Origin of the sequence: Mesorhizobium sp. M1273 (assembly GCF_040318195.1) — a bacterium.
In the GTDB taxonomy this organism is placed as follows: domain Bacteria; phylum Pseudomonadota; class Alphaproteobacteria; order Rhizobiales; family Rhizobiaceae; genus Mesorhizobium.
The window spans coordinates 1-48,011 of the sequence record NZ_JAMYLV010000041.1; the positions used below are offsets into that span (position 1 = coordinate 1).

47 protein-coding genes and 5 pseudogenes are annotated in these 48,011 nt (G+C 60.8%); 35 read left to right on the forward strand and 17 right to left on the reverse strand.

Going from position 1 to position 48,011, the window contains the following annotated elements:
• The first annotated feature begins 127 nt into the window (after positions 1–127).
• Positions 128–529 carry a curli-like amyloid fiber formation chaperone CsgH gene (gene csgH, locus NKH30_RS28590; protein ID WP_352997629.1) on the forward strand — a complete coding sequence of 134 codons (402 nt, stop codon included), beginning with the start codon at positions 128–130 and terminating at the stop codon, positions 527–529.
• Between the two features lie 167 nt (positions 530–696).
• Positions 697–1,110: a curlin gene (locus NKH30_RS28595; RefSeq protein WP_352453910.1), complete on the forward strand. Its 414-nt coding sequence runs from the start codon at positions 697–699 to the stop codon at positions 1,108–1,110.
• 413 nt (positions 1,111–1,523) lie between these two features.
• On the opposite strand, the gene NKH30_RS28600 is transcribed toward NKH30_RS28595, so the two are convergent.
• Entirely contained in the window at positions 1,524–2,666 is a 1,143-nt protein-coding gene (locus NKH30_RS28600) for an MFS transporter (protein ID WP_352997652.1), read from the reverse strand.
• 272 nt (positions 2,667–2,938) lie between these two features.
• On the opposite strand from NKH30_RS28600, the pseudogene NKH30_RS28605 reads away from it, so the two are divergent.
• Positions 2,939–3,187, forward strand: a pseudogene (locus NKH30_RS28605) (glutathione S-transferase family protein); the annotation flags it as partial.
• A gap of 55 nt (positions 3,188–3,242) precedes the next feature.
• Here the strand turns inward: NKH30_RS28605 and NKH30_RS28610 are convergent.
• A complete protein-coding gene (locus NKH30_RS28610) occupies positions 3,243–4,913 on the reverse strand; it encodes an FAD-dependent oxidoreductase (protein ID WP_352997630.1) in 1,671 nt (556 codons plus the stop codon).
• Positions 4,914–5,074: 161 nt separating this feature from the next.
• Between NKH30_RS28610 and NKH30_RS28615 the strand changes: the two are divergent.
• The 4 genes and pseudogenes from NKH30_RS28615 to NKH30_RS28630 all read left to right on the forward strand — a co-directional run.
• Positions 5,075–5,302 (forward strand): annotated as a pseudogene (locus tag NKH30_RS28615) (SAM-dependent methyltransferase); the annotation flags it as partial.
• 594 nt (positions 5,303–5,896) lie between these two features.
• On the forward strand, positions 5,897–7,252 hold the full coding sequence (locus NKH30_RS28620) for a selenium-binding family protein (protein ID WP_352503445.1): 1,356 nt from the start codon (positions 5,897–5,899) through the stop codon (positions 7,250–7,252).
• Positions 7,249–7,620 carry a 2Fe-2S iron-sulfur cluster-binding protein gene (locus NKH30_RS28625; RefSeq protein WP_352449195.1) on the forward strand — a complete coding sequence of 124 codons (372 nt, stop codon included), beginning with the start codon at positions 7,249–7,251 and terminating at the stop codon, positions 7,618–7,620. The genes NKH30_RS28620 and NKH30_RS28625 overlap by 4 nt, the downstream gene beginning before the upstream one ends.
• Positions 7,621–7,625: 5 nt before the next feature.
• Positions 7,626–8,075: a CoA-binding protein gene (locus tag NKH30_RS28630; protein WP_352997653.1), complete on the forward strand. Its 450-nt coding sequence runs from the start codon at positions 7,626–7,628 to the stop codon at positions 8,073–8,075.
• 76 nt (positions 8,076–8,151) lie between these two features.
• Here NKH30_RS28630 and NKH30_RS28635 read toward each other — a convergent pair whose 3' ends face one another.
• The 4 genes from NKH30_RS28635 to NKH30_RS28650 form a co-directional block, all read right to left on the reverse strand.
• Positions 8,152–9,396: an NAD(P)-binding domain-containing protein gene (locus NKH30_RS28635; RefSeq protein ID WP_352474324.1), complete on the reverse strand. Its 1,245-nt coding sequence runs from the start codon at positions 9,394–9,396 to the stop codon at positions 8,152–8,154.
• A 41-nt stretch (positions 9,397–9,437) separates the two neighbouring features.
• Entirely contained in the window at positions 9,438–9,995 is a 558-nt protein-coding gene (locus NKH30_RS28640; RefSeq protein ID WP_023679231.1) for an OsmC family protein, read from the reverse strand.
• A 316-nt stretch (positions 9,996–10,311) separates the two neighbouring features.
• Positions 10,312–10,824, reverse strand: coding sequence for an OmpA family protein (locus NKH30_RS28645; protein ID WP_352997631.1), 513 nt, complete (start codon positions 10,822–10,824; stop codon positions 10,312–10,314).
• Between the two features lie 9 nt (positions 10,825–10,833).
• Positions 10,834–11,493 carry a L,D-transpeptidase gene (locus tag NKH30_RS28650; protein ID WP_352997632.1) on the reverse strand — a complete coding sequence of 220 codons (660 nt, stop codon included), beginning with the start codon at positions 11,491–11,493 and terminating at the stop codon, positions 10,834–10,836.
• A 42-nt stretch (positions 11,494–11,535) separates the two neighbouring features.
• Here NKH30_RS28650 and NKH30_RS28655 point away from each other — a divergent pair.
• Positions 11,536–11,853 (forward strand): annotated as a pseudogene (locus tag NKH30_RS28655) (NAD-binding protein); the annotation flags it as partial.
• 16 nt (positions 11,854–11,869) lie between these two features.
• On the opposite strand, the gene NKH30_RS28660 reads toward NKH30_RS28655, so the two are convergent.
• Entirely contained in the window at positions 11,870–12,763 is an 894-nt protein-coding gene (locus tag NKH30_RS28660; protein WP_352997633.1) for a LysR family transcriptional regulator, read from the reverse strand.
• 150 nt (positions 12,764–12,913) lie between these two features.
• Between NKH30_RS28660 and NKH30_RS28665 the strand changes: the two genes are divergently transcribed.
• The 18 genes from NKH30_RS28665 to NKH30_RS28750 all read left to right on the forward strand — a co-directional run bounded on the left by NKH30_RS28665 (position 12,914) and on the right by NKH30_RS28750 (position 28,936).
• Positions 12,914–14,104 (forward strand): MFS transporter, encoded by a 1,191-nt coding sequence (locus NKH30_RS28665; RefSeq protein ID WP_352997634.1) that lies wholly within the window; start codon positions 12,914–12,916, stop codon positions 14,102–14,104.
• Positions 14,101–14,571 carry a cyclophilin-like fold protein gene (locus NKH30_RS28670; protein ID WP_352997635.1) on the forward strand — a complete coding sequence of 157 codons (471 nt, stop codon included), beginning with the start codon at positions 14,101–14,103 and terminating at the stop codon, positions 14,569–14,571. The genes NKH30_RS28665 and NKH30_RS28670 overlap by 4 nt, the downstream gene beginning before the upstream one ends.
• 19 nt (positions 14,572–14,590) lie before the next feature.
• Positions 14,591–14,986 (forward strand): (R)-mandelonitrile lyase, encoded by a 396-nt coding sequence (locus NKH30_RS28675; RefSeq protein WP_352997636.1) that lies wholly within the window; start codon positions 14,591–14,593, stop codon positions 14,984–14,986.
• A 25-nt stretch (positions 14,987–15,011) separates the two neighbouring features.
• Positions 15,012–16,028, forward strand: a complete 1,017-nt coding sequence (locus tag NKH30_RS28680; RefSeq protein ID WP_352975479.1) for a zinc-dependent alcohol dehydrogenase family protein — start codon at positions 15,012–15,014, stop codon at positions 16,026–16,028.
• A 64-nt stretch (positions 16,029–16,092) separates the two neighbouring features.
• Complete coding sequence (locus NKH30_RS28685) at positions 16,093–16,515, forward strand: lipocalin-like domain-containing protein (protein ID WP_352997654.1); 423 nt, start codon at positions 16,093–16,095, stop codon at positions 16,513–16,515.
• Positions 16,516–16,606: 91 nt separating this feature from the next.
• Positions 16,607–17,368 (forward strand): MFS transporter, encoded by a 762-nt coding sequence (locus NKH30_RS28690; protein WP_352997637.1) that lies wholly within the window; start codon positions 16,607–16,609, stop codon positions 17,366–17,368.
• Positions 17,268–17,735 (forward strand): MFS transporter, encoded by a 468-nt coding sequence (locus NKH30_RS28695; RefSeq protein ID WP_352997655.1) that lies wholly within the window; start codon positions 17,268–17,270, stop codon positions 17,733–17,735. The genes NKH30_RS28690 and NKH30_RS28695 overlap by 101 nt, the downstream gene beginning before the upstream one ends.
• Positions 17,736–18,293: 558 nt before the next feature.
• Positions 18,294–18,803, forward strand: coding sequence for a HipA N-terminal domain-containing protein (locus tag NKH30_RS28700; RefSeq protein ID WP_352997638.1), 510 nt, complete (start codon positions 18,294–18,296; stop codon positions 18,801–18,803).
• A 2-nt stretch (positions 18,804–18,805) separates the two neighbouring features.
• Positions 18,806–19,465, forward strand: a complete 660-nt coding sequence (locus NKH30_RS28705; RefSeq protein ID WP_352997656.1) for a HipA domain-containing protein — start codon at positions 18,806–18,808, stop codon at positions 19,463–19,465.
• Positions 19,441–20,472 (forward strand): helix-turn-helix domain-containing protein, encoded by a 1,032-nt coding sequence (locus tag NKH30_RS28710; RefSeq protein WP_352997639.1) that lies wholly within the window; start codon positions 19,441–19,443, stop codon positions 20,470–20,472. The genes NKH30_RS28705 and NKH30_RS28710 overlap by 25 nt, the downstream gene beginning before the upstream one ends.
• Positions 20,473–21,766: 1,294 nt before the next feature.
• Positions 21,767–22,378 carry a cupin domain-containing protein gene (locus NKH30_RS28715; RefSeq protein WP_352997640.1) on the forward strand — a complete coding sequence of 204 codons (612 nt, stop codon included), beginning with the start codon at positions 21,767–21,769 and terminating at the stop codon, positions 22,376–22,378.
• A 116-nt stretch (positions 22,379–22,494) separates the two neighbouring features.
• Entirely contained in the window at positions 22,495–23,433 is a 939-nt protein-coding gene (locus NKH30_RS28720; RefSeq protein WP_352542622.1) for an ABC transporter substrate-binding protein, read from the forward strand.
• Between the two features lie 74 nt (positions 23,434–23,507).
• A complete protein-coding gene (locus NKH30_RS28725; protein WP_023721835.1) occupies positions 23,508–24,305 on the forward strand; it encodes an ATP-binding cassette domain-containing protein in 798 nt (265 codons plus the stop codon).
• Entirely contained in the window at positions 24,302–25,306 is a 1,005-nt protein-coding gene (locus tag NKH30_RS28730) for an ABC transporter permease (protein WP_352997641.1), read from the forward strand. The genes NKH30_RS28725 and NKH30_RS28730 overlap by 4 nt, the downstream gene beginning before the upstream one ends.
• A 4-nt stretch (positions 25,307–25,310) precedes the next feature.
• Positions 25,311–26,399, forward strand: coding sequence for a phosphotriesterase family protein (locus NKH30_RS28735; RefSeq protein ID WP_352997642.1), 1,089 nt, complete (start codon positions 25,311–25,313; stop codon positions 26,397–26,399).
• 27 nt (positions 26,400–26,426) lie between these two features.
• Positions 26,427–27,197, forward strand: coding sequence for a glutamine amidotransferase (locus tag NKH30_RS28740; protein ID WP_352685652.1), 771 nt, complete (start codon positions 26,427–26,429; stop codon positions 27,195–27,197).
• Positions 27,198–27,200: 3 nt separating this feature from the next.
• Positions 27,201–28,109, forward strand: a complete 909-nt coding sequence (locus NKH30_RS28745) for a ribokinase (protein WP_352997643.1) — start codon at positions 27,201–27,203, stop codon at positions 28,107–28,109.
• Entirely contained in the window at positions 28,106–28,936 is an 831-nt protein-coding gene (locus NKH30_RS28750; RefSeq protein WP_352997644.1) for a BtpA/SgcQ family protein, read from the forward strand. Before NKH30_RS28745 ends, NKH30_RS28750 begins: the two co-directional genes overlap by 4 nt.
• Positions 28,937–28,968: 32 nt before the next feature.
• On the opposite strand, the pseudogene NKH30_RS28755 reads toward NKH30_RS28750, so the two are convergent.
• Positions 28,969–29,354, reverse strand: a pseudogene (locus tag NKH30_RS28755) (type II toxin-antitoxin system VapC family toxin).
• Positions 29,351–29,593, reverse strand: coding sequence for a type II toxin-antitoxin system Phd/YefM family antitoxin (locus NKH30_RS28760; protein ID WP_352997645.1), 243 nt, complete (start codon positions 29,591–29,593; stop codon positions 29,351–29,353). The pseudogene NKH30_RS28755 and the gene NKH30_RS28760 overlap by 4 nt, the downstream one beginning before the upstream one ends.
• Before the next feature lie 206 nt (positions 29,594–29,799).
• Between NKH30_RS28760 and NKH30_RS28765 the strand changes: the two genes are divergently transcribed.
• Positions 29,800–29,976, forward strand: a complete 177-nt coding sequence (locus tag NKH30_RS28765; protein WP_352819439.1) for a hypothetical protein — start codon at positions 29,800–29,802, stop codon at positions 29,974–29,976.
• Positions 29,977–29,978: 2 nt separating this feature from the next.
• Here NKH30_RS28765 and NKH30_RS28770 read toward each other — a convergent pair whose 3' ends face one another.
• The 3 genes from NKH30_RS28770 to NKH30_RS28780 all read right to left on the reverse strand — a co-directional run bounded on the left by NKH30_RS28770 (position 29,979) and on the right by NKH30_RS28780 (position 32,331).
• Positions 29,979–30,266 carry a hypothetical protein gene (locus tag NKH30_RS28770; RefSeq protein ID WP_023679221.1) on the reverse strand — a complete coding sequence of 96 codons (288 nt, stop codon included), beginning with the start codon at positions 30,264–30,266 and terminating at the stop codon, positions 29,979–29,981.
• A gap of 1,314 nt (positions 30,267–31,580) precedes the next feature.
• Entirely contained in the window at positions 31,581–31,811 is a 231-nt protein-coding gene (locus NKH30_RS28775) for a hypothetical protein (protein WP_352997646.1), read from the reverse strand.
• A 148-nt stretch (positions 31,812–31,959) separates the two neighbouring features.
• Positions 31,960–32,331 (reverse strand): hypothetical protein, encoded by a 372-nt coding sequence (locus NKH30_RS28780; RefSeq protein WP_352820694.1) that lies wholly within the window; start codon positions 32,329–32,331, stop codon positions 31,960–31,962.
• 88 nt (positions 32,332–32,419) lie between these two features.
• Between NKH30_RS28780 and NKH30_RS28785 the strand changes: the two genes are divergently transcribed.
• The gene (locus NKH30_RS28785) at positions 32,420–34,105 is read left to right on the forward strand and encodes a winged helix-turn-helix domain-containing tetratricopeptide repeat protein (protein WP_352997647.1); all 1,686 of its coding nucleotides are present in this window, start codon (positions 32,420–32,422) and stop codon (positions 34,103–34,105) included.
• Positions 34,106–35,196: 1,091 nt separating this feature from the next.
• Here the strand turns inward: NKH30_RS28785 and NKH30_RS28795 are convergent.
• The gene (locus tag NKH30_RS28795; protein ID WP_352997648.1) at positions 35,197–35,583 is read right to left on the reverse strand and encodes a hypothetical protein; all 387 of its coding nucleotides are present in this window, start codon (positions 35,581–35,583) and stop codon (positions 35,197–35,199) included.
• Between the two features lie 212 nt (positions 35,584–35,795).
• Between NKH30_RS28795 and NKH30_RS28800 the strand changes: the two genes are divergently transcribed.
• Positions 35,796–36,188 carry a hypothetical protein gene (locus tag NKH30_RS28800; protein ID WP_352503416.1) on the forward strand — a complete coding sequence of 131 codons (393 nt, stop codon included), beginning with the start codon at positions 35,796–35,798 and terminating at the stop codon, positions 36,186–36,188.
• A 57-nt stretch (positions 36,189–36,245) separates the two neighbouring features.
• Here the strand turns inward: NKH30_RS28800 and NKH30_RS28805 are convergent, their stop codons facing one another.
• Both NKH30_RS28805 and NKH30_RS28810 read right to left on the reverse strand, forming a co-directional pair.
• On the reverse strand, positions 36,246–37,787 hold the full coding sequence (locus NKH30_RS28805) for a caspase family protein (protein ID WP_352541905.1): 1,542 nt from the start codon (positions 37,785–37,787) through the stop codon (positions 36,246–36,248).
• A gap of 495 nt (positions 37,788–38,282) precedes the next feature.
• Positions 38,283–38,462 (reverse strand): hypothetical protein, encoded by a 180-nt coding sequence (locus NKH30_RS28810; protein WP_352541904.1) that lies wholly within the window; start codon positions 38,460–38,462, stop codon positions 38,283–38,285.
• A 201-nt stretch (positions 38,463–38,663) separates the two neighbouring features.
• Between NKH30_RS28810 and NKH30_RS28815 the strand changes: the two genes are divergently transcribed.
• The 6 genes from NKH30_RS28815 to NKH30_RS28840 all read left to right on the forward strand — a co-directional run bounded on the left by NKH30_RS28815 (position 38,664) and on the right by NKH30_RS28840 (position 45,907).
• Entirely contained in the window at positions 38,664–40,613 is a 1,950-nt protein-coding gene (locus NKH30_RS28815; RefSeq protein WP_352921296.1) for a CHASE2 domain-containing protein, read from the forward strand.
• Between the two features lie 26 nt (positions 40,614–40,639).
• Entirely contained in the window at positions 40,640–41,398 is a 759-nt protein-coding gene (locus NKH30_RS28820; RefSeq protein WP_352997649.1) for a hypothetical protein, read from the forward strand.
• A 457-nt stretch (positions 41,399–41,855) separates the two neighbouring features.
• On the forward strand, positions 41,856–42,317 hold the full coding sequence (locus NKH30_RS28825; protein WP_352503409.1) for a phasin: 462 nt from the start codon (positions 41,856–41,858) through the stop codon (positions 42,315–42,317).
• Positions 42,318–42,981: 664 nt separating this feature from the next.
• Complete coding sequence (locus NKH30_RS28830; RefSeq protein ID WP_352997650.1) at positions 42,982–44,121, forward strand: FIST N-terminal domain-containing protein; 1,140 nt, start codon at positions 42,982–42,984, stop codon at positions 44,119–44,121.
• A 10-nt stretch (positions 44,122–44,131) separates the two neighbouring features.
• Positions 44,132–45,472, forward strand: coding sequence for an ATP-binding response regulator (locus NKH30_RS28835; protein ID WP_352503406.1), 1,341 nt, complete (start codon positions 44,132–44,134; stop codon positions 45,470–45,472).
• Positions 45,473–45,475: 3 nt separating this feature from the next.
• Positions 45,476–45,907, forward strand: coding sequence for a DUF6392 family protein (locus NKH30_RS28840; RefSeq protein WP_352997651.1), 432 nt, complete (start codon positions 45,476–45,478; stop codon positions 45,905–45,907).
• A gap of 563 nt (positions 45,908–46,470) precedes the next feature.
• On the opposite strand, the gene NKH30_RS28845 is transcribed toward NKH30_RS28840, so the two are convergent.
• Entirely contained in the window at positions 46,471–47,154 is a 684-nt protein-coding gene (locus tag NKH30_RS28845; protein ID WP_023679211.1) for a response regulator, read from the reverse strand.
• 730 nt (positions 47,155–47,884) lie between these two features.
• Positions 47,885–48,011, reverse strand: a pseudogene (locus tag NKH30_RS28850) (S-(hydroxymethyl)glutathione synthase); the annotation flags it as partial.

The following is a 48,011-nucleotide window of genomic DNA, read 5'->3' on the forward strand; positions in this document are numbered from 1 at the left end:
AATGGCCCCCACGGGGGCCCGCGCAATGGCCCCAGCTTGCGCCCGGCCCGCCCAAAAAACCCGCCACCGCCCGGGGGCCCGCTAAATGATCCCGGGCCCGCCGCTAGCCAAGCCAAGGAGACGAACCATGCCCCGCATCGTCAAGCATTCCCGCCGCGTCATGGCGGCACTCGCCCTGATCCTGGTCCCGGCCGGCGCGCTGGCGACCATGGCCACCGCCGACCAGTCCGTTGGGCCGGTGCGCTGCGAGATCCGCGCCACGCCGGAAGGGGGCATGGTCTTGCTTGAGGCGCTTGCCTATGCCGACAGAAACGTGAGTGGCACCTATTCCTTCCATGTCGAAAGCACCGGTCGCACCGGCGGCACCAACATCGAGCAGGGCGGCGCCTTCAACGCCGCGCCCGACAAGCCAGCTACGCTCGGCGCTGTCACGCTCGACACAAAGGGCGGCGTTTACGACGCCAAGCTCGAAGTTGCGGTCGATGGCAAGAGCATCGGCTGCGCCGCGCGGGTCGGCGGCGCGACCTGATCGCACCGGCCAGTTCACGAAAAGGGCGTCGGCGTTCGGCGCCTTTTCTATGTGTGCCGAGCCGGGAAAAATGACTGAACGACAGCTGAACGACGGGTTCCGGGATGGTTCAGCCGCAATTCGGGAAGGTTGGCCATAGGCTGAGACAGCCGGAAATGAAGACCAAGATGACCCGCAATATGTTCATAACCCTTACTGCCGCTCTCGTTGCCGGCAGCATCGGCCAGGTGGCGCTGTCCGCACCGGCCTACGCAGGAGGCTGGGTGTCGGTGACATTTGCTCCTGCCAACGCCCGCGACGCCGGCGCCCTGGCGACCGGCCTGCGCGTCTATTCGAAGTATCGCGGCCTGCACGGCGCCAGAATCCGTCAGTCCGGACACGGTAATGCTGCTGGCCTCGGCCGGAACGGCCGCGGCAATCTGGGCATCATCCATCAGGAGGGCAACGGCCATTCCGCCATCCTGAGGCAGAACGGCAACGACAACGCCTACGGTATTTTCCAGTTCGGAAGGAACACCGAGGCGAATGTCGTGCAGAACGGCGATGGTGGTGGCGGCGCCATCTTCAGCTACGGCTGGTAACGGCCAATAATCGGGGCGCGAGCGGGACTCGATCCCCTTGCGCGCGACCCAATCATTCGGGCCGAACATCTCGGCAGAGCCGAAGATGACCCCGCGGCTTCCTCCTTGGGAGGTTTTTCAACGCGGGCCGATGTCGACCCAGCCCGCACCCCTCGCGCTGCGGCCCACATCGAAAAACCTTCACCGATGCGGACCTTCTGCAGCGGCTTTTCCACGCATAGCAGACGTTCGACGGAACGGGTGATCCTGCCCCGGCAAACACCGTTGATGTCAGATAAAGTGCGGCAGACAATATCACGAGGAAGCGAGGCGACATTTCACGCTCCGCGACAGCCGGAAGTGATCGACAACTTTCCAACGTTTTCCTTCGCGATTGAGCCATCCTGGTCAAACACCCCAAACCGGCGGCTGCATCACCGTTCCTCCGGCGGCTTGAGGTGCCGAAACTGCATCAGCAGCAGCAGATCGTAAGCGATCTTCAGTGCACCGCAGATGATCAGGGGCCAAGCCCGGAACGAGGCAGCGAACAGAGCGCCCGCCAGGGCGGGACTGGCTGCGGCAGCCAAACTGCGCGGTACCGATGTGAAGCTCGCGGCGGCTGCCCGCTCCGCCTCCGTGACGACCGCCATGACGTAAGATGAGCGCGTCGGGACGTCCATCTGCGAAAGCGCGGCACGGATCAGCAGCAGGGCGAGGGCCAGAGGGAGCGTCGGCGCAAGCGCCGCCAGCATCAGGGCGATGCTGGACGGAATGTGTGTGAACACCATCGTGTTGATGAGTCCGATGTGCCGCGACAGCCAGGCGGCAACGGGGAATGAGAACGCCGAAAGCACCCCGGACCAGAAGAAGAAAAAGCCCGCTTCCGAAAGCGACAGGTCGAATTTTTCGAAAAGCCACAGGGCAAGCAGCGACTGGACGAGGAAGCCGCCGGCAAAGGCATCAAGGCTAAAAAGGGCCGCAAGCCTGAAAACGATATTCCGCGAGGGGCCAAGCGCGGACGTGCTGCCGGAGTCCGACGATGGACGGCGCCGCGGGATCTGCGCGTAAAGGAGACCGCCGAGCAGGCCCAGCAACGCATAGAGCACGAACATCGCCTTGATGCCGGTGAGTTGGTCGAGGCCGGCTGGAGCCAGAAGATCAGGTGTCGCCGAAGCGAGCGCGCCAACCGCGGCTGCGAGCGCACCCACAAGGCTGTAGCGCGCGAACATCTTGGTCCGCGCGGCGTCGGTGACTTCGCGTGTGAGGACGGCATGCTCTAAGGGCACGAACACGCTGACGCTGCCGGCCGACGGGTTGATGGTGCCTGCGAAGGCGATCACCAAAAGCAGCGCGTAGTCGTGGACCACAGCAAAGGCCACACCCGTGGCGACCATCAGACTGGCGGCGGCAAGCAGGAGTTGGCGGTGATCGTGTCGGGCACCAAGGAGTCCGACGGCGATGGTCAAGAGCGCTGAACCGAGCAGCGATCCGGTTGCAATGATGCCGACCTGCAGAGGCGCGAAGCCTAATGCGAGGAGATAGACCGGCAACAGAACGGCCATGAAGCCATCGCCCATGTCGCGCAGGGCTCGGGCCGCAAAAAGAAAAGTCGCCGGGCGGATCTGCTGCACTGGTCTAGCCTGCCCCCATCACCTGCGTTGGCGTCAACGGCTTTGGCAGCGTCGCTCGACAGGGCCGGAAGATCATGACGGAGTCGCGTTAGACATTCCAGCGAGACGAAGGCCATGAAGTTCGGGACGTGGGTCAGAATTCCCCGTGGTCTTGCTTTGGTAATGTCCAGGAAGGGGCGCATTGCTGCCCGCCAGCCTTGGGGCCGCTGACGACCCGCGACGAGACCTGGCATAAGCAGCGCCTGCCCATGGTCGAGGATCGCATCCGTGGCCGGCTCAGCGAACTTTCCGATCGCCTGGGCAATGCCGACCTGGCTCGATGGTGCGTTCAGCGCCGGTGACCTTCTGATGGTGGCGTGCTGCGCAGGTTGAACGGATCGGGTATACTGGACGAATATCCGAACCTCTCCGCTTATGTAGCCCGCGGCGAAGTGCGGCCAGCCGTCAAGCGTGCTTTCGATGCTTAATTGGCGGTTTTCACGCCGCATCGACCGGCTGATGACATTCTGGTTACTTGACCCTCTAGCTTTGGTTGCGGTCTACTTTCTCTTCATTGGCCAGATACTGGTGGACGAAGGCGATGGCCATGCTGCCCTCGCCGACCGCCGAGGCAACGCGTTTGACCGGGCTCAGGCGTACGTCGCCGCAGGCGAAGATGCCGGGCGCGCTGGTCTCGAGCAGGTAGGGGTCGCGGCCATGCGACCAGAGCCCGGCCTTCTTCACGTCGTCGCCGGTCAGCACATAACCGCGTGCATCGCGCGCTACGTCGGCCGGCAGCCACTCGGTCTCGGCGTTGGCGCCGATGAACACGAACAGCCCGCCGCATTGGTGCCGGCTCACCTCGTTGCCGGTCTTGTCGAGAATGTCGATCGCCGTCAGGTGCGTCTCGCCGTGCACGGCCTGGACTTCGGAGTGAAGCTGGACCTTTACGTTGCATTTCGCCCTGAGCTGCTCGATCAGATAGTGAGACATGCTGTCGGCAAGCGCGGGGCCGCGCACCAGCAGCGTCACGCTGCGCGCATGGCCGGAAAAATGCATCGCCGCCTGGCCGGCCGAATTGCCGGCGCCGATCAGGTAGACATCCTGCCCATGCGTGCTGCTCGCCTCGCTGCGCGCGGCGCCATAATAAACGCCTTTGCCGATCAACCGGTCGAACCCGTCGATGGCAAGACGGCGCCAGGCGACGCCGGTTGCCAGGATGAGGCTGCGGGCGCGCACGACATCGGTGCCGTCGAGCACCGCCTCGTGCGTCGTCGGGTCGATGCCGGCGACCGAACGGGTGACCAGGATTTCGGCGCCGAGCCGCTTTGCCTGCTGCAGCGCGCGGCTGGCAAGCTCGTCGCCGGAAATGCCGCTTGGAAAGCCGAGATAGTTCTCGATGCGCGAGGATGTTCCCGCCTGCCCGCCGGGCGCCTCGCGTTCGACGACGATGGTGCGCAGCCCCTCGGAGGCGCCATAGACCGCAGCCGCAAGACCGGCCGGTCCGCCGCCGATGATCGCGACGTCGTACTCGGCGCCGCGCGGGCGCGTCTGCAGCCCGAGGCGGATGGCAAGATCGCGCACGGCGGGTGCTTCGATAATCTCCCCGTCCGCCAGCCGGGCAACGGGACCATCGAGAGCCGGCCTGCTGAGGGCAGACCAGAAAGCCTCGGCATCCGACGTGTCGGGCAACAGCCAGGTGAACGAAATCTGGTTGCGGGCCAGAAACCGGCGCAGTTCGCCGCACGCCGTGTCCCAGCGATGGCCGACCAATGTGACGCGCGGCCTCTGCGGCTCGGCAGTGACGCTTTGCAGCCCGCCCATCCGCTCGCGGGCAAGCGCGCTGACCTTTTGGGCCACGTCCTTTGACACCGCGGCGATGGAATAATACTGCTGAACCTCGATGCGCATGACGCGGGAAGATTCGGCGGCGCGATAGCCACCGGGAAAACCCGAGCCAAGCGCAATCGGCACCTCGCCGAAGATCGTTCCCGGCAGACGCCAACCCAGCGTTCGCTCGATGCCGTCGAAGGTCTTTACGACTTCGATCTTGCCGGCGAGAACCGCAAACAGCGCGGCCTCTCCACCCTCGTGAATCGCGAACTCTCCGGGGCTGAGGTGAAGATCGGCCGCTGTCCGCGCCACCCGCTCCAGCTCTGCCGCCGGCAAACCCGAAAACAACGGGATTGCTCCCACTACATCACTTGTCAGCATGGCCCCTCGCGGGAGCCAGTTAGCGTTGTTTTTTTGCCGTGATCAATAAAAAAGCGAGGCGGAGCCGCGTTTTGGGAGAGAGCGCAACTACCCCGTTGTTGTACCGTTGTTGTGGGGGAGATCGGCAGCCTCGACGCCATGCCACGCATGCTCGTAGCTCGCTCAATCCGGACGGCAGGTGGATGATCGTCGAGCCGTTCGCGCACGATCATCTGGCTGTCAACCCCGTCGGGCGCGCCTATTATGCCGCCTCCGCCTTTGTGTGCACGCCCGCGTCGCTGGCGCAGGATGTCGGGCTCCGGGGCTGACGCCCAGGTCGGAGAGGCAAGGCTGAGGGAGGTCGTCACCAGCGGTGGCCTCACCGCTTCCGCCGCACCGCGGAGACGCCGTGCAAGCGTCCGACGAAGACACCGTCGGCGAGTGCTCGTTCCTCCACACTCAAAGAACCAGGCATCGTGCACGCAGTGCTGGGTTCGCTCAGCAGCGTCGAGGTAGCGATTGCAAGGAGACTTGCTCTCATTTTGCACGCCCGCGCAGACCCCACACGCATTGCGCCGATGGTAGCTCAACCTGATAGGATGCCATGTGCGATTGCGATTGAGGATCAGGTAATGGCCGGAAGCGGTCCGATCAATTGCGGTAAGAACGCGCGAGAATGCAGACATCCAATCCGGGGTACGAAGTCTCGAACTGACCCCAACCCAGACGTTCCCGACCGCTGGAATACTGTCTTGAAACCGTGGAAAGAAGCCGGGCGCTTTCACTTGGGCTTGGTCCAGGCACTGCTCTCCGATCACTCCGCCAACGTTCCCTCGGGATAAGAAGCTGGCGTTGGGTGGTCCCACGGGAGCTCTGTAGCCAAGTTGTACGTCACGTGCGCACTTCACAAGCCACCCCGGCCATAGCGCCAATGCCAAGCATGCACTAACATTCCAGCTTGCCCCTTTGGGGCTGGCCAGTGATCTGTTCAAAGGGAAGTAGCCATGACCAATCATTGCTGTGGACCGGGCTATGCTTCTCCAGCCGAGGCGATGACGGCACCTCGCGAAAAGCTGCTCTATACGATTGCCATCTACACCGGCACGGGCATTCAGAAGCCGGACTATCTGTGCACCATTGATGTCGACCCGGAGAGTTCGACCTACAGCCAGGTGATTTCGCGTTTGCAAATGCCGGGTATTGGCGATGAGCTTCATCACTCGGGCTGGAATGCCTGTTCGTCGTGCCACGGCGATGCGAGCATGGAGCGGAAATATCTGATCGTGCCGGGTGTGCGCTCGTCAAATCTGCATATTGTCGATTGCGGTACCGATCCGCGCAGCCCGACACTGTTCAAGGTGATAGACGGCGCTGAAATCAAAGCCAGGACTAACCTGTCGGCGCCACACACGGTGCATTGCCTCGGCTCGGACATCATCGTTTCCATGCTTGGTGACGCCCAGGGCAATGCCCCCGGCGGCTATTTGCAACTCAGCAAGGAGTTCGAGATTGTCGGCCGCTGGGAAAATTCCATGGGCAGGATCAAGTTTGGTTATGATTTCTGGTACCAGCCGCGACACAACGTAATGGTCAGCTCGGAATGGGCCGCGCCCAATACCTTCATGCCTGGCTTTGACCTGGAAGAGGTTGGTCATCTGAAATATGGCCGAGAGATCCATTTCTGGGATTTTGAAAAGAAGGAGCCAAAGCAAACATTCTACCTCGGTGAAGATGGCTTGATCCCACTGGAAGTGCGATTCCATCATAACCCCGACAGCAGTCACGGCTTTGTTGGCGCGGCCCTTTCTGCAAATATCATCCATTGGTGGAAGAACGCGGCGGGTGACTGGCAATGGGAAAAAATTGTCGATGTCGGCAATGAGCCGCATCCCGAATGGCCGATACCAATACCGGGCGTGATCTCGGTCATTCTGCTCAGCATGGACGATAGATACCTCTATCTGTGCAACTGGTTGCACGGCGACATTCGTCAGTACGACATCTCGGACCCTCACAACGCCAAGCTTACCGGACAAGTGTGGATGGGCGGACTTCTCGGCCGTGCGCCTGAGGTCAATGGCGTGAAAGTGACTGGCGGGCCTCAGATGATACAGCTCAGCCTCGACGGCAAGCGCCTTTACGTGACGACCTCACTCTTCTCGACGTGGGATAATCAGTTCTATCCGGAAATCCGCACCAATGGCGGATGCATGCTGATGGTCAATTGCGATACAGAAAACGGCGGCATGGAAATCGATCCGCTATTCGTTGTTGATTTTGGTAAGGAACCAAATGGACCAAGCCGCTGCCACGAAACCCGTTATCCCGGGGGTGATTGCACGAGTGACATCTGGGTATGACCTGCTTCACCATCATTCTCGCCAATCAAGGCGGTGCGGCCTTTGACGTCGATCACCGCAAGCCCCTCTTGCAAAGCTTGCGCGAGCAGGGCGTGGATCTGCCGTATGGGTGCAAGTATGGCGGCTGCATAACCTGTGCGGCCAAAATAATCAGCGGCAAAGTCGATCAAAAAGCGCAGCGGGCGCTGAACAATCGCCAGATCAACAATGGCTATATAATCCTCTGCGTCGCCCGCCCTATGAGCGACTGCACGCTGGAGGTCGGCGTTGAGAGCCACGACAAGCTCTATCGCAACCCCTTCCTTGACCCGCTGGCCGCTCATGAATTGAAAGCCGATATTGCGACCCCGTTGGAAGCAAAGAAATGACCCATATGAATCATGATGAGCCCTATTCGGAGGCTTATCTGCAAGACATTCTGAAATCGGTCAAAACCATCGCGATGGTTGGGGCCAGCCCCGATAAAACTAAATTTTCCTATGGGGTACTCAGGGTGCTGCACGAAATCGGCTACGACATGATCCCGGTCAACCCCAGTCCCGGTCTGGATGAGATTCGAGGGCTTAAGGTGTACGCGTCACTAGCGGCCATCGACCGGCCTGTGGATATGGTTGAGGTTTTTCGCCGCTCCGAAGATCTGTTGGAAGTTGCACAGGAGGCCATCGCAATTAATGCCAAGGTTCTGTGGGGTCAGATTGGGGTGCGCGATGACGCTGCCGCCCGGTTGGCGGAGGAAGCGGGCTTGAAAGTGGTGATGAACCGCTGTCCCAAGATTGAGTTGTTCCGCCCCTTCTGGAAGCCAAAGCTGCATTTGGGAATATGACTGCAGGGGCGCAGAATTCGGGGGTGTCGCGGCAACCAACCTGTTCCCTCTGGAGTCTCAGACGTTGATTCTGCTATCAGATTGAATTTTGCCCGAGGTACGATGCCAGATGATCGCTGAGATCCCGCGCGTCGTCGCCAGCGCCGTCGATCAGAGCAGACTTGCGGCGGCGCAGAAACTGCGTCCCCATTAGGTACAGGCCCGGATGTTCCGCTACACCGCCGTCGTGACGGACGTGGCCCTTGCGGTCGAGGACCGGCAGTTCCAGCCAGGAGTAGTCCGGCCGGTAGCCGGTGGCCCAGATGATCGTCCTGATAGCGCCCCCGGCAAGATCGAGGCCGAGCGGCGGGTTGTCCTCGACACGGGTCGGCGGCGGGCGATCCGGCGGCCCGACCGTAGCGTCCAGGCCGTTGGCGCGCGCCCATTCGTCGATGAGGTCGAGCAGCCGGGCCATCTTGAGATCGGAAAGCGCGCACATGTTGCGCAACGACCCCGCAAACTGGGCCTTGCCGTCTTCGGTGATGCCGGCAAGACGACCGATGAGCCGGACGCCGAGGTCGTCGAGCGCATTGAGGTCGAGGGTGATGCGGTCGGGCGTGCCGGCAAGCTGTAGCGAAGGAACCCGTCGCGCCCGCCTGATGTCGTCCACCTCGTCGTAACGCTCGTCGAGCACGCCGGCGGCGTCCATCCACCATTCCAGGTCCTTGCCGCGATAGACGCGGGGCGCCCGGATGTGCTCGCCCACCGACAGGGTCACTTGACGCCCCGAACGCTGCAGCTCCTGTGCGATCTGGGTGCCGCTCGACGACGCGCCCACCACCATCACGCCACCGTCGGCGACCTGACCCGGATTGCGGTAGGACTGTGCCGTCAGCATGGCGACCGACGGCGGCACGCGGCTGGCGACGTCGGGCAGGCGCGCGATGTTGCACGCGCCCGACGCCAGCACGACGGTCCGACACCGCCACTCGCCGCGGTCCGTGCGCACAAGATATCCCGCCCCGTCGCTGCGAACCGAGGTGACGGTCGTGTGGGTTCTGACCGGAGCCGAGATCGCCTTGGCATAGTTCCCGAGGAAGTCGATCACCTCAGGCATCGTCCGGTAGCCGTCGGGATCGTCGCCGTCATAGCGAAAGCCCGGCAGCCGGCTCTGCCAGTTCGGGGTGAGCAGCCGCAGTGAATCCCATCGCTCGGTGCGCCAGGTATGGGCGATCTCGCCGCGCTCCAGCAGCACATGGTCGATAGAGCGCTCCGCGAGGCAGCGGCTCATCGCGAGCCCCGCGTGCCCCGCGCCGACGATCGCTGTGGTGACGGAACTAATCGCACCCTCTCATCAGGAGAGTCTACGGTTCGAAGCGCCTTTCAATTCACCACGACCGTGACGTTCGTCGGATTGGTGACAATGTCATAGACCGCCGACCGCTTCTGCGACTGAGCGACGATAGCCTCGATGTCCTCGCGCTTGGCGTCGGCGTCGATGTTGTATTTCACCGTGATGCCGCTGAAGCCGTTGCGCACGTCGCTGTCGATGCCGAGAATTCCGGCGAGATCCATGTCGCCTTCGATGGTCGCCTTCACCGACTTCAACTGGATGTTCCGGTTCTGGGCAACCGCGGCGATGCCGGCGGTCAGGCAACTCGCCAGTCCGACCAGCACGTATTCGACGGGCGTGGCGCCCTTGTCCTGGGAAGCGAAGACCTCCGGATGGTCTGCGTCGAATGTGAAGGTGGTCTTGCGATGCTGATCCTCGCCGAGACCGTAGAAGCTCTCGACCGACGAGTGGCTGTGGGTGCCATCCTTCCATTCGCAGGCCGCGCGCCACTTGAACTGCGCTGCCTCCGGGGCGTTGGTAAGCGCTTCGCGTGCGCCGAGCAGCGCCTCTACGTTAACACCGTTGTTTGCCTGTACTTCGGAAGCCATAATTATTATCCTCCCTACCTTGCACTGGCTCAAAAACCCGACCGATCTCACTGACCTCCCGATCAGATTTCACCATGGCGCGGCATGCTATGGGTCGCGAAGCGTTTCTTCAAGTTGTTTCCGCAGCGGAATGTTCGCCCTCGTGTGCCGAGTTGTGCCTTTGCAGGCTCTGGCGCGATCACGACCTTCAGCGCGGTCAGTGTCTGCTTCCGGGCGGAGGCAAAGTTCGCCTCTATGGCCGACATTGCGGCGCAAAGCAGCCATACCGCCGTTGTTTGTGAGGCTCTGCTTCGGTGACAAGCAGAACAGCAGCCCCCTACGGCTCGTCCCTCTCATCGCGCAAATTAGACACAACGCGGCGGTTCTGCGACCTGCAAGCGGTGTCGGGGCACTCGCGGACGAGCCTGTCCTTGCCGTAGCCCTTGGCCCACATGCGGTTTCGGTCTATGCCGCCGGCGGCGAGGTAGTCCATCACCGCATCGGCGCGCTGCTGCGACAGCGCCATTTCACTTGCGCCGGGGTCGTCGGCGAAACCCTGCAGCTTGAGCAGCCAGCGCGGATGCTTTGCTAACCAGGCGATCTGGGTGTCGAGGGTGGCCTTGGCGACAGAATCGAGCGCGGCCGAACCTTGCGTGAAATAGGTGCGGCGGCCGACATTGAGGATAAAATCCTCCTCGCTGCCCGGCTGCACGTTCTGGAAGCCGGCAACCTCGGTGTTGGTGACGTTGGGCGTGGAAGGGGCCAGCGTGTTGCTGGTCGAGCAGGATGCGGCCAGCACCAGCAGGCCGGCGGCGAGCAGCCGGCGCGTGTTTTCAATCATGCGGTTCATGAGCGCCAATCATTCGACAGTGGTGGAAGCGGGCGCCTGGTCGGCGATGTGCGGCAGGACCTGCACCGCGGTGCCGATCGGGCACCGCTGGTAGAGGTCGATGATGTCTTCCGGGAACATGCGGATGCAGCCGCTGGAAGCGTCGGTGCCGATGCTCCACGGCTCCAGCGTGCCATGCAGGCGGTAGCCGATGTCGGCGCCGTCGCGGTACAGATAGAGCGCGCGCGGCCCGAGCGGATTGTTGGACGCGCCGCCTGCGACCATGGGCGGTAGGTCCGGCCTGCGCTTACGCATTTCGGGGGGCGGGACCCATTGCGGCCACAGCGCGCGGCGGTCGATCGTCGCGCGGCCGTACCATTTGAAGCCGTCCTTGCCGACGCCGACGCCGTAGCGGATGGCGGTCTTGTTTTCCATGATGACGTAGAGGAAATGGTGGCGGGTATCGACCACGACGGTGCCGACCGGCTCGCTGCTGAAATACTTGACGATCTGGCGGTGCCATCTCTTGTCGATCTTGGCGAAGTTGGTCTTGCGATACACAAAATTGTTGTCGCTGGCGGTACCGGCGAAAAAGGATTTTGCCGCCGCGGCTTGAGCAATATTGCCGGTTGCACCCACCGCGACCAGCGCCAGGCCGCCGAGCACGACACCCCTGCGTGATAAAACCATCGGCAATATTCCCCCTCATGCCAAAAGCCTGGCGGACCATAATTGAGAATTACTTCGCCTCAAAGTGGAAAATGCTGCGTTGCTTCAGTCCGCCGTGTCCGGACATTCGTCATTGCCGGGTTCGGGCGGGTAGACCGGGTGATCGGCAGATTGCTCGACGAGCGTGGATACAGGTGGGTTGCAGTCGACCTCGACGCCAAAAATGTAGAGCGGTCCCGGAAAGAACGTCTACCGGTCTTTTTCGGCAACGCTTCGCAGGAGGAGATGGTGGCCGCCGCGAAAATTGACTGTGCAAAGGCCCTGGTGATCACTCTGGACGACCCCGAGGCAGCCAAATCGGTTCTTGCGGCGCTGAGACGCAAACTGCCCGACCCCGTCAGATGCGATGGCGGAGCGCCTCAACGATCACCGCCATCGCAGGCGAGAGCTGTCGCCTGCTCGGGTAGTAGAGGTGATAGCCCGCAAACGGCGGACTCCAGTCGTCAAGCACGAGCCTAAGGCATCCCTTGGCGATGTGGTGGCTGACGAGGTTTTCCGGGACATAGGCGATCCCGAAACCGCTTATCGCAGCCTCGATCATGGGAATGGACGAATTGAAGGTGAGTTGGCCCTCCACCCGCACACGAAGGTCGCGGCCATCCCTGGCGAATTCCCAGGCATATAATCCGCCGAACGTCGCCTGCCGCATATTAATGCAGTCATGATCGACCAGATCCTGCGGTGCGGTCGGAACCGGATGGCGGGAAAAGTACTCGGGCGAAGCCACGGCGACGAGCCGCCAATCCGGCCCGATGCGCACTGCGATCATATCCCTGTCGATGCTCTCACCAAGCCGCACGCCTGCGTCGAAGCGCTCCTCCACAATGTTCTTCATGCCGTTGTCGCTGTAGAGCTCGACGCACACGTCAGGATAGTCGCCGAGCAAGGGCTGCAGCTTCGGCCAGACGGTCGTCTGGAGCGCATGGTCGGACAGCGTGATACGGACCGTTCCGGAGGGTTTGTCGCGAAAGGCCACCAGGCTTGCGAGGTCGGCTTCGATTTCCTCGAAGCGGGGAACAAGAGATTGGAAAAGTCGCTCGCCGGCCTCGGTCGGTGCGACGCTCCGCGTCGTACGTGTCAGCAGGCGGACGCCTAGACGAGCTTCAAGCTCCTTGATTGTCGAACTCAGGGTCGACTGCGAGGTTCCGAGCTTGGCCGCCGCCTTGGTGAAGCTGCGCTCCCGCGCGACCGCCACGAACCAGAGCAGATCCTTCATGCCATCGCGCTGCATAGGGCACCTCCGATCGGACATTTATATCATGAGCAGATAAGTCCATGCGAATTACTTAGTCTAATAGAATGGGTTCCTCTGCAATATCTTCCGGCATGGCGACGGGACGGGCGGCTGATCCGCCCCAGTCGCCTTGCAAGGATGCCAATCATGGAAACGACCTACGACACAAGGCTTGTCGAAGACCGCGCCGCATGGGGCGCGGTGTTGTCGATGGCGCTGTGTGTTTCCGTGCTCATCGCGTCGGAATTCATGCCGGTCAGCCTGCTGTCGCCGCTAGCGGCCGATCTCGGCATCACCGAGGGCCGCACGGGACAGGCGATCTCGATTTCGGGCGCTTTCGCCGTCGTGACCAGCCTGCTGGTCGCCGGCCTCACGCGCCGGATCGACCGCCGACTGGTCGTGACCGGCTTTACCCTTCTCCTGATCGTGTCCGGGCTCGTTGTCACCTTCGCGCCGAACTACGCGTTCCTCATGGTCGGCCGGGCGCTGCTCGGCATCGCGATCGGCGGGTTCTGGTCGATGTCGACCGCGATCGTCATGCGCCTCGTGCCGCAAGACATGGTTCCGAAGGGTCTCGCCATGCTGAACGCTGGCAATGCCATCGCGGCCACCATCGCCGCGCCGCTGGGCAGTTTTCTTGGCGCCTATGTCGGCTGGCGCGGCGCTTTCTTCCTCGTCGTGCCGCTTGGGGTCCTGGCGCTGGTCTGGCAGTGGACAAGCCTGCCGGCGCTGCCCCCGCGCCGGAGGAAGCGTCCTGGCAGTCCGCTGGCGCTCCTCGGCCGTCTTCCTGTCGCCACCGGCATGGCGTCAATCATGATGCTGTTCATGGGTCAGTTCGCCCTCTTCACCTATCTGCGGCCCTTCCTCGAGAGCGTCACTCAGTTCGATATCGCCGAGCTTTCGGCGATCCTGCTGGCGATGGGGCTGGCCGGGGTGCTCGGCACCCTCTGCATAGGCCGGCTTTTGCGCACGCGCCTGTTCAGCATCCTCATCGTCATCCCGCTTGTCATGGCCGCGCTGGCCGTAGCGCTCATCGCCTTCGGTACGATGCCAATTCCTACAGCGCCGCTGCTCGTTGCCTGGGGCTTTTTCGGCACGGCCGCGCCCGTTGGCTGGGGCACCTGGCTCAGCCGCACGTTGCCGGACGACGCGGAGGCCGGCGGCGGGCTGCAGGTAGCCGTCATCCAGCTCGCCATCACCGGCGGTGCCGCCATCGGCGGCACGCTCTTCGATACGGTCGGCTGGTGGGGAGCGTTCACTCTAGGCGCGGTGCTGCTCTGCGGATCAGCGCTCGCCGCCTTTGCCGCATCGCATATGGCCCGGAGATCTTTGCCATGACCATCGAGCGTGCGCCGCTCAGCCGCAGGACATTGCTCGGCGCCGCGCTCGCGGTGGCGGCCCTGCCTCGCGCAGCCGCCGGCCAAGAAGGCGAAGCCTCAGTCAGCCAGGAGCCCACTGACATGAAGATCAGGATGATTTTCAACGGCCGCACCATGACCGCCACGCTCTACGACAATCCGTCGGCGCGCGACTTCTTCTCCATGCTGCCGCTCCACCTCAAGATCGAGGACTACGCGCATAACGAGAAGATCGCCTATCTGCCGCGCAAGCTGACTGAAGAGGGAAGCGGTCCGTTCGCCAACGAGCAGCCCTATGACCTTTGTTATTTCATGCCCTGGGGCAACCTGGCCATGTTCTACGCGGACTATCGCCATCCCGGGCTGATCAGGCTCGGCCGCTTCGACGAGGGCGAGCAGGCCCTGCACATTCGCGGCGAGTTCCCGCTTCGCATCGAACGCATTTGAGGACTCAGAGGAGATCACCATGGACATTCTTCGCGCTGGCACGAGGCCTTCCGGCAAGGGGCCACCTGACTGGTTCACCGGAACGGTGCGGATCGATCCGCTCTTCAATCCCTTCGATGCCGGGCGGGTCCAAGGCGCACAGGTGACCTTCGAGCCCGGCGCCCGCACCGCCTGGCACACGCATCCGCTCGGCCAGACGCTGATCGTCGTCTCGGGGCTTGGCCGCGTGCAGCGCGAGGGTGGCCCGGTCGAAGAAGTCCGTCCGGGGGACGTCGTCTGGTTCGCGCCCGGCGAAAAGCACTGGCACGGCGCGTCGCCTCAGACCGCCATGACCCACATTGCCCTCCAGGAGGTCAAAGACGGCAAGGTCGTGGACTGGCTGGAACATGTCAGCGACGCCGACTACGGCGCCTGATCTTCTCCACTCGAAAGGAACCAAAATGCTCGCAACTGTTCTTCACAAACCGGGCGACATCCGCTGCGAGGAAATCGCCGATCCGAAAATCATGCGGCCAACGGACGCCATCATCAAGCTCTCGGCAAGCTGCATCTGCGGCTCGGACCTGTGGCCCTATCGCGGGCTGCAGCCGGTCGACGGCCCGATGCATATGGGCCACGAATATTGTGGCATCGTCGTCGAGGTCGGCGCAGAGGTGCGCACGGTCCGTCCCGGCCAGTTCGTCGTCGGCTCGTTCTGTCTCTCCGACAATACCTGCCCGCACTGCCGCTTCGGCTTCCAGTCGTCCTGCGTGCAACGCGAATTCATGTCGGGCGCGCAGGCACCTTATGCCCGCGTGCCGTTGGCGGATGGCACACTGGTCGCCACCGCCGAGGTGCCGCCGGCCGAACTCATCCCCGACCTGCTGGCCGTGTCCGATGTGCTCGGCACTGGCTGGTATGCGGCCGACGCAGCCGAGGTCCGAGAAGGATCGACGGTGGTGGTGGTCGGCGACGGTGCGGTCGGCCTGATGGGCGTGCTTGCGGCCAAGGAGATGGGCGCCGAGCGCATCATCGCCATGAGCCGGCACGTCAGCCGCCAAAAACTCGCCCGCGAGTTTGGCGCCACCGACATTGTGGCCGAGCGTGGCGAGGAAGGCGTCGCGCGCATCAAGGAGCTCACCAAGGACGTCGGCGCGGACTCCGTCCTGGAATGCGTCGGCACGGCGGAATCCTTCGACCAGGCGCTGGCCTGCTCTCGCCCCGGCGGCACCATCGGCTATGTCGGCGTGCCGCACGGCGTGAGCTTCGACGGCCAGAATCTCTTCTTCGGCCAGAAGCGCATGTTGGGCGGCCCGGCGCCGGTGCGCCGCTTCCTGCCCGACCTTATGGACCGTGTGCTCAAGGGCAGGATCAGGCCCGGCAAGGTCTTCGACCTCAAGCTGCCGTTGGCCGAGGTCGCTGAAGGCTACCGCGCCATGGACGAGCGGCGCGCCATCAAGGTCATGCTTTCGGTGTGAGCGAAGATTGGGCGGACGGCCTGTCCGCACCCACAAATCAGAAAAGGAACAACGACATATGACGATGAGATTGAAGATCGCTGCGCTTGCGCTTTCGGTCGCCACGCCGGCTTTCGCCCAAGAGTCCCCGATCATTGGCGCATGGCGCATGAGGTCGCTCGAAGCCGGTGCCGATGGAAACCTCAAGCCCGTGCCATATTCCGGCCAGCTCATCTTCACCGAGGCCGGCACCCTCTCGGTGCAGGCCCAGAACCCCGACGCCAAGGCGCCGGACACGCCTTATACAGCGAATGGCTACGAAGCTTATTACGGGCCGGTCGCCATCAACGACCAGGACAAGACCTTCGTCATCACGATCGAGTCCTCCCTGGTCCGCAACCTTGTCGGGAAGAGCATGAAACGCAAATTCGAAGTCTCGGACAACAAACTGGTCCTCACCCCGGACAATCCGGCCGAAGGCTGGCGCGTGACCTACGAACGTTACTGATCGGAACAGCCCGACTGTCAACATGTCACCGGTGGCCACAATGGCGCGGACTTCTGACCGAAATGGCACGATGGCGGAACTGGTGCCAATCATGGCGGCTGTCTTCGCCGGCTTCCTCCTGATCGGCTTGGCGCTACCCGTCCTGCCGCTGCATCTTCACCAGCAGCTCGGCTTCGGCCCCTTCGCAGTCGGGCTGGTGACGGGCAGCCAGTTCGTCGCCTCGATGCTGTCGCGCATTGGAGCCGGAAATTATGCCGATGGGCGCGGCGGCAAGCGGGCCGTCATCGTCGGCCTCATTGCCGCTGCCCTGGCGGGATTCATTTACCTCGGCTCGCTGGCATTGCTCGACCGGCCGGTAGCGTCCGCATCGGCGCTCTTCGCCGGCCGGGCGGTACTGGGCGCGTCTGAGAGCTTCATCATCACCGGCGGCGTCGCCTGGGGCCTCTCCCTTGCGGGCGGACAGAACTCCGGAAAGGTCATAGCCTGGGTCGGCATGGCAATGTTTGCGGCGCTCGCGCTAGGCGCGCCGATCGGATCTGCGCTTTACGCGGCGAGCGGCTTCGCCGCGATCGCACTCGCGACGGTCGGCCTGCCGCTTGCGACGCTGCTTGCCATCCTGCCTATGCGTGGCACCAGCCTCGCCGCGAGCGCCGCGACAGTCATGGGCGAGCGTGGCGCAAGCGGTCTGGCTTCCCGGCGTCGGAGCTGCTTTCAGCAGCCTTGGCTATGGCGCGATCCTGTCCTTTGGCGCGCTGCTCTTTGCCGAACGCGGCTGGCAGCCGGTCTGGCTTCCCTTCACCGCTTATGCCGCGTCGCTGATCGCGGCAAGGCTGTGCTTCGGCCACCTGCCTGACAGGTTGGGGGGCGCGCGCGTCGTTGTGATCTTCGTGGCGGTCGAGGCGGCAGGGCTGACGCTGATCTGGCTTGCGCCCGGGCCTGTTCTCGCCGCCATCGGAGCGGGCCTGACTGGCCTTGGCTACTCGCTGGTGTATCCCGGTTTCGGTGCCGAGGCCGTAGGCCGTCTTCCGCAACGCAGCCGCGGCCTGGCCATGGGACTCTACACCGTCTTCCTCGACGTGGCGCTCGGCTTCGGCAGCCCGGCGCTCGGCTTGGTCGCCGCGTCGGCCGGCCTGCAATTCGTCTTCCTCGTCGTCGCGACGGCGACGCTTCCGGCGTTGGGCATCGCTCTGCTGCTGGGTCGCCGTAACGCTCCACTATAGCTAGTCTGTGCTCGAGATGTCGCGCAACCACGATCGCCCGCTTCGGGCGACGTCTGCTTCCGGGCAATGGCAAGACCGACGTCTACGGCCGACATTGGCGCATTCCGCATCGACAACTTGGGGCCGAAAAGGAGACGTTCAGGTCCTGGACAATGCACCCTCCTAAGGACACAGTCCTCGATAGTCCATGCGTCACAGGATCGTCACCCGCACTGGGCGAAACCGTTTGCGCGTTTGGTGCTTGCCATAGCTGGTCGGGATTTTTCCCCGAGACGCCTGAACGATTTATGAAATTCCTTTTTGCAGCGCTCGCCGCGTTTCCGAAAATTCTAAACGGCCTTCCGCGAATGGATTTTACACTAGATTCGAGTCATAGTTTCGCAGGCGTGCCGTGACTGGCGCAGATCGGACGAATATAAAGCTACAGATTGTTTGCTTTCGCGCGAAGTTCACAAATCGAGTTATAACTTGATTTTCTTAGATACACCATAATGGATATATGGCTTCCCTAGCTCCCCCGTCGGGCAATTACAAGGAAGAGAGCGAAAGCATAACTTAATGGCACTTAGAAGCGCAGATATTTTGTTTAAGGATGAATCCGCCGGCACGTTGGTCGAAACGGCCAACGGCGGAACGCGCTTCGACTATCATGCAGACTGGAATAAAGGCGATATCGCCTGCTGCTTCCCCTCCACGCAACGCGAACATGAATGGAAGGTCGGCCTGCATCCGTTCTTCCAGCACCTCGGGGCGGAAGGATGGCTACGCGAACAACAGGCGCGTTCGGCACATGTCGTTGAAGAAGACGACCTTGGGCTGCTCCTTCGTTACGGCGCAGACTGCATCGGGGCCGTCACCATCCGGCCGCCGGACGGTGCCGCACAGCTCCCGGAAATCACCGAAGCCACGCCCAGCCCCGGACGCACGGTTTCAGGTGTGCAGAAGAAACTGCTTGTCACCAAGGACGATGAGAACAGGTTTGTTCCCGCGAGTGCGACGGGATCAGCGCCCTATATCGCTAAATTCAATTCCGACGGACAGACAACCTCGTTCGGAATGAACTCCTGAGCCTGCAATGGACCACCGCCGTCCTTGGCGAAAGGGAAGTGACCGCGTTCACGACCTCACTCGTCGCGGCTGTTGACGAAACGGCGCTCATTGTTACCCGCTTCGACCGGAAACCGAACGGTGAGAAACTGCGCCTCGAAGACTCTGCGCAGATCCTCCGCAAGCCCAAGGGGCAGGACTACGCAGGTAAGTATGATGCGGCCTACCAGGATATTGCCGCGATCATTCGCCAGCACTCATCGCGCGCGCCAATCGACCTCTTGCGGTTTTTCAACCGCCTGATCGTCTTCACCCTGATTGGGAATTGCGATGCCCACCTGAAAAACTTCTCCCTTCTGGAAACGCCGACGGGCTTACGGCTATCCCCCGCCTATGATGTGGTGAACACCGCATTTTATGACGGGTTCGACCAGACATTGGCGCTGTCAATCGGCGGTGGGAAAATCCATCTGGAAGCGGCCAACCAGGCGATTTTCCGTGCCTTCGGCAAGGAAATCGGCCTGCCGGATAGGGCCATCGACCAGACATTCAGACAGCTAAAGCGGCAGGTGGAGAAAGCTGCATCCATTATCCGTCCGCCCGTCGCGGAGCCGCCGGACGGCTTCGCGCATAGATTCAAAGAGATCGTGGACAATTCATGCCTGAGAATACTGGAAACATAGCCTCGCTCGCGTGGCAACGGTACGTGGAAGAAACCTTGCGCCGTCGCAAGGCGGAAGGTCTTACACAAAAAGATCATTCGGCTTTGGCGGGTGTCAGCCATCCGACAATGGCTGCGTTCGAGCGTGGTGAAACGACCCTGACACTGGCGAAAGCGCTAGATATCCTGCGCGTCGTGGGTTTGGTGGACGAGCCTACCGAGGGGGACACGCAAGCCCAGTTCGTGCGCGATGCATTTGAGCGTTGGCGTAATCTGGTTGCTCCGCTCCCCCAGGATTCGCCTGCGCGGTTTCCAAATGGCTGGTATCGGTTCGACTACTGGCTTGAGGGCGATCTCAAGATGCCGGAGCTGACCGCCTTTGAACGCATTCTTGAAAAGGCCGTGGTTCGGAAAACGGGCTGGCCGCCGTTCTGGCTTCCGACACGAGAGGCTATTCAGCCGCGTGAAGTTGATGGACTGATTGAATGTTGGCTTGCACCGCAAGGCGAGGAAGTCGAGCGCGGGTTTAATGATCCTGCGCATTGCGATTTCTGGCGTGCGGTACCTTCGGGGCGCATGTTCCTGATCCGCGGTTATCAGGAAGACGGTGCCGAGACATTCCCCGCTGGAACGATCCTCGACACGACGCTTCCGCTATGGCGGATGGGTGAGGTTCTGTTGCACGCGGAAAAGCTTGCATCGCTCCTTCGCAAAGATGCCGATACGGCCGTGACGATTCATTTCCGCGCCATGTTCACGGGCCTGCGCGGTCGTGTGTTGCGCTCCTGGGCTAACCCGCTGAGTGATCTGCTTGTCGAAGGTCATGCGGCGCGAAGCGATGAAGCCGTGCTGGAGGCAAAGTTTTCTGCAAACGACATCGAGAGCCGATTGGCCGAATGCATGCTCCCGTTGTTGACGTCGCTCTTCGAGAGGTTTGGCCTGGCAGGGCTTTCGCTCAACCGCGTCGAGGCGGAAGTGCAACGCTTGTTGAATAGCCGCCTCAGCAAAGAACGTCGTCCGCGCCGCTAGGGTGACCGCAAACCGCTTGAGATGGCGCAAAGACCACAATCTACGGACTCGGCCACGACAGCATGAAGGGACCCATCAAGCGGAGAGCTACTTAAGCTGGTACCCGACGCCGACAGGCCCGCCTGATTCGAACGCCTACACTGAAATTCTCATTTGGCGTTCGGATGTCAGCTTTTAGAAGGCGCTTGGCGCAGCGTAGGCGACCGACCTCAGGCGCAGAGCAGACGGTCGGGTTTCCAACCCGGAGCGACAAGAGCTGACCTTGGTCGGCGCAAGTGTCGTCCTGACGTGACCCAATGCGGTCTTCCGTTGCGAGCGTCGCTTGCTGGAGCGGGTTAAGTCGGTCGGGGGCCAATGGTCTTTTCAATGGAAAGCTAATATACATGGGAAACCCAACGAGCAGCGCCTGCCAGATACTTGAGGAATGCCATGCGAAGGCTCATCTTCACGGCGATGTGTATCGCCGCCGCATCAGCCGCTAACGCCCATGATTGGTACGAAGATAAGATTGACCCACAGACCAAATTCAAGTGCTGCGGCGGTTCAGATTGCCGCGCCATACCTCGGTCTTCGGTGCGGTCCAGGGTGGACGGGGGGTACACTTATTTGCCGCATAATTTCACCATCCCACGGGACCGGGTACAGGAATCCCCGGACGGGCAATACCATATCTGCGAAAATAAATATGTTGTAACCAACCAGCTGTATTGGCGTTGCTTCTTCGCACCTCGTGTCGATGTATCTATACTTCTAAAGCATTAACCGCGCGTCGCTTCCGCAACTTACATATGCAATGTGCTAGTCCAATTAATTCTGTTGGACTTTCTTCAAAATTGCCGAAGCTCAAGCGGTGCGCGACTGCCCCAGGGATTTCATTGGATACGTCGCGGCTATCGAGAGCCTGCGCCCCTGGGCGTAACTCCATGGGCGCCGCCGCGGGTGACTTCTGGGCGCGCTCCGCAATTCGGTGACGGTCCAGATTTGATCGTGTCGGCGCGGCCGTGATTGTATAGATTGGCTGCGTGGCCCGCCTTGCCCGCATTGTCGTTCCAAGTCCACTCGCCACGTGACGCAAACGCGGTAACGGCTGGCGATTTCGACCACGATGGACAGCCAAGCGATAGGGGATAACTGGCGCGGGATCATCAGCACGGTTCATGCGGGAGCGGCATTCGCCGGATGGGGCAGCTGCGGCTGCAGTCTCGAATTTGACGCATCAGCACTTGCAAATCGTCAGCCGAGGTCTTTTGCTCGCGCGATAGTTGCCCTTGACCGTTGAATGGTTGGCGAACAGATGAACAAAATCGATCGACGGCGGCCAGAATCAGAAACGGACGCCACAGTAAATGCCGCAAGACTTGGAACTCGGCTGCGCCTCGCCCGCCAGACACGTGGCATGACGCTGAAGAGGCTGGCCGCGGCTGCGAATTGCTCGGAAAGCCTGCTGTCCAAGATCGAGAACGGCAAGGCTTCGCCATCCCTGCCCATGCTTCACCGTCTGGTCGAGGTTCTCGACACCAACATCGGCTGGATGTTCGAGCAAGTCGACGACGACGAGGCGATCGTATTCCGGGCGGGCGCAAGGCCTTTGATCGCGCTCGACGCGCTACGGCGTGGGGAAGGAATTTCGCTCGAACGCATCATCCCGTATTCGCCTGGCCACCTCTTGCAATGCAACATCCATCACATCGAGGCAGAGGGCTCGAGCGAAGGTCCGATCCAGCATGCCGGCGAGGAAGTCGGCTACGTGCTCGCCGGGCGGGTCGAACTGATCGTCGACGGCAAGCGCCATGCTCTCGCCACGGGTGATGCCTTCGTGTTCAGGTCGGAGCTGCCGCATCATTACCGCAACATCGGCGAGGAACGCGCTAGCATTTTCTGGGTCAACACGCCGGCGACTTTCTGAGCAACGCTCTGCGTTCATTTGGATTGACAAATATTCAAGTCTCTTGAATGCTTGCCTCGTGCCTGTAGCACCAACGGGACCAGCCGAGGTCTGGTCCGCAAGTAAGGGGAACCGAAATGCGTCTGTTCAAACTTCTCGCCGGCTGTGCCGCCGCCATTGCCATGGGCTCGGCAGCCATGGGATCGGCGCTTGCCGATACGTTCGCTCTCGTCAACATCAACCAGCAGGCCCTGTTCTTCAACCAGATCAACGAGGGCGCGCAAAAGGCTGCCGACGCCGCTGGCGCCAAGCTGGTAATTTTCAACGCCAACAATGTGCCGAGCGCGCAGAACGACGCGATCGAGAACTACATCACGCAGAAAGTCGACGGCATCATTCTGGTCGCCATCGACGTCAACGGCGTCAAGCCTGCGATTACTGCAGCCAAGGCGGCCGGCATTCCCGTCATAGCCATCGACGCGCAGATCCCCGACGGCGACAATATTTCGTTCATCGGCGTCGACAACACCAAGGCCGGCGAGGACATCGGCAAATTCTACGCCGACTATGTGAAGACCGATATGGCCGGCAAGGCCAAGATCGGCATCGTCGGCGCACTCAATTCATTCATCCAGAACCAGCGGCTCGACGGCTTCAAGAAGGCGGTGACCGAAAGCGGCCAGGGCGTCACCTTCCTCGACACAGTCGACGGCCAGAATGTTCAGGAGACCGCCTTGAGCGCTTCGGAAAACCTGATGACGGCCAATCCGGACATGAACTCGCTTTATGCGACCGGAGAGCCGGCCTTGCTCGGCGCCGTTTCGGCGGTGACCAGCCAGGGCCGCACCGGCGACGTCAAGGTGTTCGGCTGGGATCTGACCAAGCAGGCCGTTCAGGGCATCGACGACGGCTGGGTGGTGGCGGTCGTGCAGCAGGATCCGGCCGGCGAAGGCAAGGCCGCGGTCGAAGCGCTGGGCAAGATCAAGAAGGGCGAGAAAATCGACCCGATCATCAATATCCCGGTGACGATCGTGACCAAGAAGAATGTCGACCAATATCGCGCGATGTTCAAGTAAACTGCGTCGGCGACCGAGCCGCGGCGCCGCCCGAGGCTGCGCCGCGGATCCCTTGCAATCGCGTGGAATTCCATATGAGCAGTGGCCAGACCTATCGGGTGCGGATGAGCGGCATCTCAAAGCGCTACAACGCCATCCAGACGCTCGATGACGTGTCGCTGACGCTGAAGCCGGGCGAGGTGCTGGGGCTGGTCGGCGACAATGGCGCCGGCAAGTCGACATTGAGCAAGGTGCTGTCGGGGGCAGTGGTTCCCGACGCCGGCACCATCGAGATCGACGGCAAGCCGGTGATCTTCAGCTCGCCGGCGGACGCACGTGCGGCGCGCGTCGAGATGGTCTACCAGGACTTGTCGCTGTGCGACACGGTCGATGTCGCCGGCAATCTGTTTCTCGGCCGCGAGCCGCGCCGCCGCATCGCAGGCATTTCCTTTCTCGACAAGAAGCGCATGCATGACGAGACGCGCCAGATGCTCGATCGGCTCGGTATCGTCATTGCAGACACGCGGCTCAAGGTCGAAAACCTCTCCGGCGGGCAGCGCCAGTCGATCGCGATCGGCCGCGCCGCCTCGTTCGAGCCGGCCGTGCTGATCATGGACGAGCCGACGGCAGCGCTTGCCGTGGCCGAAGTCGAGGCGGTGCTCGAACTGATCCGCGCGGTCAGTGCGCGCGGTGTTAGCGTCATCCTGATCACCCACCGGCTGCAGGATCTGTTCCTCGTCTGCGATCGCATCCAGGTCATGTATGAAGGGCGCAATGTCGCCGAGCGGCTGATCGGCGAGACCAATATCGAAGACGTGGTCAATCTGATCGTCGGCCGCAAGTTCAGTGCGCGTTCCGCCACCAATGGCTATCGCGGTGGAGCGCCGGCATGAGCGACGCGATCCACACCGCCCAGCCCTCACGAGTACGCAGGGGCACCTGGCGCGATGCGCTGCTCGCCAATGGCAGCGTCGTCTCGATCGCGCTGTTCTTTCTGGTCGTCTGCATCATCTTCTCGGTTGCGACCGACGCGTTTCTGACATCGCCCAATCTGTTGAACATCCTGCGGCAGTCGGCGCCGCTGCTGATCGTCGCCGCGGCAATGACTTTCGTCATCACCACTGGCGGCATCGATCTTTCGGTCGGCTCCGTGCTGGCGCTGGTGGCGACGCTGTCGGCGACGGTTTTGCAGTTTGGCCTGCCGTGGCCAGTCGTTATCCTCGCCATGTTGGCGCTCGGCGCCCTGCTTGGGGCGGTACAGGGCTATTTCATTGCCTATGAGGGCATCCCGTCCTTCATCGTCACGCTTGCCGGGCTTTCGGTGATCCGTGGCGTGGCGCTGCTGATCACCGGCGGCTATTCCATCCCCATCGAGCCCGGAAGCGCTTTCACCGTGCTGGGCCGCGCCTGGTTTCTTGGCGTGCCGGTGCCGGCGCTGATCGCGCTGGCGGTCCTGGCCATCGCCTATCTCGCCTTCAACGAGACGCCATTCGGCCGCTATGTCACCGGTATCGGCGCCAATGCCGAGGCGGTGCGGCGCGCCGGCGTCAACACGCGGCAGACGACGCTCTTCGTCTATGTGATTTCCGCCACCGCGGCAGCCCTTGCCGGGATCATCATTGCTGCCCGGCTTGGATCGGGATCTTCGAATGCCGGCCAGGGTTTCGAGCTGGAAGTCATTGCCGCCGTCGTGCTCGGCGGCACCAGTCTGTTCGGCGGCCGCGGAACGATCATCGGCACGGTGCTCGGCGCGCTGACCGTGGCCGTCATCGGCAACGGCCTGATCCTGGCGCATCTGTCGCCTTTCCTGACGCCGATAGTCACCGGAACGATCATCCTGATCGCCATCTGGCTGAACTTCCGCCTGTTTCGCGGCGCCGTGCGGAGCCGTTGAGCCGATGAGCGATCTGTTCGATGACGCGGTGCCCAGGCGACGGCTGCCAATCGGCGTCGAAACCGGCCATGTGATGACCGTGCTCGGCCCGGTTCCGGTCGAGGAGATGGGCGTTACGCTGATGCACGAGCACATCTTGCTCGATGGTGCGCGCAGCTGGAAATGCCCCTGCCATCCCGATGACATGGCGATCGCCGAGCAGCCGGTGAACATCGAGATCATCGGCGAGTTGCGCATGAACCCATACGTCAACCGCGACAACGTCTCGCTCGACGACGCCGACCTGGCGCTGTCTGAGCTGCAGCGCTATCGCGCGCTGGGCGGCCACACCGTCGTCGATGCCACCAATATCGGCATCGGCCGCGACCCCGAAAAGCTCACCCGCATCAGCCGCATGTCCGGCCTGAAGATCGTCATGGGCACCGGCTTCTATCTCGAGCACACCCATCCCGAATGGCTGAAGGCGATGGATGTGGACGCCGTGACCGAGTTCATCTTCAACGATGTCGGCGGCGGCGAGACACAGCCGCCGATCATGGCCGGGCTGATCGGCGAAGTCGGCGTCAGCAAGGATTTCACCGCGGAGGAACGCAAGTCGCTGCGGGCTTCGGCGCGCGCCTCGCGCATAACCGGCGTGCCGCTGTCGATCCATCTGCCTGGCTGGGAGCGGCTGGCGCACGAGGTGCTCGATATCGTTGAGGCCGAGGGCGCCGATCTTCGCCACACCGTGCTCTGCCACATGAACCCGAGCCACGACGATCCCGACTACCAGAAAAGCCTCGCCCGGCGCGGCGCGTTCCTCGAATACGACATGATCGGCATGGACTATTATTATGCCGACCAGGACGCGCAATCGCCCTCCGACGAAGAGAACGCACGCGCCATCGCCGCCCTTGTCGAGGCGGGCTTCGGCGACCGCCTGCTATTGTCGCAGGATGTGTTCCTCAAGATCATGCTGACGCGCTTCGGCGGCTTCGGCTATGGCTATATCCTGAAGCATTTCATACCGCGCCTGAAACGCCATGGCGTCGAGCAGCCGGCCATCGACCGCATGCTGATCGCCAATCCGAAAAGCGTATTCGCGCGGCTCTAAGCGGCCTGGAATTACACTGGAGTTCAAATGTCCAAGAAGAAGATCCTGCTTGCCGGCGAATCCTGGGTGTCGACCGCGACCCATATCAAGGGTTTCGACCAGTTTCCGACCGTTACCTACCACACCGGCGCAGACGAGTTGCTGGGCGCGCTGAAGGCGACCGACTTCGACGTCACGTTCATGCCGGCGCATGAGGCGCAGCGCGGCTTTCCACAGACCATGGAGGCGCTGTCGGCCTATGACGCGGTCGTGCTCTCCGACATCGGCGCCAACACGCTGCTGCTGCATCCCGACACCTGGGTCCACTCCAAGCCGACGCCGAACCGCCTGCGCCTGCTCCGTGATTACGTCAGCGGCGGCGGCGGTCTATTGATGTTCGGCGGTTACTACAGCTTCCAGGGCATCAACGGCGGCGCGCGCTACCGCAAGACCCCGGTCGAGGACGTGCTGCCGGTGAATTGCCTGGCCTACGACGACCGCGTCGAGGTTCCCGAAGGTTTTGCGCCCGTGCCGAAACCAGGGTCGAGCCATCCCATCCTCAGGGGCCTCGGCTCGGACTGGCCGATCCTGCTCGGTTTTAACGAGGTGACGCTGAAGGACGGGGCCGAGGTCCTGGCCAGTGTGTCGTCGGATTATGGCTCGCTGCCGCTGCTTGTCACCGGCCGTTACGGCAAGGGCCGCACCGTGGCCTGGACATCCGATGTCGGGCCGCATTGGCTGCCGCCGCAATTCATCGCCTGGCCAGGCTACAAGACCCTGTTCGAACAGATGCTGGGCTGGGCGACCGGTGAGAGCTGAGCCATGCATGTCCACGTCGTCGGCAATGCCTGCGTCGACACCATGTTTCGTGTCGGCCGCTTCCCTGCCCCGGGCGAGACCTTGAATGCCGTGAGCTACGCCGACGGTCTCGGCGGCAAGGGCGCCAACCAGGCGGTCGCAGCAGCACGGACTGGTGCAGAGATGACGTTCTGGACGGCGCTCGGCAAGGACCCCGCAGGCGCATGGATCAGGAGCCGCCTCGACAGCGAGCTGTCAGACCTTGAGGTGAGCGAATTCGAGCTGCCGAGCGACCGCTCGACCATCGTCGTCGATAAAGGCGGAGAGAATTTCATTGTCAGCGGCGTCGCCTGCAGCGAAGCTTTCGATCCGGTGGCGCAAACAGCACTTGTCCGCTGGATCGCCCCCGGCGACATCCTCGTGTGCCAGGGAAATTTGCGGACTGCCGTGACCAATGCCTGCCTCAGAGCAGCAAAGGAAAACGGTGCGCGCACCGTTCTCAACGCCAGCCCGATCGACACGGCCTCGCTGCCCGATCTCGGCCTGGCGGAGGTTCTGGTGGTCAACCAATCTGAGGCGAAAACCCTGACCGGCCGGGATGACATCGCGGCGGCGGCCGATGCGCTGGTGGCCAAAAGCGCAGGCACCGTCGTCATCACTCTCGGCGCCGCAGGCTGTCTCCTGCTTGGCCCGGGCCATGAAGAGCCGCTTCGTTTGCCGGCGCCGCGAGTCGAAGCGCTCGACACCAGCGGCGCGGGCGATGTGTTCTGCGGCTGTCTGGCCGGTGGGCTTGCCCGGGGCATGCCGGTCATCTCGGCGCTGAAGCTGGCGCTCGCCGCCGCCGCAATCGCCGTGACACGGCCGGGCACGCTGGCATCCTGTCCTTCCGCCTCCGAGATGGCGGCGCTCATCGATCAAATGGAGCTCTCATGACCCAGCTCGGCCAATCCGGCGGCGACGCGCTCGTGGACCTTTTCGGCCGCACAAAAGTGGTGATCGGCGTCGTTCATCTGGCGCCGCTGCCCGGCGCGCCGCGCTATGACGGCGAGGCTATCGAGGCGATCTACCAGCGCGGGCTCGACGACGCCAAGGCCTATCTCGACGGCGGCTGCGACGGCGTCATCGTCGAGAACCATGGCGACATCCCCTTCGCCAAGCCTGATGATATCGGCCCGGAGACGGCGGCCTATATGGCCGTGGTTTCCGACCGCATCCGCCGCGAACTCGGCAGGCCGATCGGCATCAATGTGCTGGCCAATGCCGCGATCCCGGCCCTGGCGATCGCCAGCGCAGCCGGCGCCGGCTTCGTGCGAGTCAATCAATGGGCGAATGCCTACGTCGCCAATGAGGGCTTTGTCGAAGGCGAATCGGGCCGCGCGGCACGCTACCGCGCCAGGCTGCGTGCCAACGGCATCCGCATTTTCGCCGATGCCCATGTCAAGCATGGCGCACACGCCATCGTTGCCGACCGCCCGGTGGAGGAACTGGTCAAGGACCTGGTCTTCTTCGACGCCGACGCCATCATCGCCACTGGCCAGCGCACCGGCCACGCCGCGGATTTGGGCTACATAAGTATGATCAAGCAGGCCGCCGGCCTGCCGACGCTCGTCGGCAGCGGTGTCACGCCGGACAATGCCAAGGATATTCTCGCCATTGTCGACGGGGTCATCATCGCAAGCGCGCTGAAGCACGACGGCGTCTGGTGGAACCAAGTCGACTCTGCTCGAGTAAAGGCTTTCATGGGTGATCTGAAGCGATAACTGGACTACCCTACCGCTTGGGGTCCGCTTGATCAGAGACGACGGACGGGCGCAGGATACTGCGCGACCAGATCGTCGACGGTCAGCAAAGTAATGCCTTCCACAATCGATTGAGCAATCAGGATCCGATCGAAGGGGTCTTGTGGATGGGTGGAAGCCCCTCCACCGCAACGGCATGCTCGCCGGTGATTGGCAGCTCATGATAGCCATTGTCCATCAGGCCCCGACGTAAAAGACGCGCATCAACCCTGACGTCAGGGCGCCCCAGACCGCGTTTAAAGGCAATCTCCCAGAGACTTGCGGCGCTGAACGTCAAGTTGTTGTCGGCATTCTCGATCTCAGCGAGGCCGGCACGCGGAAGCTTTTCGGGTTCGCCCGCCGCCCAGAGCAGAAGATGGGTCTCGAGAAGAAGTTTCATGCATGGCCGCCAAACAGCTTCTCGATTTCGTCATCGGCCATGCGATCAAAATCGTCCGGAACTGAAAACCGCCCGGCCATAAACCCCACCCGACGCATTTCGCCGGCCGCAGGTGCGTCTATGGCAACGACCTTAACCATCGGCTTGCCGGATTTGGCGATAATGAAGGATTCGCCTTTGGCCCCCTGTCGACAAGACGAGACAGATGTCTTGGCCTCGTGGATATTGACGGTGCGCATTGCGGGCCTCTGACTTAGTCCATGGAACTTAGTCTACTCGGGCCCGATTTTTTTAAGCGTGTTTCAGTCAGTGAAGGTGAAGGATGCCGGATGCGGCCGATCCTTTCGGATCGGCCGCATGGCACGACTTCAACAAAGACGCGTAATCGATTGTCTGAACTGCATGTTTGTTGGGACTGCGTCACACCTGATGTTGGCCGAACCTGTTGGTCCGGCATGCGACGTCGGAGTTCACAGGAGCGATTTTTGCCGAGCAGATGCTCTGCGTTGCGCTAGGGGCCGAAAGCGAAACGTCCGCTTTTAGGGCGCTGCGCCACGGCGGCGACGAGCCCGACACTGTACCGAAGGCGATCGACGCGACGGGCGCCAAGGGCCTTACCTGACTCTATGTTCCCTTCACGATTCTCGGTTTAGTCGGTCGGCGGGATTGAGCCGCGCTCTCGAGGGCCAGGGCCAACCGCTTCTCGTCTTCGATGGCGCGATCGACTGCCTCAATTTCCTCTTGGAGCACCTTCAGCTCGGCTCCGTAGCTGGAGCCGTCGCTGTCCCCGATCTGAAAGCCACTTGCCCGCATTGCGTCGCGAGTATGGTGCACGTTACGGACTCCTTCGCGCCGCGTCGCGACCAAGATTTCCCTAAACTCTCCAAGACGTTCAACGTGATTGCGAGCCATTGCGTTCTCCTATTTCGTCGTCATCGTCGCCGACGGCGATTCAGAACGGCTAAAACTTACGGAGATACTCTCGACAAAGCATGAGTGCAGAAGCTCAAATTTGAATGTCTTGCAATAGCGTGAAGCGCAGCAGGCGTAAATTGGCTTCGACCCGATCGATCTCAGACCACATGCCAGACACTTTCGGCCGAGGGCGTCTGCGGCTCCCCCAACGGGGCCATCCGCTCATGTAATCAGTAAAAAGTCGAGTGCGAGAATGACCCGGGCCATGGACGTCCCGCCATTCCTGGTCGAGTTTGACCTGCGGCCGAGGCAGGGCAGGCTTCGGCGCGTTGGTTGTGTAAAGCATCTCAAGCAACTGCTCTCCGTCGATCAGCTCCAGGTGCAGCTTTGACTTCGTCTCTCGGGCCTTCCTCGGTACTTTCGAGAACGAGAGGCGGTGGTGACAAATATCCCCTGCCCGGCACTCGCGAAGACCTTGCTCCTACGAAGTTTCGCACGTCTTTGACGGATTCCGCATCGGTCGTGATGTGGCGCTTTACTTGCACTGCCCGCTGGATGACGCAGTTGTCACGCAAAGGCAGGAAGCGGCGTAACGAAGCGAACGCGAAATTTCAAACTGAGACACACTACCGGGATAGAACCGGGTAGACAGCATGCCGAAACGGAACGCAAGAACGGGTGCATAAGATGACGCGTCAGCATCTTTTTATTAGCTAGTGCTAATTAGCAGGCATATAGTCACTTCAACATGTGGCCGAAGCGGCAACCGGAAAAGGGAACAGCGCGGCGCCGAGCCACTGCCGCGGTCGTCCTTGCGGCCCTTTCGTCGCTAGGGTTTTTGGTTCCCTCGAGGGCGCATGATGCCCCGTCAGGGTGGAGCTATCCGCTGGCCTGCTGTCACGGCGACGCCGAACGTGGCGAGTGTCAGCGAATCCCAAACGGCGCGGTTCATGTTCGTCCCGGTGGCTGGGTTGTGATCCTGAGGCCCGGGGATCATCGGAAGATCACGCGGCAACAGCGATATTTCATCCCATATGGTGATGAGATTCCGTCGCAGGACGGCGACTATCATATTTGCCTCCATCCGACCCAAGAGCATGAGAACTGTTTTCTTGTCCCGCCGGACTCGATATAATCCGGGAGCCACGCGCGAGCTGCGGCTGAGATGCGGATAGCGCCGCGCCCAGTGCCGCCCGACGGCTTCGATGATGCGTGTAAGCGAAAATCCAAATTTCCCGAATCTTGCGGATCTTCGCTGGGGTGCCGCCTCAGTTCGTACCAAACATGCGCGCCACCCCGCGAAACGTCGCCTCAGTCGAGGCTGGCCGGCGACGAGAACGGCCGATTGGCGTCCACCATGAAGATGGCCAGCTCATCAAGAGCGGTTGTGCCGGCGCTGAACACCTCCATCGGCATGTCGACCCCCTGTCCGACCAGGGTCGTGCCGGCTTCGGCATAGCTCACTCCGGGGGGCGTTCTTTGGCCGAGCTTGCCGCTCAGCACATAGAAGGCCTCCGGTCCCGGATGTGTATGGATCGGCATCTTGGCACCGGGCGCTCCACCGGCACGGTTGACGCGCAGCAAATATTCGCTCGCACAGATCGGCGGAACAGGCCCGATCTCGACACCTTGGTCCCGGCAGGAGTGGTGCCATCCTTCGGCCGAGCGTGAACAGCCAGGCCTTGCAAAATCATGGTTCTGATGCGTTGTCGCAGTAATGGAAGGTGGCGAGATAGCCGGGGAGTACGCGCATGAACTCCTGTTGATGGGTCCAAGCTCTGCACTCCGCCATGGAGGTCATGGGTTTCACGTCGGGGAGCCTGATTAGCTCCCCCTGGTTGGTCAGAAGGATTGTGACAGCGATGGCGGTGAACATGGCCCGGTTATCCATCGATTTAAGGCTGGCGACACAATAACCGCCGGGGTTGGGACGGACGTCGTCTGAGGCAACCTCGTTGACATGGTCAGGACCACAGAATCTCGCGATGCGGGGATCCGGTTTTGCAGCCGTTTGCGTTGCCAAAAGAAGAGCGAGAGCGATGATGAGCTTGGTGCGATTCATGTCGTCCTCCGTTTCATCCGGTGCTGCTGGGATCGCTTGGAGGCGAAGGCCGAATGGGCTAAACTAGGAAGCGCGCCAGGAAGGTGAAATGTCCCGAACGGCCCGTGAAATTGACCTGAAATCTGCTGAAACGATCACGTTTCGCGGTTTTGCCTTCCTGACGGAAAGCAAAGAACTCCGAACCGTCGAAGGCAAAGCGGTCAATCTTCGCAGCCAGTCCGCCGAGGTGCTCTCGGTGCTCGCGGCGCGACCGGGCGAAATCGTGTCCAAGGATGCGCTGATGCAGGCGGTTTGGCCCGAGACCTTCGTGACCGACGACAGCCTCACTCAATGCATTGCCGATATTCGCCGCGCATTGAGGGACGACGCGCACGTGATCGTGGAAACCCTCCCAAAGAGAGGCTACCGGCTGAATGCCAATCCGTCGGACGCGGCGGACGCAAACGCCGCAGCCGACACGGAACGTGCCAAGACACGATTCTCGCAGCGCGGCTTCATTCTTGCTGCAATCGTTCTCGCTCCGGCAGCGATCGGCGCATACTACGGCGCGGAAATATGGCGAGCCGCTCCAGTTCCTTCGAGCGACATGCCGAGGATTGCGATCCTTCCCTTCGACGACTTCAGTACCGGCGCGGATAAGGGATATCTCAGCGATGCCGTCGCCGAGGGGATCATCACCGAGCTTTCGCGGAGCAAAACTTATGCCGTCATCGCCCGAAACTCGAGCTTCAGGTACCGCGACCAGCCGGTCGACACCAGGAAGATCGGAGATGAACTCGGCGTCGACTACCTGCTCGAAGGCAGCCAGCAGAAGGTCGGAGACCGGCTGAAAGTGACCGCCCAGTTGCTGAATGCGCATGACGGATCGCATGTCTGGGCCAACACCTACAACCGGGAGATTGGCAATTTTTTCGTCGTCCAGGAGGAAATCATCCGCACGCTTGCGGATCGGGTCGGGCAGAGAATCCAGCGCCCGCTGCCAAGGAGTGACGCCGCGCAGGTCAGCGCGCTCCGCTACTACCTGATGGGAAGGGCCGAGTTGATGGGAAGGGCCGAGATCAATTTCTCTGCCGCGGGGAACGATCTGCTAAGGCAGTTCAGCCTCAAGGCGATCGAAGCGGATCCGAACGCCCAGTTCGGCTATATCGGGATGGCCTGGTCCTATCGCAATGACGCGGTATTCTGGCACAAGCAGGAAAATAACCCCGACGAGGCGTTGAAGCGGGCTGCCGAATACGCCGACAAGGCTATTCTACTCGCTCCCGACGATTCCGAGGCGCATAACATCCGCGCCAGCATCCACACCGAAGCCGGCGAGATGGAGCAGGCCCTTGCCCGGTACGATCAGGCGATCGCCCTGAACCCCAGCGACTCGAATATCCTCGTCATGAGTGCAGGCGTGCTGCTGAACGTTGGCCGCACGGACGAAGCGATTGATCGGATCGAGCAGGCCAAGGGCATCGATCCCTTCCACCCTGACTGGTTCCACTGGCAGATGGGCTGGGCGCTCTACGAAAAGAACGATTGCGGGGCTGCGCTGACGGCGATGCGGAAAATGTCTAGAATCCCGAGCGGCGCACAGCGCATGCTTGCCGGGATCCACGCTTGTCTGGGAAACAAGCGGGAAGCAAAGGAAGCACTTGCGGTTTTCCTCAAAGACTCGCCCGGCGACTCCATCAGCAAACAACGCAGGCAATGGGAGAAAAACTACCTCGCCCCCGGGGCCCTCGATCGCTGGATCGGACACATGCGGTTCGCGGGGTTGCCGGAGTGAACGGCTGTCCGGTTGTGGCCCGGCAGAAGTCCGATTGGCCGCATAAAAACCGTTGAAGCCTTTGCGTTGTGGACGGTGGTTACCCTCAAAGCAAGATCATCCTTCATAGGAATATTGGGTGCGGGAAAGTCGGCAATGGGGCCGACTTGCGCCATAGTGCGCTCGCACCCCAACTTCTGCGACGGGCCCGATGGCTGCCGTTCATCGGCGATGCCTCGAACTTCCGCAGATGGCGCATTTGGTCCTTATCGGCTGCCGCAGAGCCAATCGCTCTCGAGTGCAGGCACTCCAGTGGAGTCCAGACGTTGGATTGGACCCTCGACCTCTACAAAAGCACACTGAGCTTCCAGTCGGGCTACGAAGCGATCGCTTCGGCGAGAAGTCGTCGTTCTCAATCGGGCGACGGGGGGATACATCGGCGAAGACGGCATAAGGGAGGATGCGCCAGACCGAGCCGACGGAATGGTCGTAGCCAAGGCCTTGGAGCGCATAGCGCCTGGCCGGGAGGCCGCCGCCAGTCAGACTTACGCAGCGCGTCGTTGAGCGAGGTGGAGACCCGAACGGGCTCGACGAGGGTCCACGGCGGTCACAATGTTGTGGTGGTGATCGCAGTAGACGCGATCCGGCGAAGTTGGCCCAGCACAAAAACGATAACCACCGGGTACTGACGGGTCTTCGCTCACCGGGAAGCGGCATTGATAGAGGCCTAGCTGAATGAGGGGGACATCTCTCGAAGTTAGTCTGATATTTTCAGGCATGATGGTTTCCTAGTTCACAGCAATTGCCGGGTGACGGCCGCAGTGCGACCCGTCAGGGGCGAGCTTCTCTCGTTTGGGAGGCTATGGATCACCATATGGTGTTGGCAGCACCGTCAATGAAGCCCGACGCCCTGCTTCTGAAGCCAATAGTTTGCGACTTAAGGCCACACCCGCAAACGCATTGGCAATCTACCATCTTGTCCCCGAGGCACCCGCCCGCCGCGGTTTGCCGGCTAATTCGTGCCGTGTTCGCTGGAGGTATCACTCCTCTCTCAATCCTGCAGTGAGGCGTGGCGAAATCCGAACTCGCCCCGTGATGCTTGACGTGGGCTTTCAGCCCGGCCTGACCCATGGTCGCCGGCCGTTTTTGCCCTTCGGCGGTGGCCCGGCGTGCTCTTGGACACGCTTCCACAGCCGTGCGCGCATCTCCTGGTTCAAGGTGATGAAAGCCGAACCGGCATATTTTCCGGTACCGGGCTTCGCCAGGAAGGCGAATGCCGCCTTGCCCGGCTCGCGCTCGACGCCCAATAGTTCGTATTCCTGGACTGTGAAGCTCTTCGTCTTCAGCCAATTCGTCGTCGGGCCGCTTCGATACGGGCTGTCGGCGCGCTTCGAGACGATGCCCTCAAGGCCCGCTTGGTCGGCAACATACGCGGCGGTAAGTGCAAAGAGGCTCGCAATCCAAACACCACGCATCACACGCTCGGGCGGTCTGCGCATTGTAAACACCGAGAACGCGTTGGCTTAAGCGCAAATCCTAGGGAACATGCTAGAATGTGCGGCTTCGCTCAACTTGAGCAAATGTCCCCAACGACATCTAGGACGCGCTGATTTCCGCTTCTTGAAAGCTTGTTATCATGATAATTTTCAGTCTCCTCGCTTAAGAATATATAGACATTTCAGTCAAACCGGCGGGGGATGGGGAGGATAGGATGAAACTGTTATCGCTTGTTGTCGTAGCTACGTTTTCACTTGCTATGTCCGCTTGGGCCGAGGATCTACCAAGTAGCGCGAAGAAAGCATCGATGGAAGAATTTAAGACTTTTGCTAATGGGAAAAAGGTAAATGTAATTATATACGACGCTGGAGCTGCCATAACTGCCACTCTTGTCTGGAACTGGAAGAAAAAACAGATCATTGGCGAAGCTTTGGTGAACAACAAAACTAAGATAAAGGTCAAAGTTCCATTGACTTTCGACGGCGACAAGGCCTGTTCACAAGACCAAGGTAAACCAGTTTGTCATCTTATCTACATTGACAACGACAAATTTTACGAGGTGCGCGACGACGGCAAAGTCCACGCGACTTCAACGTTGGTTCAATGAGACGGACCACGTCCGAATGGTTTGGTCGGCGTTTGCACGGACCCGCAAATGCCGGCCCTATTCAGTACGCTTGTCAAGTCTTACGACACCTGCACACTCGCCTCCGACTCGAGAAAACTCACCGCTGCCTTTCGCACCTTGAAGCCTGCCGATGATATGGTTTTGCCTTGGCGCACCATCGTCATCGACGAAACTTAAATAGATGTCGAATGCCCCGTCGGCGGTGATTGTTCCGGCCAAAGGCACCATCGCGGAAATTTCCGTTCCATCGATAAAGATTGTCGTTGACTGTTCAGTGTAATCGCAGGCGGAATTACCTGCGCGCCGCGTCAGTGCCCACGCGCCATCAAAAGCCTTTACCTTGACCGGAGCGCAGACACGTTCTGGGATATTCTTGATTGCGCGCAACACCTCTTTCGTCGGCTCTAGGCTGGCAAGCTTCAATCCCCGCTGCTCGGCAAAGGCTTGAAGAGCTTTCCGACTTCCCGGTCCCCATTTGCCGTCTGCCTGTCCGACAAGGCAGCCGACTCGCGTTAGCTCTGTTTGCGTTGCCTTTGTCAACGCGCGCGGATCAGCCAAAGCTTGCGTCACATCTAAATCAGGATGAGCTTCTGCAACCGCCACGCCCGCGATGGAAATCGAGGGGGCTTTGCCACGATCTGTTGCTGCCTGTTCGATCTCGTCGATCTTCAAGCTGGCTAACGCCGCAAAGGCGCCGCTTGGATACTGTCTGAGATAGGCCTCAAAGAAGCGCTTGTCCGTTTTTTCCTTGATGGTCTCCCAATAGGCGACTTCTACGTCCCCTCCTTTCGCACCCGCCGTGACAGCGGTGTTTCCGGACAACGGTTGCAAAATGACGTCGCCCGTCAGCGAGGAGTTGTCCCATGGCACTTGCTTGCCGTCGGTTGCTTCAAGCACATCCCTACGGACGTTGATGAGGTCGCGGGAGATGTCCTGGCCAGGCGTACCAAGATTCTTCAGCAGCGCAGATGTGAACGGCGAGTTCCTTCCCTCGCCGTCCAGCGCAACGTTCCCGGGCTGCGTTGCAAAGGCTATGAGCGATCCAACGCCCGTGCCTAGCTTTGCCAAGCCCCGACCGACCGACCCTGATCGCGTACCCATCGAGCGCCCAAGGTTCTGTGAGAAAGGACTGTCCCGGCAAGCATCCAAAAATACCAGGTTGACCTTCGTGGTTCGCTCCATGGCCGACAAGACGAGGTCCATGGGCACGGCTTCGAAGTCGAGGTCGTTATATGTGGATAGCCGCGCATCAACGGGAGCCATGTAGTTGGTGCCGTTCACCTGGACGCCATGGCCGGCATAGAAGAGAAGCGCCATGTCGGCACCATCCAGCTTGCCGATGAAATCTCGAACCGTGCCGCGCATCCCGCTCAGATCGAGGTCCTCGCCTGCAACCACCTCAAAGCCCAACGCCTGCAGTTTTGCGGTCATATCCACCGCATCATTTTTTGGATTGGAAAGTGGAACCGCGTATCTATAGGCAGAATTACCGATGACCAGCGCGACGCGCCGTTCTGCCCACGCTTGGGCGCTCAGCGAAACTAGAAGAAGCGCAATGGCGAAGCGAAGCGCCATCATGGCTGTATATCCTTAGTCTCGGCTCATTCAGCGGGTTCACCAGTCGATAGACTGGACAAAACCGGAGCAATCTTGCGAGACTGAGCCCGGTGCTTCGCAGTGTCAAGTCCAACGGATAGTCGGTAGTGGATCAGTTTGAAATCTGACGCTGCGCTTTTTACCGGGCGCCGTTCTTCCTCAGCTCTGGGCATATTTGTCAGTTCTTCGGCATTTGGGGTGGCACAAGTTGAACATATGGCGTCGTCGGTTCCTTATCAGGGCGAATGCGGCTGGGGGCCGGCTTCCCGTGTTTGCCGAGCGACCTAATGTATTGATAGAGCGATTGCATATCGCTCTCCTCCATCGCTCGAAGATTGTACCAAGGCATCGGTGGAGACGTTCTAATGCGCTTCAGCATCCCTACGAATCCACGCTCGCTCATTACCGAAGCATCTATCCGAAGATTGGTCGCATAGGTCGTGCCCCAAGGACCGCGCCAACCGACCGAGTTGCCCATTAAAGCCTTTCAGGATCAATCTTGCCTTCTGTTTCGCTGTAGCCTTCGGTATGGCAATCGTGACACCCGCCGATGATTGATACCTGCAACCCTCGTTCGACCGATACTTCGCCTTGAGCGAAGGCTGCAATTGGCATCGTGAGACCGGTTAATAGGAAAAACAGGCTTGTGACACGCATCCTTCCCTCCCATGCGTTCCGCTAAGCATATATGAGCCAACGTCCGAAGGCGACGGCCGCGTCGAGGCCCTCAAATTTCAAACTGACCCACTACCGGACAGTCCAACGGACTTAGCGAAGGGCCTACCGCTAGCCCTCACTTCGCCGGCGGTCTATGCTGTGTAAACTCACGCCGATAGACCGAAACGGATTGCACGCAGCTTGGCCGTCTTCACGCCGATCGGAAAGGTTCAAAAAGGGCGCCTTCTCGCATCGCTCGGATTCTTTTTCATTCTGGGAGCCTGCATTGCCACATTCTCTCCCTCGGGCGAGAAACTGCTGCGCGACGTCTTGATGACGACCATCTCGCCCTTCGTTGCGCCCCCGACAGACATCGTGATCGTGACGATCACAGAGCAGACCTTGGAAAGATTTCCCTATAGATCGCCGCTGGATCGGGGTGCCTTGGCCGACCTCGTGCAGAGAATCGATAAAGCTCATCCGAGAACAATAGGCATTGACTTGCTTTTCGATCAGCCAACCGAGGCGGAGAAGGATCGGCGCCTGGCTGAGGTTATCGAGGCGGCCGAAAGTCCCGTAATTGTCGCATCTGCATCACACGAGGACGACCTTACCGACAAGCAACTGTCGTACCTTAGTCGCTTCGCGCCAAGCGCCATCCGCGGACTGGCGGCCCTGTCTCATGATAGGGTCGACGGGGTTGTGCGGGAAGAATTTCCAGGGCGCCTGGTGAATGGCAACTGGCAACCTAGCTTTGCATCAGCGCTCGCGCAGACCGCCGGCATATCGGCATCGCAGGCTGCGGAGAAGATGGTCTACTATCGGGCTACAGGCATTCATCCGGCACGATTTACAATATATCCGGCGCACGCCGCCGCTTTCGCGCCCCCGGCCTGGTTCGCCGGGAAGTTCGTTTTGATCGGCGTTGACCTCCCGCTGCAGGATCGTCATGCAACCCCCTTTGCCGTGCTGAACGGCTCTGTTGCCGGAGCGCTGCCGGGTGTCGTTATTCATGCCAATGCGCTGGCGAGATTGATCAAGGGCGACAAAATCATTACGCCAGAGGCGGTGGCGGCGTTTGCGCCCTTCGTTCTCGCGACGGCGCTCTGCATCTGGGTCGCTTGGCTCCGCATATCAGTGTTGGTGAAACCTGTGGTCATCATCGGCGCAGTCGTTTCGGTTTTGATCTTAGAAGCAACCGCGTTTGCCAAGGCCGGAATTCTGTTACCTATGGTCGCGCCGTCGATGCTGCTGCTAGGGCTCTCCGGATTCGTCGCAATTCTGGCATGGCACCGGGACTCGAAAGAAAGGCGTTTCGTCCAGAACGCGTTCTCTCAGTATCTCAGCCCGGCAGTCGTGGCAGAGCTAGTCAGCAAGCCGGCGTCACTGCGCCTCGGCGGATCCGAACGCTTGATAACGTGCGTGTTCACCGACCTTGAGGGATTCACCAGTTTGGGCGAACGGACGGAACCAGAGGTATTTGCTACGGTTCTGAATGAATACCTCGAGGCGGTTTGTGGTCTCTTCATTGAACATGGCGCCACGATAGACAAACTAATAGGCGATGCAGTCATTGGTTTTTTTGGCGCACCGGGTGTGCAGGAGGACCAAGCCGAAAGGGCCCTAAAACTAACGCTTGCTACCGTCGCGATGTCTCGAAGATTTCGGACAGATCTAAAGTCTAGAGGCCATGACGTTGGCGTCACTCGTATCGGCGTCCATCGAGGACCTGCAGTTGTCGGAAATTTTGGGGGCAATCGATTCTTCAACTACACGGCCATGGGCGATACGGTGAACACCGCTGCCAGGCTCGAAGGCGCGAACAAGTTTCTAGGTACCGTGAACTGCATCAGCGAGGAGGTGGCGAACTCTTCCGATGACTACCTGCTTCGGCCGTCCGGTGTGTTGTGTCTGAAAGGCAAGACTGAGTGGATCTCAGCCTTCGAGTTGCTGGAAGACGGGCGTATGAATCGCGAGATGGTGGAGGCTTACTCGCAAGCTTACTTGCTGATGTCCGCGCGCGACAAGACTGCCGCTGCTGCCTTTGCATCGCTGGCCATTCAATATCCCAACGATGGCCTCGTTGCTTATCACCTTGGGAGACTGAAGCAGGGTGAGGCTGGCGATAGGATCTATCTTGAAGGCAAGTAAAACAAGCGTATGGTTGAACGTGCGTCATGTATCGGCAACCCAAAATCATTTTCCTACTGGCTGCGGCCATCGCAGCAGTTGGTTCCTGCTCGAGCGCTCTTGCGGCCAGCGAGTATGTCGTTGTCGCTGTCGATCCTCCCGCGGACAGCCCTCAGCTCGGCAAACTGTTCAGACTGGGCGACCTCGTGCATATCGAGGGTGGATCGACTGTCACTTTGATGGGTGACGATGGCTCGGTCACTGCGTTGCCGGGACCCGCGGATATTGTGGTGACCGACGACGCATCGGATTCTGGATCAACGTCTAACGAGGCGGCAGGCGCTTCTTCGAGTTTGACTGCGATTTCGGATCTATTGGGGAATGCCACTGGTCAGCTCCAAACCATAGGTGGATCTCGTGGCGTTTCCGACACGACGGCCGCCACCTTGGAACCTTGGATGGTGCCGGTCGAAAATGGTCTGACAGGCTGCGTTTATGACCTCAAACTGGAGCTTTGGCGCCCACCGGGGCACAGGGCGGATGTTTCGGTTGCCTATAATGAAGAGTCGCTGGCGACAAGCTTGGTCTGGGACAAGGATACCCCAATTTTGGCAATTCCCGGAAACGTGCCACCGGATCTTCGATCCGTTGGGTTGGTGATCGACGATAAGTCATTTCGAATGCCTATCGTGCATTTGCCCACCGGCTTCAGCCCGTCGGATCATGTGGGACTGTATGCCTGGATGATAGGAAGCGGTTGTCTTCTTCAGGCATCCGCCCTGATCCGGAACTTGGCTAACCGATAGACCACCAGGGGTGGTCACTTCACGGCACACTGGAAGCGGTAGAGGCGCGCCTTCGCGTCAACCACCGCCATATCGAGCCAACTTCTCGATGGCGCGCTAAGGAAAGCGATCGCCTTGTGCCCAGCGGGTACGCCGACTGAAAGTTTGCGGCGCACGAATTTAACGCTTTCGTTGACGTAGGCTTGGACGGTTGCCGAATAGCGGCTGAAGTAGATATGCAGGTGGCAAAACGTCGTGCTCTGTTGCGAGGCTATGCTGGATCAGGGGGTCCGTCCAGAAGAGTTCTTCCTGCAGAACCGGCGATCTCGAGATGCCACCGACCCTCCGCATGCCCCCTCGGAACGCTGGAAGAGGGATGGTGCGTCGCACAAAAATATTGCAATGCACTATAAATGCCGTAACGTCAGTTTCGTAAATGAACGAGACGGCTTTTGTGAAAGGCCGTCCACCGGAAAGGATGGAAACTATGGCCAAGACTGCTGACACCGTTGAAAATACCGCATTCCCCACCTTCGACGCGTCGAAGGCTGCCGACCAGGTCCGCGCTGTCGCCGAAAAGGGCGTCGAGCAGTCGAAAGAAGCCTATGCGAAATTTGCGTCAGGCACCGAGACGACCCAGAAGGCTCTGCAGTCGAGCTTCGAAACCGCCAAGACCGTCGGCAACGAGTTGTCGCTGAAGACAATTGCTGCTCTGCGCGCCAATGCCGAAGCCGGCTTCTCGCACCTCGAAGCCCTGGTTGCCGTGAAGTCGCCGTCCGAGTTCATCGAACTGCAGACTGCCTTCTTGCGCACGCAGCTCGAAAAGACCGTCGAGCAGGCCAAGGAATTTCAGGCCGTGACGACCAGGGCTGCCGAAGATGTATCAAGGCCGATCAAGGATGTCGTTGAAAAGGCGATGAAAGATCTCAAAGTCGCCTAATTGAGTCTAAGCGATCGGAAATAACCGCGAAACAACACCTTCTCCAGCCGGTCTTTTTCCTTTTGGCTGGATGCTCTTTGGTGCCTGCGTTGCCATGGCGGTGCGGGCATGGCTCTCTCGGCTGCGATCATCCGCACAATCTGACGGCGGCGAGCGACGAGCCCGGCCAGGGCCTCGGCTTCGGTGCCGCGCAACGGGCACTTGCCGCTTGCTCGACCCAACGAAGGCAGCGTTACGGCAGCATCGGTGGTGTCGGTCCTGGCCCGCTTGCCGAGCGCATTGGCGTAGGCTGTCACCTGCCCCGGATTGACCACGACAACCGCCAGGCTAGACTAGCACCCTGTCCAAAGCGGCAACGGCTAAGCGCGATATCCTGCCCCATTCTTGGCACGTCGAGCCTTGACATTCGCCTGCGGCAAATTCAGCTGGGCCTTCGTTGCACGGATGGCGGTGCGACGCGGCCTTTCATCTGTGAGCGGCAGCGCGGACGCCGTCAAACGGCAGAAACTTCAAATCCATCATGTTGGCTCATTGCCAAAGCACCGCTTCAAGACAACAATGACCTCGACGCCGGCGCGCCAGACGCGCACAAAAAGAGCGTTGGAGGAAATGGAGGAGGAAGCCGCTGGCCAAGTCACGGACGCGCTATGCATGCGGCGTTTCGGTGCTCACGACCGACGAATCTGACGCGGATGCGTTCGCCCGGGCGGTGGCAGCGGAAGCAGCGGCCATTGACGCCGGGTTTGCCCTCCTGTTTTTCTCGCAGAGCCTCATAGAGGCCGTCACCCTGTCGGAAGCGCTGAAGACCCACGCGCCGGCGCTCCACTATGCCGGCTGCTCGACAGCCGGTGAGATAACGCCCAAGGGGCTGGAGGAAGGCCAGATCCTGGCTATGCTGCTTCCCTCCGTATCGTTTTCGGCAGCCAGCACCATGATCGAAAATCTGTCCTCATCGGGCATGGACGGGATTACCGGCGAAGTCGAGGCGCTGAGGCGTTCATTACACGAGCGCCTCGGGCACGAGCGGGCCGACACCACTTTCGCGCTCTGCTTGATCGACGGCCTGTCTTATGCCGAAGAAGCGGTGACCTCCGCCATCCATTGGGGGCTCGACGACATCCCACTGATCGGTGGGTCGGCTGGCGATGATTTGAAATTTGAGACAACACGGCTGATCTCGAACGGCAAAGTGACCTCCGACAGCGCCATCATCGTGCTGGTCACCACGGAAATTCCTTTCCACGTGTTCAAGACCGACAATTTCGTTCCCACCGACGAGAAGCTGGTGGTGACGGCATCCGATCCCGACCACCGCATCGTGCGCGAATTCAACGCCACCATTGCCGCCGAGGAATATGCCGCCTCGGTCGGCGTCGTCGCGCAGATGCTGACGCCACTGAGTTTTGCCTCGCACCCGGTGGTGGTGAAAGTCGGCGGCGAATTTTACTGCCGTTCAATCCAGAAGATGCACGCGGACGGCTCGCTGTCGTTCTTCTGCGCCATCGACGATGGTGTCGTGCTTGCCGTCGCCCAGCCTAAGGACATGGTCGAGGCGACCCGCGCCGCGCTCAGCGACGTCAGCGAAAGGCTTGGCGGCATTGACCTGATCCTCGGTTTCGACTGCGTGCTGCGCCGGCTCGACGCGCGCAATCGGCAGGTCTATCGCGAGATTTCGGAACTCTACAAGGTCAACAACGTCCTCGGCTTCGGCACCTATGGCGAACAGTACCGTTCGATGCATCTGAACCAGACCTTCACCGGCATCGCCTTCGGTGAACGCAATGCGGCCGAAGCGGCGGAGTAGGAAATCCGGGATGCCGCTCAGGAACATCGACGACCTGGAAAGGCTGAAGAAGATCAACGCCGCGCTGATCAGCCGCGTCGAGCGTTCCATGGACCAGCAAGGCAATGCCTTTTCGCTGTTCCAGACCGCCATTTCGCTTGAGAGCCGGGTGCGCAGCCGCACCGAAGAGCTGCATTCGACCTTGCGCCGGCTGGAGCAGTCGAACATCGACTTGAACGCAGCCAAGGAAAACGCCGAGCTGGCGAACCTGTCCAAGACCAGGTTCCTGGCGGCCGCCAGCCATGACGTGCTGCAGCCGCTGAACGCCGCGCATCTGTCGGTCTCGGCGCTTGCTGAAGTACAGACCAGCGAGGAAGGCAGAAAGCTGGTCCGCCAGGTCGAGCGATCGCTGGAGACGATGGAGGACCTGCTCCGCACCTTGCTCGACATTTCCAAGCTCGATGCCGGCGTCGTGCAGCCCGACATCACCGATGTCAGCCTGGAGACGCTCTTTTCGTCTCTGCGCTCGGATTTTCAGCCGGTCGCGGAGATGAAGGGGCTGACGCTGAAGTTCCGGCCGGTCGATGCGCTCGTTCGTTCGGACCGAACCTTGCTGCGCCGCATCCTGCAGAACATCCTGTCCAATGCACTGCGCTATACCCGCTCGGGCGGCGTGTTGGTCGGCACCAGGCATCGCGGCGACACGATCCGCATCGACGTCGCCGATACCGGCTGCGGCATCCCCGACGACCAGCGCGAGGCGGTATTCGAGGAATTCCATCGCGGCGTGATCCCGACGGATGCCGGGCTTGCCGCCGGCGGGCTGGGGTTGGGGCTGGCCATCGTGCGCCGCATCGCCGCGGCACTCGGCCATCCCGTCACGTTTTCGTCGAAGGTCGGACATGGCACGATTTTCCATATCGACGTTCCGGTCGGGATCGGCGACACGGCCGATCCAATCGCCAGCACCGTCGACATGGAGCGGCCGCGCGGCTACGGTCTGTTCGGCACAAGGGTGCTGCTGGTCGAGAACGACATCGACGTGCTGCAGGCGATGACCTCCCTGCTCGAGCGCTGGCAATGCCTGGTGCGCCCCGCCACCTCGACCGGTGACGCGCTCGACATGCTTGGCGACACCGACTGGTTGCCAGATATTGTCATAGCCGACCAGCATCTCGACGGCGGCGACCTCGGCACCACCACAATCGCCAAAGTCCGTGATTGTCTCGGCCGCGCCGTGCCGGCGCTGATCGTCACCGCCGACGGCTCGGAAAGTGTCGCCAAGGCCGCCCGCGCCGCCGGCATCGAGCTGATGCGCAAGCCGCTGAAGCCAGCGCAACTAAGGGCGTTGCTGGCGCATCTGCTGGCTTAGAGAATGGCTAACGCGATCCTCGATTACTTGGGAAAACCGGCGTCATCTCTTTTGACGTCACCGCCTTTTGAATCCTGGAAATTCAAACGAACTGTAGATCATGATCTTCCGGAAATCCGCATAGATTACGTTTCTGCGCGTCACAAATTTTCCTTCATCTGCGATCGCGATGAAAAAATAGACACCATATTCATAGAAGCTGACAATTTGGATCGAGACCTCCTTGATATCCCCTTTTCATCCAGTCGCAACGACGTGCTGAATATCTTTGGCGTGCCCGCAAAAAGCGGCGCGGCACGGAGAGATCCTTTTTTGGGTGAATACGGCCCTTGGGACCGCTTCGACGAGGCGCATCATTCAATACATATCTCATATCACGCTCATGCAAACCGGATAACAAGGGTGACGCTTATGCGCGCCGACGCGGTGCGGTGACTATGCCGGGCATGCCCATGCGCGACTGAGGGGGCCCCGGGAAACCCACAATGACAGTGCAGTTCTACGGCACCTTTGACTTGCCCGTCGGATGGGAAGACATAACTGACAACCTCCCCGAGGGATCGCCGCCTACCTTAGTTTAAAGAATCAGATGCCGGCGGCACCCTTCAATTCTCTATTGCGAAATATCGAAGCGGGAAAAGCCAAATGCAGATTTCGATGTTCTTAGAACGTTTATGGTCGAGTTTTGTCGAAACAATTTCATAGATGTCGAGCGGATTTTGAGAGAAAATTTGGCGACGTAATGTGTGTTGGCGTTTCGTCGCGGACTACAGATCAACCCTTATTGGCCTGGTATTTGTCGAATGGAAACGATTTTGCGTTCGTGACCTACCTCGCGCAAGGCGAGGAATACGATCTCATCGATGAGGTAGGCGAAACGAGAGAAATCATTTCGTCTATATCATTCGGATAGGGAGCAGCAGATCAAACGCCTTTGAGACATTCACCTGATCGCAGCGCCTTGCTGCTTCGTTTGCAGGGGCATCGGCACCGACCCCTCAAAACCCCGCCGGATCGCGAAACAGCTCGGCATTGTCGAGCTTTGAGACCTCGATCACCGCCTGTGTGCGGCTGTAGACGTTGAGCTTGCGCAGGATTTCCGAGACATGCGCCTTGACGGTGGTCTCGCCGACCTGCAGCTCGTAGGCAATCTGCTTGTTGAGCAGGCCCTGGCGCAGCATCTGCAGCACCTTGAGCTGCTGCGGCGTCAGCGTGGCCAGGCGCTGCACCATCTCGGCGCGGTCGGTGCTGTCGGCATCGCGCGGCCGGCCTTCATAAGTCTCGGGAACATAGATCGCGCCTTCCATCACCGAGCGGATGGCGGCCGCAAGGTCGCTCTTGCGCGCCGATTTCGGGATGAAGCCGGCCGCACCGTAGGACAGCGCCTCGGAAATGATCTTCGGTTCCTCATAGCCGGAGACGATGACCACCGGCAGGCGCGGATAACGCGTCCTGAGCTGCAGCAGCCCGTCAAACCCATGCACGTCGGGCATACTGAGATCGAGCAGCGCCAGGTCGAACGGCTTGGCATCCGTCAGAAGCTCGAGCGCCTCGGCAATCGAGCGCGCCTCCACCGTGTCGACTTCCGGATAGGCCATCTGCACGGCACTATGCAGCGCCTCGCGAAACAGCGGATGGTCGTCAATGATCAGGAACCTGGCGCGATCGGTCATCAGCTTCATTTCGGTTTGGTCTGGCCTAGAATAGTCCTGCAACCATGGCCAGCTTATTGGCAAATAGTACATTGCCATCTTGGCCGGCTAAAGCAGAATGTGGCCATGATTTCCGCGGCGCCACGCGGCAGATGTGGCCGTTCTGAAATGCAATGCCTTGCCCGGTGGCCCAGATCGGCCGAATGTGCTGGCGACGGATCGATTGAAACAGAGACAGGTCGTGATCGACTTCCGGCTTCGCGCCACAGCCAGTGACCGCCGGCTTTCGCACTGTTGCCGGCCGCCACACGACGCTTCTCCGACGCCCGCCCTGTTCGCGGCCGCACCGATGGTATCGGCTGGTCTGGGGTCGCGCTGGTATACGGGCTGGTTTCCTGTACAAAACGCAGCAAGCTGATGGTGTTGCCGTTCAAGCCCCGCTAGGCGCTCGATATCGTACTGGTAAGGAGCACCACCTTGCCGCCATCGCGCTTTGGGCGCGACTTTGCCCGCGATATCCAAGCTAGTCCACGATCTGGGCCGCGCCAAGCCAGAACCAACTGATCGCAGTCGCTGGTCTTGAAGCTGTACGATCCGGTTGGACCAATTTCAGCGTATTCCCGTTGAGCCCAGCGCCCCTGAGGCTGACAGCACGTCAGCAATGACTTACGAAGCGTGTCCGTCTACGCGCTCGCCTGCGTTCGTTCCAACGCCTGGGACCGGGCGATTTCGTCCGGCCCCCAAAGTGTCTGATCAGTCGTTAGGCCGGCAACGCGCCGGACCGCTTGGCCGTCCAGGTGGCGATATAGTCCATCAGTCCTGGATTGAGGCAATCATAAGGTTCGAGCCCGATCGACTTCAGCTGTGACCTTATGCCGTCCATGCGG

What these genes read in the sequence shown, in the direction of transcription:
- csgH (WP_352997629.1), top strand. Translation starts at nt 128, where the DNA reads ATGCCCCGCATCGTCAAGCATTCCCGCCGCGTCATGGCGGCACTCGCC.
- NKH30_RS28630 (WP_352997653.1), top strand. Translation starts at nt 7,626, where the DNA reads ATGAATCATGATGAGCCCTATTCGGAGGCTTATCTGCAAGACATTCTG.
- NKH30_RS28740 (WP_352685652.1), top strand. Translation starts at nt 26,427, where the DNA reads ATGTCCAAGAAGAAGATCCTGCTTGCCGGCGAATCCTGGGTGTCGACC.
- NKH30_RS28785 (WP_352997647.1), top strand. Translation starts at nt 32,420, where the DNA reads ATGTCCCGAACGGCCCGTGAAATTGACCTGAAATCTGCTGAAACGATC.
- NKH30_RS28730 (WP_352997641.1), top strand. Translation starts at nt 24,302, where the DNA reads ATGAGCGACGCGATCCACACCGCCCAGCCCTCACGAGTACGCAGGGGC.
- NKH30_RS28680 (WP_352975479.1), top strand. Translation starts at nt 15,012, where the DNA reads ATGCTCGCAACTGTTCTTCACAAACCGGGCGACATCCGCTGCGAGGAA.
- NKH30_RS28795 (WP_352997648.1), bottom strand. Translation starts at nt 35,583, where the DNA reads ATGCGCAGACCGCCCGAGCGTGTGATGCGTGGTGTTTGGATTGCGAGC.
- NKH30_RS28825 (WP_352503409.1), top strand. Translation starts at nt 41,856, where the DNA reads ATGGAAACTATGGCCAAGACTGCTGACACCGTTGAAAATACCGCATTC.
- NKH30_RS28750 (WP_352997644.1), top strand. Translation starts at nt 28,106, where the DNA reads ATGACCCAGCTCGGCCAATCCGGCGGCGACGCGCTCGTGGACCTTTTC.
- NKH30_RS28720 (WP_352542622.1), top strand. Translation starts at nt 22,495, where the DNA reads ATGCGTCTGTTCAAACTTCTCGCCGGCTGTGCCGCCGCCATTGCCATG.
- NKH30_RS28650 (WP_352997632.1), bottom strand. Translation starts at nt 11,493, where the DNA reads ATGGTTTTATCACGCAGGGGTGTCGTGCTCGGCGGCCTGGCGCTGGTC.
- NKH30_RS28595 (WP_352453910.1), top strand. Translation starts at nt 697, where the DNA reads ATGACCCGCAATATGTTCATAACCCTTACTGCCGCTCTCGTTGCCGGC.
- NKH30_RS28735 (WP_352997642.1), top strand. Translation starts at nt 25,311, where the DNA reads ATGAGCGATCTGTTCGATGACGCGGTGCCCAGGCGACGGCTGCCAATC.
- NKH30_RS28775 (WP_352997646.1), bottom strand. Translation starts at nt 31,811, where the DNA reads ATGCCGATCCATACACATCCGGGACCGGAGGCCTTCTATGTGCTGAGC.
- NKH30_RS28670 (WP_352997635.1), top strand. Translation starts at nt 14,101, where the DNA reads ATGACCATCGAGCGTGCGCCGCTCAGCCGCAGGACATTGCTCGGCGCC.
- NKH30_RS28620 (WP_352503445.1), top strand. Translation starts at nt 5,897, where the DNA reads ATGACCAATCATTGCTGTGGACCGGGCTATGCTTCTCCAGCCGAGGCG.
- NKH30_RS28835 (WP_352503406.1), top strand. Translation starts at nt 44,132, where the DNA reads ATGCCGCTCAGGAACATCGACGACCTGGAAAGGCTGAAGAAGATCAAC.
- NKH30_RS28665 (WP_352997634.1), top strand. Translation starts at nt 12,914, where the DNA reads ATGGAAACGACCTACGACACAAGGCTTGTCGAAGACCGCGCCGCATGG.
- NKH30_RS28840 (WP_352997651.1), top strand. Translation starts at nt 45,476, where the DNA reads ATGGCTAACGCGATCCTCGATTACTTGGGAAAACCGGCGTCATCTCTT.
- NKH30_RS28780 (WP_352820694.1), bottom strand. Translation starts at nt 32,331, where the DNA reads ATGAATCGCACCAAGCTCATCATCGCTCTCGCTCTTCTTTTGGCAACG.
- NKH30_RS28685 (WP_352997654.1), top strand. Translation starts at nt 16,093, where the DNA reads ATGAGATTGAAGATCGCTGCGCTTGCGCTTTCGGTCGCCACGCCGGCT.
- NKH30_RS28645 (WP_352997631.1), bottom strand. Translation starts at nt 10,824, where the DNA reads ATGAACCGCATGATTGAAAACACGCGCCGGCTGCTCGCCGCCGGCCTG.
- NKH30_RS28715 (WP_352997640.1), top strand. Translation starts at nt 21,767, where the DNA reads ATGAACAAAATCGATCGACGGCGGCCAGAATCAGAAACGGACGCCACA.
- NKH30_RS28800 (WP_352503416.1), top strand. Translation starts at nt 35,796, where the DNA reads ATGAAACTGTTATCGCTTGTTGTCGTAGCTACGTTTTCACTTGCTATG.
- NKH30_RS28760 (WP_352997645.1), bottom strand. Translation starts at nt 29,593, where the DNA reads ATGCGCACCGTCAATATCCACGAGGCCAAGACATCTGTCTCGTCTTGT.
- NKH30_RS28725 (WP_023721835.1), top strand. Translation starts at nt 23,508, where the DNA reads ATGAGCAGTGGCCAGACCTATCGGGTGCGGATGAGCGGCATCTCAAAG.
- NKH30_RS28640 (WP_023679231.1), bottom strand. Translation starts at nt 9,995, where the DNA reads ATGGCTTCCGAAGTACAGGCAAACAACGGTGTTAACGTAGAGGCGCTG.
- NKH30_RS28710 (WP_352997639.1), top strand. Translation starts at nt 19,441, where the DNA reads ATGCCTGAGAATACTGGAAACATAGCCTCGCTCGCGTGGCAACGGTAC.
- NKH30_RS28810 (WP_352541904.1), bottom strand. Translation starts at nt 38,462, where the DNA reads ATGCGTGTCACAAGCCTGTTTTTCCTATTAACCGGTCTCACGATGCCA.
- NKH30_RS28600 (WP_352997652.1), bottom strand. Translation starts at nt 2,666, where the DNA reads ATGGGCGATGGCTTCATGGCCGTTCTGTTGCCGGTCTATCTCCTCGCA.
- NKH30_RS28745 (WP_352997643.1), top strand. Translation starts at nt 27,201, where the DNA reads ATGCATGTCCACGTCGTCGGCAATGCCTGCGTCGACACCATGTTTCGT.
- NKH30_RS28675 (WP_352997636.1), top strand. Translation starts at nt 14,591, where the DNA reads ATGGACATTCTTCGCGCTGGCACGAGGCCTTCCGGCAAGGGGCCACCT.
- NKH30_RS28625 (WP_352449195.1), top strand. Translation starts at nt 7,249, where the DNA reads ATGACCTGCTTCACCATCATTCTCGCCAATCAAGGCGGTGCGGCCTTT.
- NKH30_RS28820 (WP_352997649.1), top strand. Translation starts at nt 40,640, where the DNA reads ATGTATCGGCAACCCAAAATCATTTTCCTACTGGCTGCGGCCATCGCA.
- NKH30_RS28690 (WP_352997637.1), top strand. Translation starts at nt 16,607, where the DNA reads ATGGCGGCTGTCTTCGCCGGCTTCCTCCTGATCGGCTTGGCGCTACCC.
- NKH30_RS28805 (WP_352541905.1), bottom strand. Translation starts at nt 37,787, where the DNA reads ATGATGGCGCTTCGCTTCGCCATTGCGCTTCTTCTAGTTTCGCTGAGC.
- NKH30_RS28770 (WP_023679221.1), bottom strand. Translation starts at nt 30,266, where the DNA reads ATGGCTCGCAATCACGTTGAACGTCTTGGAGAGTTTAGGGAAATCTTG.
- NKH30_RS28610 (WP_352997630.1), bottom strand. Translation starts at nt 4,913, where the DNA reads ATGCTGACAAGTGATGTAGTGGGAGCAATCCCGTTGTTTTCGGGTTTG.
- NKH30_RS28845 (WP_023679211.1), bottom strand. Translation starts at nt 47,154, where the DNA reads ATGAAGCTGATGACCGATCGCGCCAGGTTCCTGATCATTGACGACCAT.
- NKH30_RS28660 (WP_352997633.1), bottom strand. Translation starts at nt 12,763, where the DNA reads ATGCAGCGCGATGGCATGAAGGATCTGCTCTGGTTCGTGGCGGTCGCG.
- NKH30_RS28700 (WP_352997638.1), top strand. Translation starts at nt 18,294, where the DNA reads ATGGCACTTAGAAGCGCAGATATTTTGTTTAAGGATGAATCCGCCGGC.